The sequence below is a fragment of the Rhodococcus sp. AZ1 genome, assembly GCF_054979605.1.
The window spans coordinates 114007-171677 of sequence record NZ_JBUEQF010000008.1 but is presented as its reverse complement, the minus strand read 5'-3'; the positions used below and the strand labels follow the sequence as shown (position 1 = coordinate 171677).

At 68.5% G+C, this 57671-nt stretch carries 57 protein-coding genes (2 of these 57 only partly in view); 13 read left to right on the top strand and 44 right to left on the bottom strand.

Features of this window, described 5'->3' with window-relative positions:
- From ACY48E_RS12155 to rimP, 11 genes are all read right to left on the bottom strand, one after another.
- Positions 1-2525: the 5' portion of an indolepyruvate ferredoxin oxidoreductase family protein gene (locus tag ACY48E_RS12155; RefSeq protein WP_462872439.1), read on the bottom strand. 1003 nt of this gene lie to the left of the window's left edge; only the first 2525 of its 3528 coding nucleotides appear in the window; it begins with the start codon at positions 2523-2525; its stop codon lies off the left edge, out of view.
- Positions 2526-2684: 159 nt separating this feature from the next.
- Positions 2685-3386 (bottom strand): 4'-phosphopantetheinyl transferase family protein, encoded by a 702-nt coding sequence (locus tag ACY48E_RS12150; protein ID WP_462872438.1) that lies wholly within the window; start codon positions 3384-3386, stop codon positions 2685-2687.
- Positions 3383-4342 (bottom strand): metallophosphoesterase family protein, encoded by a 960-nt coding sequence (locus tag ACY48E_RS12145; protein WP_462872436.1) that lies wholly within the window; start codon positions 4340-4342, stop codon positions 3383-3385. The genes ACY48E_RS12150 and ACY48E_RS12145 overlap by 4 nt, the downstream gene beginning before the upstream one ends.
- Positions 4343-4346: 4 nt before the next feature.
- A complete protein-coding gene (locus ACY48E_RS12140; RefSeq protein WP_462872435.1) occupies positions 4347-5732 on the bottom strand; it encodes an MATE family efflux transporter in 1386 nt (461 codons plus the stop codon).
- Between the two features lie 19 nt (positions 5733-5751).
- Positions 5752-6801, bottom strand: a complete 1050-nt coding sequence (locus ACY48E_RS12135; RefSeq protein ID WP_462872434.1) for a DHH family phosphoesterase — start codon at positions 6799-6801, stop codon at positions 5752-5754.
- Positions 6802-6804: 3 nt separating this feature from the next.
- On the bottom strand, positions 6805-7257 hold the full coding sequence (rbfA, locus tag ACY48E_RS12130; protein ID WP_462872433.1) for a 30S ribosome-binding factor RbfA: 453 nt from the start codon (positions 7255-7257) through the stop codon (positions 6805-6807).
- Positions 7258-7367: 110 nt separating this feature from the next.
- Positions 7368-7658: a DUF503 domain-containing protein gene (locus ACY48E_RS12125; RefSeq protein ID WP_462872432.1), complete on the bottom strand. Its 291-nt coding sequence runs from the start codon at positions 7656-7658 to the stop codon at positions 7368-7370.
- A 93-nt stretch (positions 7659-7751) separates the two neighbouring features.
- Positions 7752-10523, bottom strand: a complete 2772-nt coding sequence (gene infB, locus ACY48E_RS12120) for a translation initiation factor IF-2 (RefSeq protein ID WP_462872431.1) — start codon at positions 10521-10523, stop codon at positions 7752-7754.
- A gap of 207 nt (positions 10524-10730) precedes the next feature.
- Positions 10731-11039 carry a YlxR family protein gene (locus ACY48E_RS12115; RefSeq protein WP_462872478.1) on the bottom strand — a complete coding sequence of 103 codons (309 nt, stop codon included), beginning with the start codon at positions 11037-11039 and terminating at the stop codon, positions 10731-10733.
- Between the two features lie 44 nt (positions 11040-11083).
- Positions 11084-12109: a transcription termination factor NusA gene (gene nusA, locus ACY48E_RS12110; RefSeq protein ID WP_462872430.1), complete on the bottom strand. Its 1026-nt coding sequence runs from the start codon at positions 12107-12109 to the stop codon at positions 11084-11086.
- A gap of 16 nt (positions 12110-12125) precedes the next feature.
- On the bottom strand, positions 12126-12704 hold the full coding sequence (gene rimP / locus ACY48E_RS12105) for a ribosome maturation factor RimP (protein WP_462872429.1): 579 nt from the start codon (positions 12702-12704) through the stop codon (positions 12126-12128).
- A gap of 179 nt (positions 12705-12883) precedes the next feature.
- On the opposite strand from rimP, the gene ACY48E_RS12100 reads away from it, so the two are divergent.
- Together ACY48E_RS12100 and ACY48E_RS12095 are read left to right on the top strand one after the other, a co-directional pair.
- Positions 12884-13378 (top strand): hypothetical protein, encoded by a 495-nt coding sequence (locus ACY48E_RS12100; RefSeq protein ID WP_462872428.1) that lies wholly within the window; start codon positions 12884-12886, stop codon positions 13376-13378.
- On the top strand, positions 13375-13815 hold the full coding sequence (locus tag ACY48E_RS12095; RefSeq protein WP_462872427.1) for a ferritin-like domain-containing protein: 441 nt from the start codon (positions 13375-13377) through the stop codon (positions 13813-13815). Before ACY48E_RS12100 ends, ACY48E_RS12095 begins: the two co-directional genes overlap by 4 nt.
- Before the next feature lie 30 nt (positions 13816-13845).
- Here ACY48E_RS12095 and ACY48E_RS12090 read toward each other — a convergent pair whose 3' ends face one another.
- On the bottom strand, positions 13846-15594 hold the full coding sequence (locus ACY48E_RS12090; RefSeq protein WP_462872425.1) for a proline--tRNA ligase: 1749 nt from the start codon (positions 15592-15594) through the stop codon (positions 13846-13848).
- Positions 15595-15638: 44 nt separating this feature from the next.
- Here ACY48E_RS12090 and yaaA point away from each other — a divergent pair, with 44 nt between their 5' ends.
- Positions 15639-16382: a peroxide stress protein YaaA gene (gene yaaA, locus ACY48E_RS12085; RefSeq protein ID WP_462872424.1), complete on the top strand. Its 744-nt coding sequence runs from the start codon at positions 15639-15641 to the stop codon at positions 16380-16382.
- 10 nt (positions 16383-16392) lie between these two features.
- On the opposite strand, the gene ACY48E_RS12080 is transcribed toward yaaA, so the two are convergent.
- Genes ACY48E_RS12080 through mqo form a run of 8 tightly spaced genes read right to left on the bottom strand, consistent with a single transcriptional unit; the run spans position 16393 to position 25560 of the window.
- Positions 16393-17898 carry a DHA2 family efflux MFS transporter permease subunit gene (locus ACY48E_RS12080; protein ID WP_462872423.1) on the bottom strand — a complete coding sequence of 502 codons (1506 nt, stop codon included), beginning with the start codon at positions 17896-17898 and terminating at the stop codon, positions 16393-16395.
- 10 nt (positions 17899-17908) lie between these two features.
- Positions 17909-19150, bottom strand: coding sequence for a uroporphyrinogen-III C-methyltransferase (cobA, locus tag ACY48E_RS12075; RefSeq protein ID WP_462872422.1), 1242 nt, complete (start codon positions 19148-19150; stop codon positions 17909-17911).
- 22 nt (positions 19151-19172) lie between these two features.
- Complete coding sequence (locus ACY48E_RS12070) at positions 19173-19532, bottom strand: cobalamin biosynthesis protein (RefSeq protein WP_462872421.1); 360 nt, start codon at positions 19530-19532, stop codon at positions 19173-19175.
- On the bottom strand, positions 19529-20926 hold the full coding sequence (locus ACY48E_RS12065; protein WP_462872420.1) for a cobyrinate a,c-diamide synthase: 1398 nt from the start codon (positions 20924-20926) through the stop codon (positions 19529-19531). The genes ACY48E_RS12070 and ACY48E_RS12065 overlap by 4 nt, the downstream gene beginning before the upstream one ends.
- Positions 20927-20965: 39 nt before the next feature.
- Entirely contained in the window at positions 20966-21586 is a 621-nt protein-coding gene (gene cobO / locus ACY48E_RS12060) for a cob(I)yrinic acid a,c-diamide adenosyltransferase (RefSeq protein WP_462872419.1), read from the bottom strand.
- A 36-nt stretch (positions 21587-21622) separates the two neighbouring features.
- Positions 21623-23629, bottom strand: coding sequence for a VWA domain-containing protein (locus ACY48E_RS12055; protein WP_462872417.1), 2007 nt, complete (start codon positions 23627-23629; stop codon positions 21623-21625).
- Positions 23614-24090: a GNAT family N-acetyltransferase gene (locus ACY48E_RS12050; protein ID WP_462872415.1), complete on the bottom strand. Its 477-nt coding sequence runs from the start codon at positions 24088-24090 to the stop codon at positions 23614-23616. The genes ACY48E_RS12055 and ACY48E_RS12050 overlap by 16 nt, the downstream gene beginning before the upstream one ends.
- 12 nt (positions 24091-24102) lie before the next feature.
- Complete coding sequence (gene mqo, locus ACY48E_RS12045; protein WP_462872477.1) at positions 24103-25560, bottom strand: malate dehydrogenase (quinone); 1458 nt, start codon at positions 25558-25560, stop codon at positions 24103-24105.
- A gap of 207 nt (positions 25561-25767) precedes the next feature.
- Between mqo and ACY48E_RS12040 the strand changes: the two genes are divergently transcribed.
- Both ACY48E_RS12040 and mtr read left to right on the top strand, forming a co-directional pair.
- Complete coding sequence (locus ACY48E_RS12040; protein WP_462872414.1) at positions 25768-26826, top strand: alpha/beta hydrolase; 1059 nt, start codon at positions 25768-25770, stop codon at positions 26824-26826.
- Positions 26823-28232 (top strand): mycothione reductase, encoded by a 1410-nt coding sequence (gene mtr, locus ACY48E_RS12035; RefSeq protein ID WP_462872412.1) that lies wholly within the window; start codon positions 26823-26825, stop codon positions 28230-28232. Before ACY48E_RS12040 ends, mtr begins: the two co-directional genes overlap by 4 nt.
- A gap of 1 nt (position 28233) precedes the next feature.
- Here the strand turns inward: mtr and ACY48E_RS12030 are convergent, their stop codons facing one another.
- A complete protein-coding gene (locus ACY48E_RS12030; protein ID WP_462872411.1) occupies positions 28234-28794 on the bottom strand; it encodes an alpha/beta fold hydrolase in 561 nt (186 codons plus the stop codon).
- Between the two features lie 184 nt (positions 28795-28978).
- Between ACY48E_RS12030 and ACY48E_RS12025 the strand changes: the two genes are divergently transcribed.
- The 3 genes from ACY48E_RS12025 to ACY48E_RS12015 are packed head-to-tail and all read left to right on the top strand — an operon-like array spanning position 28979 to position 31022.
- A complete protein-coding gene (locus ACY48E_RS12025; protein WP_462872476.1) occupies positions 28979-29296 on the top strand; it encodes a GntR family transcriptional regulator in 318 nt (105 codons plus the stop codon).
- Positions 29293-30231, top strand: a complete 939-nt coding sequence (locus ACY48E_RS12020; RefSeq protein ID WP_462872409.1) for an ABC transporter ATP-binding protein — start codon at positions 29293-29295, stop codon at positions 30229-30231. The genes ACY48E_RS12025 and ACY48E_RS12020 overlap by 4 nt, the downstream gene beginning before the upstream one ends.
- The gene (locus ACY48E_RS12015) at positions 30228-31022 is read left to right on the top strand and encodes an ABC transporter permease (protein ID WP_462872408.1); all 795 of its coding nucleotides are present in this window, start codon (positions 30228-30230) and stop codon (positions 31020-31022) included. The genes ACY48E_RS12020 and ACY48E_RS12015 overlap by 4 nt, the downstream gene beginning before the upstream one ends.
- Before the next feature lie 31 nt (positions 31023-31053).
- Here the strand turns inward: ACY48E_RS12015 and ACY48E_RS12010 are convergent, their stop codons facing one another.
- From ACY48E_RS12010 to dxr, 7 genes are all read right to left on the bottom strand, one after another.
- Positions 31054-32568 carry a cobyric acid synthase gene (locus ACY48E_RS12010; protein ID WP_462872407.1) on the bottom strand — a complete coding sequence of 505 codons (1515 nt, stop codon included), beginning with the start codon at positions 32566-32568 and terminating at the stop codon, positions 31054-31056.
- A 24-nt stretch (positions 32569-32592) separates the two neighbouring features.
- Positions 32593-33450, bottom strand: coding sequence for a type I methionyl aminopeptidase (gene map / locus ACY48E_RS12005; protein WP_462872406.1), 858 nt, complete (start codon positions 33448-33450; stop codon positions 32593-32595).
- Positions 33451-33467: 17 nt separating this feature from the next.
- Positions 33468-35255, bottom strand: a complete 1788-nt coding sequence (locus tag ACY48E_RS12000; protein ID WP_462872405.1) for a penicillin-binding transpeptidase domain-containing protein — start codon at positions 35253-35255, stop codon at positions 33468-33470.
- A gap of 42 nt (positions 35256-35297) precedes the next feature.
- Positions 35298-36134, bottom strand: a complete 837-nt coding sequence (locus ACY48E_RS11995; RefSeq protein WP_462872403.1) for a GNAT family N-acetyltransferase — start codon at positions 36132-36134, stop codon at positions 35298-35300.
- 111 nt (positions 36135-36245) lie between these two features.
- Positions 36246-37403 carry a flavodoxin-dependent (E)-4-hydroxy-3-methylbut-2-enyl-diphosphate synthase gene (gene ispG, locus ACY48E_RS11990; RefSeq protein WP_462872402.1) on the bottom strand — a complete coding sequence of 386 codons (1158 nt, stop codon included), beginning with the start codon at positions 37401-37403 and terminating at the stop codon, positions 36246-36248.
- A gap of 62 nt (positions 37404-37465) precedes the next feature.
- Entirely contained in the window at positions 37466-38689 is a 1224-nt protein-coding gene (locus tag ACY48E_RS11985; RefSeq protein ID WP_462872401.1) for a M50 family metallopeptidase, read from the bottom strand.
- A 6-nt stretch (positions 38690-38695) separates the two neighbouring features.
- A complete protein-coding gene (gene dxr, locus ACY48E_RS11980) occupies positions 38696-39880 on the bottom strand; it encodes a 1-deoxy-D-xylulose-5-phosphate reductoisomerase (protein WP_462872400.1) in 1185 nt (394 codons plus the stop codon).
- A gap of 67 nt (positions 39881-39947) precedes the next feature.
- Here dxr and ACY48E_RS11975 point away from each other — a divergent pair, with 67 nt between their 5' ends.
- Both ACY48E_RS11975 and ACY48E_RS11970 read left to right on the top strand, forming a co-directional pair.
- Positions 39948-40484 (top strand): DUF1990 family protein, encoded by a 537-nt coding sequence (locus tag ACY48E_RS11975; RefSeq protein WP_462872399.1) that lies wholly within the window; start codon positions 39948-39950, stop codon positions 40482-40484.
- A 106-nt stretch (positions 40485-40590) separates the two neighbouring features.
- Complete coding sequence (locus ACY48E_RS11970) at positions 40591-40839, top strand: DUF2631 domain-containing protein (RefSeq protein WP_462872398.1); 249 nt, start codon at positions 40591-40593, stop codon at positions 40837-40839.
- A 7-nt stretch (positions 40840-40846) separates the two neighbouring features.
- On the opposite strand, the gene rlmN is transcribed toward ACY48E_RS11970, so the two are convergent.
- Positions 40847-41962 (bottom strand): dual-specificity RNA methyltransferase RlmN, encoded by a 1116-nt coding sequence (gene rlmN, locus ACY48E_RS11965; protein ID WP_462872397.1) that lies wholly within the window; start codon positions 41960-41962, stop codon positions 40847-40849.
- Between the two features lie 57 nt (positions 41963-42019).
- On the opposite strand from rlmN, the gene ACY48E_RS11960 reads away from it, so the two are divergent.
- Both ACY48E_RS11960 and ACY48E_RS11955 read left to right on the top strand, forming a co-directional pair.
- Complete coding sequence (locus tag ACY48E_RS11960) at positions 42020-42409, top strand: LapA family protein (protein WP_462872396.1); 390 nt, start codon at positions 42020-42022, stop codon at positions 42407-42409.
- Between the two features lie 97 nt (positions 42410-42506).
- Entirely contained in the window at positions 42507-43337 is an 831-nt protein-coding gene (locus ACY48E_RS11955; protein WP_462872395.1) for an HpcH/HpaI aldolase/citrate lyase family protein, read from the top strand.
- Positions 43338-43356: 19 nt separating this feature from the next.
- Here ACY48E_RS11955 and ACY48E_RS11950 read toward each other — a convergent pair whose 3' ends face one another.
- The 6 genes from ACY48E_RS11950 to rpsB form a co-directional block, all read right to left on the bottom strand.
- Positions 43357-44040, bottom strand: coding sequence for a class I SAM-dependent methyltransferase (locus ACY48E_RS11950; protein WP_462872394.1), 684 nt, complete (start codon positions 44038-44040; stop codon positions 43357-43359).
- A gap of 17 nt (positions 44041-44057) precedes the next feature.
- Entirely contained in the window at positions 44058-44918 is an 861-nt protein-coding gene (locus ACY48E_RS11945) for a phosphatidate cytidylyltransferase (RefSeq protein WP_462872393.1), read from the bottom strand.
- Complete coding sequence (frr, locus tag ACY48E_RS11940) at positions 44919-45476, bottom strand: ribosome recycling factor (RefSeq protein ID WP_462872392.1); 558 nt, start codon at positions 45474-45476, stop codon at positions 44919-44921.
- A gap of 53 nt (positions 45477-45529) precedes the next feature.
- The gene (pyrH, locus tag ACY48E_RS11935; RefSeq protein WP_462872391.1) at positions 45530-46255 is read right to left on the bottom strand and encodes a UMP kinase; all 726 of its coding nucleotides are present in this window, start codon (positions 46253-46255) and stop codon (positions 45530-45532) included.
- Between the two features lie 129 nt (positions 46256-46384).
- On the bottom strand, positions 46385-47209 hold the full coding sequence (gene tsf, locus ACY48E_RS11930) for a translation elongation factor Ts (protein WP_462872390.1): 825 nt from the start codon (positions 47207-47209) through the stop codon (positions 46385-46387).
- Between the two features lie 150 nt (positions 47210-47359).
- A complete protein-coding gene (rpsB, locus tag ACY48E_RS11925) occupies positions 47360-48217 on the bottom strand; it encodes a 30S ribosomal protein S2 (RefSeq protein ID WP_462872389.1) in 858 nt (285 codons plus the stop codon).
- A 319-nt stretch (positions 48218-48536) separates the two neighbouring features.
- Here rpsB and ACY48E_RS11920 point away from each other — a divergent pair, with 319 nt between their 5' ends.
- Positions 48537-49064, top strand: a complete 528-nt coding sequence (locus tag ACY48E_RS11920; RefSeq protein ID WP_462872388.1) for a M23 family metallopeptidase — start codon at positions 48537-48539, stop codon at positions 49062-49064.
- Here the strand turns inward: ACY48E_RS11920 and ACY48E_RS11915 are convergent.
- The 9 genes from ACY48E_RS11915 to ACY48E_RS11875 form a co-directional block, all read right to left on the bottom strand.
- Positions 49050-50078: a MinD/ParA family ATP-binding protein gene (locus tag ACY48E_RS11915; RefSeq protein WP_462872475.1), complete on the bottom strand. Its 1029-nt coding sequence runs from the start codon at positions 50076-50078 to the stop codon at positions 49050-49052. The genes ACY48E_RS11920 and ACY48E_RS11915 overlap by 15 nt on opposite strands.
- A 1187-nt stretch (positions 50079-51265) precedes the next feature.
- A complete protein-coding gene (locus ACY48E_RS11910) occupies positions 51266-52201 on the bottom strand; it encodes a tyrosine recombinase XerC (RefSeq protein WP_462872387.1) in 936 nt (311 codons plus the stop codon).
- Complete coding sequence (locus ACY48E_RS11905) at positions 52176-52934, bottom strand: siderophore-interacting protein (protein WP_462872385.1); 759 nt, start codon at positions 52932-52934, stop codon at positions 52176-52178. Before ACY48E_RS11905 ends, ACY48E_RS11910 begins: the two co-directional genes overlap by 26 nt.
- Before the next feature lie 126 nt (positions 52935-53060).
- Positions 53061-53399, bottom strand: coding sequence for a histone-like nucleoid-structuring protein Lsr2 (locus tag ACY48E_RS11900; RefSeq protein WP_462872383.1), 339 nt, complete (start codon positions 53397-53399; stop codon positions 53061-53063).
- A 243-nt stretch (positions 53400-53642) separates the two neighbouring features.
- Complete coding sequence (gene dprA, locus ACY48E_RS11895) at positions 53643-54788, bottom strand: DNA-processing protein DprA (protein WP_462872382.1); 1146 nt, start codon at positions 54786-54788, stop codon at positions 53643-53645.
- Positions 54785-56293: a YifB family Mg chelatase-like AAA ATPase gene (locus ACY48E_RS11890; RefSeq protein WP_462872381.1), complete on the bottom strand. Its 1509-nt coding sequence runs from the start codon at positions 56291-56293 to the stop codon at positions 54785-54787. The genes dprA and ACY48E_RS11890 overlap by 4 nt, the downstream gene beginning before the upstream one ends.
- Positions 56293-56646: a YraN family protein gene (locus tag ACY48E_RS11885; RefSeq protein ID WP_462872380.1), complete on the bottom strand. Its 354-nt coding sequence runs from the start codon at positions 56644-56646 to the stop codon at positions 56293-56295. The genes ACY48E_RS11890 and ACY48E_RS11885 overlap by 1 nt, the downstream gene beginning before the upstream one ends.
- Positions 56647-56784: 138 nt before the next feature.
- Positions 56785-57090, bottom strand: coding sequence for a DUF2469 domain-containing protein (locus ACY48E_RS11880; RefSeq protein WP_462872379.1), 306 nt, complete (start codon positions 57088-57090; stop codon positions 56785-56787).
- Positions 57087-57671 carry the 3' portion of a ribonuclease HII gene (locus ACY48E_RS11875; RefSeq protein ID WP_462872474.1) on the bottom strand. It continues 207 nt past the right edge of the window, so the window shows 585 of its 792 coding nt (coding positions 208-792); the start codon falls outside the window, past its right edge — the gene reads right to left on this strand; its stop codon occupies positions 57087-57089. The genes ACY48E_RS11880 and ACY48E_RS11875 overlap by 4 nt, the downstream gene beginning before the upstream one ends.

Below are 57671 nucleotides of genomic sequence, written 5' to 3'. Positions count from 1 at the left end.
GTGTCCACCACCATCGCTCCGGTCGGCACCCGACTCGAGGACATCACCGCCACGGTGAATCGTGGGTCGGCCACCCGAAGGTTCGCGGAGTCGGCTCCGACCAGCTGATCGCACGCCAGGTATAGATCGCAGTCGCCGGTGGCGATCCTCGCGGCCTGCTCGACGTTGCCGTCGAAACTCACCTTCAGGTCGCTGACCACCGCGCCACCCTTCTGGGCCAGTCCGGTCATGTCGACGGTGCGCGGATGATGCCCGTCGAACACCGCGGCGGTGGCCAGAATCTGCGAGACCGTGACCACTCCGGTACCCCCGATTCCGGTGATCCGGGCACGGAAGCCGTTGCCGCGCCGAGGCCGCCGCTGCGGGTCCGGCAGTGCGGCGGCGTCGAGGTCGGCCACCACCGGAACGGCCGGTCCGGACGCTCCGGGTCGAACCGTCACGAACGACGGGCAGTCGCCCTTCAGGCACGAGTAGTCCAGATTGCACGAACTCTGATCGATGCGGGTCTTGCGGCCGAACTCGGTCTCCACCGGGTGAACGGACAGGCAGTTGGACTTCTCGCCACAGTCGCCGCAGCCCTCGCACAGGCGCTCGTTGATCATCACCCTGGTGGCCGGGGTCGCCACGGTGCCCCGCTTGCGCCCACGACGCTTCTCGGCGGCACAGAACTGATCATGAACCAGCACCGTCACCCCGGGTACGGCGGCGAGTTCTGCCTGAACCGCCAGGGTGTCGTCACGATGACGGATCTCGACCTCGGCCGGAAGATCGAGTCGACCCGTCCGTCGCACGTCGTCGGTGGTCACCACCACACGCGCCACACCCTCGGCCAGCACCAGCGACACCAGGTCCACCAGACCGCTGTCGCCCACCGGGTCCTGGCCGCCGGTCATCGCCACGGTGCCGTTGTAGAGGATCTTGTAGGTGATGTCGGCCTGCGCTGCGACCGCGGCCCGCAGCGCGAGCGAACCCGAGTGCGCGAAGGTTCCGTCGCCGAGGTTCTGCACGAAGTGCTTCTCCTCGAGGAACGGCGCCATCCCGAGCCACTGCACACCCTCCCCACCCATCTGGGTGATCCCGGCGACGTCACCGACCTGGGCGGGGTCCATCAGAAGAACCATTGCGTGGCAACCGATCCCGGCCCCCACGAGGGTGCCGTCGGCCACCTTGGTCGAGCTGTTGTGCGGGCACCCGGAACAGAAGTAGGGCGTGCGGGCCGCGAGCGGGATCTCGATTCGGGTGGGACGGCGGTGACGATCGTCGAGCCATGCCGTCGCCGCCGGGATTCCGGCATGGCGCGAGAGTCGTTGCGCCAGTCCGAGAGTGACCGCATCGACATCGAGTTCACCGAAGCGCGAGAACAGCGTCGAACCGTCCTCGTGCACTTTGCCCGTCACGGCGGGGGCACGGCCGCCACGAGCCCGGTCGAAGAGGATGTCCCGGATCATCGTCTCGATGAAGTCGCGCTTCTCCTCGACCACGATCACCTCGTCGAGCCCGGTGACGAACTCGTCGAGAACGGTGCGTTCGAGCGGGTAGATCATGCCCAGCTTGAGGATCCGGATGCCCAGGCGGCGCAGGTCGTCGTCCGCGATGCCGATGAGCCGAAGTCCCTCGCGCACATCGAGGTAGGTCTTGCCGGCGGCGACGATGCCGATACGGTCGTCGGCGCTGCGCACCACGATGCGGTTGATCCCGTTGAGCCGGGCGTACTCGACCGCACGCGGCTTGCGGATGGTCAGCTGGTTCTGCTCGAGTTCCATCAGGCTGCTGCCGAGCAGTCGCCCACTGGGCACGTGGGGGCTGCGAGCGAGGTCGCCGTGGTCGATGGTGAATCGATCGAGATCGACCACCGCCGTCGACGCGCCGTCGGCCACCGACGCGCACACCTTCATCGCCGTCCACAACCCGGACACCCGCGACATCAGAGCAGCGTGCACGCCGAAGTCCAGGACGTCCTGCGAGTCGGCCGGGTACAGCGTGGGCATGTACAGGTCGGCCAAGGCCATCTCCGATGCGCACGGGATGGTCGAGCTCTTCGCGCCGGGGTCGTCGCCCACCAGCGCCACCGCACCACCGGACGGATCGGTGCCGACCATGTTCGCGTGGCGCAGCGCGTCGGTGGCGCGGTCGAGACCCGGCGCCTTGCCGTACCAGTAGCCGACGATCCCGTCGCGCCGCCCGGCGCCGGTGACGGCGAGGTTCCCCACGCGCGCAGCCAGCTGCGATCCCATCACCGCGGTGGCGCCGAGTTCCTCGTTCAGAGCCGGCCGGTGGGTGACGTCGAATGGCTCGAGAATGGATCGCCGTCGGGCGATCTCGAGGTCGTATCCGGCCAGGGGTGAGCCCTCGTAGCCGGAGATGAAGGACGCCGTGTGCAGACCGGCCAGGCGATCGATCCGGGCGCGGTCGGTGACCATGCGCACGAGGGCCTGGATGCCGGTGAGGTAGACCTCGCCGTCGGAGCGGGTGTATCGATCGGGAATCGATGCCTGGTAGGAGCGTTGATCGGGGGCGAGGCTCATGGGATCACCTGAATTCTCGTATGCGATCGGACCACCGAGGGGTGAGCGGAGACCAACCGTATCCTTGCCAGACCTTCTGGTCTGGTCGGCTGGAACGGATCGCTCGCGAGTGTGGCGAACAACACGTTCCGGACGGTCCCAACGGTAACGCGGGAATGGTCAGCGCACCACGATTGCTGCCACGACCAATCCGTCGCGAACCGCCCAGCGACCATCGAAGGCCACCAGGCGATCACCCGAGAGTGTTCGACCACCGACCAGAATGTCGGAGTGGAACGACCCGGCCGGATCGTCTCCGGCGTCGTCGCGTTCGAAGGTGATCGCCGCATCCTCGAATCCCAGCCAGCGCTCGGTGAGCGGGAACCACGCCTTGTAGGTGGCCTCCTTGGCGCAGAACAGCAGCTTGTCCCAATGCACCTGTCGATCCCGGCTCTCGATACCCGCCAGCCACGAACGCTCGCGCTCGATGCTCACGGCAGGCAGAACCCCCTCGGGTAGCGGCTCGTGCGGCTCGGCGTCGATGCCGATCGACCGCACGTCGCGGGTGAAACCCAGTGCGGCCGCCCGATAGCCGTCGGTGTGCGTCATGCTGCCGACCAGGCCCGACGGCCACTTCGGGGACCCCGCGTCGCCGCGGAGGATGGGCGCCTCGGGTACGCCGAGGGTGACCATCGCCCGTCGCGCGCAATGACGAGCGGAGATGAACTCCAGGCGACGCTTCTCCACCGCTCGCGCGATCAGATGCTCCTCGTGCGGGTGCGCCTCGAGCCCTGGCGGGTCACCGAAGAGTTCCTCGGCCGCGATCTCGGGAGGCAGTACCGATCCCAGGAGCGTGGCGCCGGTGGTGCGTTCGGCGCTCACCCGGGGGACCCGCCCCGACGCATCCGCTCCACCTCGGCCTCCATCTCCGGGGTGAGCGGGAAATGGCCTCCGAACTTGTTCAGCGAGCCGGGCGGGTACTCCGGTACCGGCAGAATCTGCCGGTACACCGGATCCGGGAGCCCGCGTCTCTTCCACTCGCGCGGGTAGCCCACCGACACCTCCTCGAAGCGCACCCCGTCGTAGTACGTGGTGCGGGGAATGTGCAGGTGCCCGTAGACGCAACACAGCGCTCGGTATCGCGTGTGCCAATCGGCGGTGGCCACGGTGCCGCACCACATGGCGAACTCCGGGTACATCAGCACCTCGGTGGGCTGGCGCACCAACGGGTAGTGGTTGATCAGAATCGTGCGCATCGACGGATCCAGTGCATCGAGCCGAGCGCGTGTGCTCTCGAGCCGCTCCGCACACCAGGCCTCCATCGAGGCGTAGGGAGTGGGGGTGATCAGGAACTCGTCGGTGGCCACCACGTTGCGCGAGCGAGCAAGGGCAAGGCCGTCGGACTTGCCCACCGTGCCTGCCGGCAGGAACGTGTAGTCGTAGAGCACGAACAGCGGGACCAGGGCGACCGGGCCGTCCTCGTCCGCCCAGACGGCGTACTCGTCCTCCGGTGTCACGACCCCGATCTCCCGGCACATCGCCACCAGCCAGTCGTACCGCGACACACCGTGGATCTGCTGCGGGTCCTTCACGGTGGTGTAGAGCTCGTGATTGCCGGGAACCCAGACGACCTTCTCGAACTTCCCGGCCAGCAACTCGAGTGCCCAGCGAATGTCGTCGGTCTTCTCAGCGACGTCGCCTGCAACGATCAGCCAATCGTGCGCCGACCTCGGCTCGATCGACTCCGTGATCGGACGATTGCCCCGGTGACCTATGTGCAGATCGCTCACCGCCCACAGGGTTGGGGGCGCCGAATCGAGATCTCCTGCGGGGCTCATCCGATCAGTATCCCTTCCCCGCCGCACCGGGCACGTGGGCACCCGTGGTGATCCACGCACCAGAGGCTGCGCGCCACCCCACGGCGGCCAGGCGCAGCACCACGAACAGCACCAGACCCACCCAGATCCCCCGCAGCCCCCAACCGAACGTCAGCGACAGCCAGATCATCGGCAGGAATCCGCCCAACGCCGCCGTCAGCGTGCTGGTACGCAGGAACGCCGCGTCACCGGCGCCGAGCAGTACCCCGTCGAGACCGAACACCGCTCCGGCGATCGGCAGAACCAGCACGAAGAGCCACCAGATGTCGTCCATTCTCTGCATCACCTCTCGATCCGAGGTCAGCAGAGCCGAGACGGCGTCCCATCCCACCGCGAACACCACCGCGAGCACGAGCGCGACCAGCGTGGACCACAGTGTGATTCGCTTGGCCATCGCCCGCACACCGACGCCGTCGTCCCCGCGGTCGACACCGAGGGCGGCACCGATCAACGACTGGCCCGCGATGGCGAGCGAGTCCAGCACCAGGGCGCTGAGGAACCACAACTGCAGGACGAGTTGGTGGGCGGCGACGGTCGCAGCGCCGAAGCGCGCCGCCACCGCCGTGGCGGAGACGAAGCACACCTGAAAGCCCAGCGAGCGCAACACCAGGTCGCGGGCGAGCACCAGATGCTCCCGAACGATCGACCACCGGGGCGCCAGCGGCACCCCGGCCCGCACCAGAGCGCTCAGGAACGCGGCCGCGGCCACGCTCTGACCTGCCACGTTGGCCACGGCAGAGCCGGCCAGGCCCAGGTGCGGTGCACCGAGCAGCCCGTGCACCAGCACCGGGCACAGCCCGGCGGACACCAGGACACCACCGACCACGTAGCGCAGTGGACGCCGAGTGTCCTGGACACCGCGCATCCACCCGTTCCCGGCCAGCGACACCAGGATCATCGGGACACCGAGAACCGCCACCGACAGCCAGTCCCCGGCTCCACCGGCGATGGATGCATCGGCACCGAGTGCGGACACGATCGGACCGAGAGTCAGCTGCACCACGACCACGATCGCCACCCCGAGGGCAAGCGCGATCCACGTTGCCTGGACGCCCTCGCCGACCGCGTCGCGATCGCGGCCCGCTCCGTGCAGTCGCGCGGCGCGCGAGGTGGTGCCGTAGGAGAGGAAGGTCAGCTGTGTGGACACCTGGGTGAGCACCACCGAGCCCACCGCCAGCGATGCGAGCTCGACGGCACCGAGCCGTCCGACGACCACCGAATCCAGCAGAAGGTAGAGCGGCTCGGCCACCAGCACACCCAGGGCAGGAACCGCGAGGGCGAGCAGTGCGCGCCCCGACGCCCGGGTGTGGATCTCGCCCCCGCCTGCGTTGTCGTCGCGTGCGTGCGTCACAGGGTCTCGGCCGTGCTGCTCAGCAGTTCTCGGCGCTGTCGTCGAGGGCGGACACCAGAGCCGCGACGGCACCGTCGATGTCGCCGGGCGCGGTGTAGCCGGCGGAGTAGCGATGACCTCCCCCGCCGAGCGCTGTCGCCACGAGGGAGACGTCGATGCTGTCCTTCGAGCGCAGTGAGACGGTCCAACCGCCATCGGCCTGCTTGAACACGGCGGCCACCCGCGCCTCGGCGGTGGTGCGCACGATGTCGACGACGCTCTCGATCTCCTCCGATCGCAACCCCTGCGAGTCGGCACTGGTGATCACGGCGTACACCAGCCCCGCACCTCCCGCGGCCTGCGGCACGAGCTTCGCCGATCCCAGAACCGCACCCAGCATCGGCAACCAACCGAACGGATGAGTATCGAGCAGGCGACGGGCGATGGCAGCGCCGTCGATCCCCGTGGCGAGCAGGCGTTCGGCGAGCAGATGCGACCCGGGCCGAACCCACCGAAACGATCCGGTGTCGGTGACCAGCCCGGCGAACAGGCAGTGCGCGAGGTGCTCGTCGAGCGGCACACCCCACAGGTCGAGGAGAGTGACGATCACCGCGGTGGTCGACTCGGCCTGCGGATCGATCAGATTGACCGAACCGAAATGCGTGTTGGACAGATGATGATCGATCACCAGCACGTTGTCGGCGCCACTCAGTCGCGAGGCCAGCGCACCCAACCGGCCACTGCTACCGCAGTCGACGGTCACCACCAGATCCACGTTCTCACGAACGTTCGCCGGTGCCACGATGAACTCCCGGCCCGGGAACTGCTCCATCGACTCAGGAACCCGCTCCGGGGCGGCGAAGGCGACCTGGACATCGGCTCCACGCCGAGAGAGCACCAGCGCGAGGGCCAGCCCACTGCCGATGGTGTCGGCATCGGGCTGGACATGACACAGAACCGTGACCGTCGACGCGGCCCCGAGTAGATCGATCGCGCGGGAGAACGGCGGCGTGGCCGCAGACCCGGCGTCAGCGTCCGGCGGCGCCGATCGGGTGGTCGCGGTGGTGTCCGCAGCGGTTCTGTCGATCATCGATCAGTCGGCCTCGGTGTCGGTGGTTCGCGGGGCCTTGTACGGATCGGCCTCCCCGGCCGGTGTCGCATTGGCAGCGACCTCGGCGACCTTGTTGTCGATCTCACGAGCCCGGGCCAGCAGTTCTTCCATGTGGCGGGCGGTATCGGGGACGCGATCGGGCTCGAATGCCAGCGTCGGGGTGTAGCGCACCCCGGTTCCCGCGCCGACCAGGGACCGCAACACACCCTTGGCCTTCTCCAGACCGGCCGCCGCCGCCTCGAAATCGGGTTCGGCGTCGATCGTCTCGCCGAGCACGGTGTAGAAGACGGTGGCGTCGTGAAGGTCCGCTGTGACCTTGGCGTCGGTGATGGTGACGAAATTCAATCGGGGATCCTTGATCTCGGTGTCGATCGCGGTCGCCACGATCGTCACGATTCGCTTGGCAAGCTTGCGAGCCCTCGCCTGATCAACCACGATCGCTCTCCTGTCCGTCAGCCTGGTCGACGTCACGCCGACCACCGATCACTTGGTTCTGGTCATGCCCCCGCCGGTAAAGAGCGCACCGACGGCTCCACGCGGCCCCGTCAGTCGTCGGGTCCGAAGATTCGACGACGCACCGCCAGTAGCTGCACCTCCGGACGATCCGCCACATGCCGCTCGCAGGTGTCGAGTACGTCGTGCAGATGCTCGACGTCGCTGCTGACCAGCGACATTCCGATCAAAGACCGTCGATACCGCTCCTGCTCACCGGATTCTGCGACAGCCACCCCGAAGCGCGCGAGCGACGCCACGAGCGGACGAACCACCGATCGCTTCTCCTTGAGCGAGTGCACATCTCCGAGAAGTACGTCGAGTTCGAGGGCACCGATGTACATGTGCTGACCGAACCCCCCTTCCTGTCCGTTCGAGCCTCCGCCCGCTCCGGGAGCGGACACGACACCCGCCGCGTCCGCTCCCGCATCGTGGCGTCAGTCGCGCGGCTTCTCCCGCAGTTCGTACGCCTCGATCACGTCGCCGACCTTGATGTCGGAGTACGTGACGGTCAGACCACACTCGAACCCGTCACGAACCTCCACCACGTCGTCCTTCTCCCGTCGCAGCGAGCTGATGGTGACCTTCTCGGCGACCACGGCATTGTCGCGGATCAGACGCGCGGTGGCATTGCGGCGCACCACACCCGACGTGACCATGCAGCCGGCAATGTTGCCGACCTTGGACGAGCGGAACATCGCCCGGATCTCGGCCCGACCGAGTTCGACCTCCTCGTAGATCGGCTTGAGCAGACCCTTGAGGGCCTTCTCGATCTCGTCGATGGCCTGGTAGATCACCGAGTAGTACCGGATATCGACGCCTTCGCGGTTGGCCAGCTCGGTGGCCTTGCCCTCGGCCCGCACGTTGAAGCCGATGATCACCGCGTTGGAGGCCGATGCGAGGTTGACGTTGGTCTCGGTCACGCCGCCGACGCCGCGGTCGATCACTCGCAGCTGCACCTCGTCGTCGATGGCGATGCCCAGCAGTGCCTCCTCGAGCGCCTCCACCGTTCCGGAGTTGTCGCCCTTGAGGATCAGGTTCAGCTGCGAGGTCTCCTTCAGAGCCGAATCGAGATCCTCGAGGCTGATGCGCTTACGGCTACGGGCCGCCATCGCATTGCGCTTGCGCGCGTTGCGGCGGTCCGCGATCTGGCGAGCGATTCGATCCTCGTCCACGACGAGAAGGTTGTCACCGGCGCCGGGCACCGAGGTGAAGCCGATCACCTGTACCGGACGCGAGGGCAGTGCCTCGGTGATGTCCTCGCCGTGCTCGTCGACCATCCGCCGCACGCGTCCGTACGCGTCTCCGGCAACGATCGAGTCACCGACCCGCAGGGTTCCGCGAGCGATGAGCACGGTGGCCACCGGACCGCGACCGCGGTCGAGGTGCGCTTCGATGGCCACACCCTGGGCCTCCATGTCCGGGTTGGCCCGCAGATCGAGAGCCGCGTCGGCGGTGAGCAGGACGGCCTCGAGAAGGGCATCGATGTTGGTGCCCTGCTTGGCGGAGATGTCGACGAACATCGTCTCGCCGCCGTACTCCTCGGCCACCAGGCCGTACTCGGTGAGCTGACCGCGAATCTTGGCCGGGTCGGCGCCCTCCTTGTCGATCTTGTTGACCGCCACCACGATCGGCACATCGGCTGCCTGCGCGTGGTTGATCGCCTCCACCGTCTGCGGCATCACGCCATCGTCGGCGGCAACCACGAGGATCGCGATGTCGGTGGCCTTGGCACCGCGCGCACGCATGGCCGTGAACGCTTCGTGGCCCGGCGTGTCGATGAAGGTCACCAGACGCTCGTTGCCGTCGAGCTCGGTGAGCACCTGGTACGCACCGATGTGCTGGGTGATGCCGCCGGCCTCGCCCTCGCGGACCGCAGTGTTGCGGATCGAGTCGAGCAGGCGAGTCTTACCGTGGTCGACGTGACCCATCACGGTCACCACCGGCGGCCGCGACTCGAGCTCGTCCTCCCCGCCCTCGTCCTCGCCGTAGGTGAGGTCGAACGACTCGAGAAGCTCCCGGTCCTCGTCCTCAGGACTGACGACCTGCACGACGTAGTTCATCTCGCCGCCGAGCAGTTCGAGGGTCTCGTCGTTGACCGACTGTGTGGCCGTGACCATCTCACCGAGATTGAACAGGGCCTGAACCAGTGCGGCCGGGTTCGCGTCGATCTTCTCCGCGAAGTCCGAGAGCGAGGCTCCCCGGGCCAGGCGAATAGTCTCGCCGTTACCGCGAGGCAGCCGCACACCGCCGACGGCGGGTGCCTGCATGTTCTCGTATTCGGCGCGCTTGGCCCGCTTCGACTTGCGTCCACGACGAGGCGCGCCACCGGGGCGACCGAAGGCGCCCGCTGCACCCCCGCGACCACGCTGACCGCCACCGCCGGGCCGACCGCGGAATCCACCGGCCGCGGGCGCTCCGGCTCCGGGGGCGCCGGGAGCGCCGCCGCGGTACCCGCCACCGCCGCCACCGGGTCCCGGACGGGCACCGGGTGCACCGGGACGGCCGGGACGCCCGCCCGGCGAGGGTGCCGGGCGCGCCGACCGCGACGGCATGGCGCCGGGGTTCGGTCGCGGCGGCATGCCGCCGGGATTGGGTCGGGGACCGCCGGGGCGCGGACCGCCCTGACCGGCCGGCGGACGCGGAGGTGCGCCGGGCACGATCGGTCGCGGGCCGCCCTGACCGGGTGTCGGCCGACCGACTGCGCCGGGGCGAGGTGCCTGACCGGGTGCCGGGCGGGCAGCCGGACGCTCGACCGGAGCGGACGAGTAGGGGTTGTTGCCCACGCGCGGGGCCTTGGGGCCCGGACGTGGTCCCGCCGGTGCGGGAGCGGCTGCGGCAGCCGGAGCCGCGGGCGCCGACGGCGCAGACGTCGCGGCGGGCGCCGACGGTGCAGCCGGCGGAGCTTCGACCACCGGGTGAACCTGCGCGGGCGCCGCGACCTCGGGGGCGGGCGCCGAGCGGGGACCGGGACGCGGACCGCCGGGCTTGGGACCGCGGGTCGGCGCGGGGGTGGGGGCCGCGGGCGCTGCGCCCGCGTTTGCTGCTGCCGAGGGGAAGGACTCCCTCAGACGGCGCGCGACGGGTGCTTCCACCGTCGACGACGCCGATTTGACGAACTCGCCCTGCTCCTTGAGCCGTGCGAGTAGATCTTTGCTCGTGACGCCGAGTTCTTTGGCCAACTCGTGCACGCGGGCCTTGCCTGCCACTGCTCTCCTCACTGAGAGGTCGAGCGTGGCCCCTGTCATGGGTGCCCGCGCGACCTCGGGTTATGTCCGATGGACGTTCATTGCTGCGTCACGGTGTGCTCATGGGTTCGTGTACCTGTTCTTCTCGTGAAGCCTTTAACCGGGTAAGCCTGAAGCCGGGTGGATCCAGAGACCGGGTGGAGCGTGTGTCCCGTGGTACGAGACCGTTCAGTGCCGGTCGCCGAGGAGATCTCGACGAACAGCGGTGAGATCGGGAGAACCCGATCTGCGGAGCGCCCGCCCGAAGGCTCGGCGCCGCTCCGCCTGGTGCAGACACTGCGGATCGGGATGCAACCATGCACCTCGACCCGGTAGTACTCGGCGGTGGTCCACCTCGACGCGCCACGAGCCGTCGTGGTCGACCCGTGCAACCATCCGCACCAGATCGCGGACCAGTGAGCGACCCCGACATCCGACGCACGTGCGCTCCGGGAGAACCGGAGAGCTCTGCTCACCATCGGGGTCGCACTGAACCACGCACCACTCTAGCGCCGCGACCTCCTGTTCGGACAATCGCGCACTCACCCGCGCGTTGCACCGTCCGGCGCGGCTTCGGGGCGGGTCTCGGCGGCGTCGCTGCGGATGTCGATCCGCCAGCCGGTCAGTCGCGCCGCCAACCGTGCGTTCTGACCTTCCTTCCCGATCGCCAGGGACAGCTGATAATCGGGCACCACCACCCGAACCGCCCGCGCTGCGGCGTCGACCACCGTCACCGACACCACCTTCGACGGTGAGAGGGCGTTGCCGACGAAGCGGGCCGGATCGTCGTCGTAGTCGATGATGTCGATCTTCTCGCCGCCGAGTTCGCTCATCACGTTGCGCACCCGCTGGCCCACCGGCCCGATGCACGCGCCCTTGGCGTTGAGGCCCGGAACCGTCGAGCGCACCGCGATCTTCGATCGGTGTCCCGACTCGCGCGCCACCGACACGATCTCCACGGAACCGTCCGCGATCTCGGGTACCTCCAGGGCGAAGACCTTTCGGACGAGGTTCGGGTGCGTGCGACTGAGGTTGATCTGCGGGCCACGCGCGCCTCGCGAGACCCCGATGACGTAGCACTTGATGCGATCGCCGTGCTCGTACGTCTCGCCGGGAACCTGCTCGGCCTGCGCCAGGGTGGCCTCGACTCCCGCGTCGGTCCCGATCCGCACCACCACGGTGCCCCGCGCGTTGGCCCTGGTGTCGCGGGAGACGACGCCACCGACGATCTCGCCTTCGTGTGTGGAGAACTCGCCGTAGGTCCGCTCGTTCTCCGCATCCCGCAGTCGCTGCAGAATCACCTGGCGGGCCGTCGTGGCGGCGATGCGTCCGAAGCCCTCGGGGGTGTCGTCGTACTCGGCGACGACATTGCCCTGATCATCGAGCTCGCGGGCCATCACCCGAACGGTTCCCGACTTGCGGTCGATGACGACGTGGGCCGAGCTCTTGTGGCCCTCGGTGTGCTTGTATGCCGTGAGCAGGGCGGACTCGATGGTCTCGATGACCATGTCGATCGAGATACCCTTCTCGGCTTCGATGGCCCGCAGCGCGGTGATGTCGATGTTCACGTCGGAAGGTCCTGTCCTACTCGTCGGGGCTGTCGGGGCTGTCTACAGGAACACTGAGCTCGGGAGCAGTGAGCGGGTCCACGCGGCCGGGGGTGACCCCACCGGCCAGTTCGATCTCGAGCGGGTTGGGTGTGCGGAACTCGACCTGAACCACCGCGTCGCTGATCTCTGCCAGCGCCACCGTGCGCACCGCCGGTCCGCTGCGGGTGCGCTCGACGATGTCGACGCAGACGCCGTCCGTGCGTCCGACCCGCCCCTCCATCGGGGTGCCGTCGGCGAGGACGAACGTGACCAGCCGCCCCCGTGCTCGCACCCAGTGGCGGGCAAGCGTGAGGGGGCGCTCGACTCCCGGTGTGGTCACCTCGAGGTTGTAGGGGGTGTTCCCTCCGTCGTCGAGCGCATCGAGAATCTCCGAGACCGTGCGGCTCAGATCGGCGATCGCGTCGAGCTCGAATCCCCGGTCGCGGTCGACCACCACGCGAACCACGCTGTGAGAACCGGCACGAGTGACCACGACCTCCTCGACATCGCAGTCCAACCTCTCGGAGTTCCGCTCGAGAAGATCGATCACCTGCTCCCGGGTCGGAATCGGCATCGGTGATCTCCTCGTTCAGTTGTGACGTGCTCGGACGGTGACGTGCTCAGAACACGGGGTGTGTGCCGGGGTTCTCCACCGTACCGCCCGCGCTCTGCCCGAGGCGAGCGCCTCCCCTGCTGGTGTCGGATTCCGACTCTCAGGTGCGGGGCTGGCACGATGTGGGCGTGCCGAACACCGTGACCTCATCTGTGACCCGGCGTCAGGCGCTGAGAGCGGGCACGATCCTGGTCGGTGCCGGCGGGATCAGCGCAGCACTGATCGCCTGTGGGAACGAGTCCGACCGAGGGCCGACCGAGGTGGACCCGCTCGTCGACGCCCTGGACGCAGCGCGCGCGGATGCGGCGTCTGCCACCGCGGCCATCGTGTCCTCCCCGGCGCAACGCAACGCGCTGACAACCATCTCGGCCGAACGGAGCGCGCACGCCGACGCGCTGGCCCGCGAGGTGGCGCGCCTCGCCGATCGCTTCGCACCGACACCGACACCGGGCACCGGTTCGGCACGGACGACTGCCCCCACCGCGCCCGCGACCACCGACGCCGTTCGCGACGCACTCACGCGCTCGGCCCGCTCGGCAGCCGATCTGGCAGTGTCCCAGCGGGGGTACCGCGCGGGCCTCCTCGGCGCGATCAGCGCCTCGTGCGCGGTCTCGGCGGAGGTGACACTGGCGTGAGTACACCCACCCCCGAGCAGCAGGCCCTCCTCGACGCGCTCGGCGCGGAGTACGGGGCGGTGTTCGCGTTCGGGCTCGTCGCCGCGTTCACGTTGCCCGAGCGCGCTCTCCTGGTCTCGGCCCACACCGAGGCACACCGCGCCCGCCGCGACGCGACGATCGACGCACTGACCGCAGCCGGCGTGCCCGTGCCCGAGCCGGCAGCCGGCTACTCGGTTCCGCTGGCCGTGCGCGACGCGACGACCGCAGCGCAGCTTGCCCTGCGCGTGGAGATGGACACCTCCGTCGCGTGGCGGTCGGTGATCGAGCGCAGCGACACGGCCGATACGACGTCCGCGGCCGTGACGGCCCTGACCGACAGCGCGATGCGGGCGGCCCAGTGGCGGGTGATTCTCGGGATATCCCCGGCCACGGTTGCGCTGCCGGGGCAACCCTGACGAGCCGCTCGCGTTCGTTCGCCGGCCCTGTCAGCGGCCAAGCAGTGCAAGCACCTCTGCCGTGGCATCCGTCGACGCCACATTTCGTGTCTCGCCGCTGAGGCGATCCTTGATCTCGATGGTTCCCTCCGCCCACCCGCGACCGAGAACGACGACGTAGGGGGATCCGAGGAGCTCGGAGTCCTTGAACTTCACCCCGGGGGACACCTTCGGGCGGTCGTCGAGAACGACCTCGACACCGCGCGAGTCGAGCTCGCGGGCGAGGTCCTCGGCGCCGGTTCGCGCGCCGTCGTCCTTGTTGGCGATCACGATGTGTACCGCGGCGGGTGCGACCTCGACCGGCCACCGAAGTCCCTTGTCGTCGTGAGTCTGCTCGGCGATGACCGCGACCAGGCGCGAGACACCTATGCCGTACGAACCCTGGAGCAGGCGAACGGGTTTGCCGTCCTCCCCGAGTACGTCCACCGAGAACGCATCGGTGTACTTCGTACCCAGCTGGAAGATGTGACCGATCTCGATGCCGCGGGCGGTGACCAGGGTCCCGCGCCCGTCCGGGGAGGGATCACCGTCGCGGACCTCGGCCGCCTCGATGGTGCCGTCGGGAACGAAGTCGCGTCCGGCCACGAGGTCCACCACGTGGTTCCCGAGCGAGTCTGCACCGGTGATCCACCGCGAACCCGTCACCACACGGGGGTCGACGAGGTAACGAACACCGTTGTCCTGCAGAGCCTTCGGGCCGATGTAACCGCGAACGAGGAACGGGTTCGCGGCGAACTGCGCGTCACCGATCATCGTGAACTCTGCCGGCGCCAACGACGCCTCGAGGCGCTTGTCGTCCACCTCACGGTCACCGGGAATCCCGATGCCGAGCAGTTCTGTTCGCCCGTCCGGGTGCGTCAGCTCCACGATGATGTTCTTGAGCGTGTCCGCGGCCGTCACCGTGCGCCCCAACCCTGCCGAGTTGGCCCAGTCGACGAGCGTGGCGATGGTGGGTGTGTCACCGGTCGCATGGACGGTGGCCGCGGGAAGTCCGTCGAGCGGGATCTCCGGCGGCGCCGGCGTGATCACGGCCTCGACGTTGGCGGCGTAACCGGATTCCGGGCACCGCACGTAGGTGTCCTCCCCGATGGGACTCGCGGCGAGGAACTCCTCGGACGCACTTCCGCCCATGGCGCCCGACGTGGCGGCGACGATCACGTAGTCGATGCCCAGCCGGGCGAAGATCCGCTGGTAGGCCTCGCGATGAGCGTGGTAGGCCTGCTTCAGACCTCCCTCGTCGAGGTCGAACGAGTACGAGTCCTTCATCACGAACTCGCGCCCGCGCAGGATGCCCGCTCGAGGCCGCTCCTCGTCGCGGTACTTGGTCTGGATCTGGTAGAGCACGACCGGCAGGTCCTTGTAGGAGCTGTACTCCCCCTTGACCGTCAACGCGAACAGTTCCTCGTGCGTCGGCCCGAGCAGCATGTCCACCCCACGCCGGTCCTTGAGTCGGAACAGGCCGGGCCCGTACTCGGTCCACCGGTTGGTGGTCTCGTACGGCTCACGCGGCAGCAGCGCCGGCAGCGAGATCTCCTGCGCGCCGATCGCATCCATCTCCTCGCGCACGACGCGTTCGATGTTGCGCAGCACCCGTAGCCCCAACGGCAGCCAGGAGTACACACCCGGCGCGATCCGGCGGACGTAGCCCGCGCGCACGAGCAGCTTGTGGCTGGCCACCTCGGCATCGGCAGGATCGTCGCGCAGCGTGCGCAGGAACAGGCGGGACAGGCGGGTGATCACAGTGGCCGATCCTAGACCGAGGCCACCCGGGTAGCGTTGGCTCGGTGCTGGTTGTGCTCCCCCCTTCCGAGACCAAGGCAGTCGGCGGTGCCGGCGCCCCCCTCGACCCCGCCACGCTGTGGCTTCCGGAACTGACGGCGGTGCGCACGACGCTGCTCGACTCCCTGATCGACCTCGCCGCGGACCCCGACGCCGCGCGCGCCGCGTTGGGGGTGAGCGCTGCCAAGCTCGACGAGATCGAGGACAACGCCCGGTTGCGCACCGCACCGACCACACCGGCGCTGACCCGGTACACCGGCGTGCTCTACGACGCCCTCGGCGCCCGGACGTTCACACGCGCACAGAGGGCGCGCGCGGGCGAGCGCATCGCCATCGGATCGGCTCTGTTCGGCATCGTCCGCGCCGACGACGCCATCCCCCGCTATCGCCTCTCGGGCGGGTCGGCACTGCCCGGCATGCCGACGCTGCGAGCGATGTGGCGTCCGGTGCTCGGCGACGCCGTGGCCCGCGCCGCCACCGGGCTGGTCGTCGACCTGCGCTCCGGGGCGTACCAGCAGTTGGGACCAATACCGGGCGCCGTCACCGCGACCGTTCTGACCGAACAAGCCGACGGTTCGCGCACGGTGGTCAGTCACTTCAACAAGCACCACAAGGGACTGCTGGCGCGCGCTCTGACGGTGTCTCGGGCCGAGCCGAGCGATGCTCGCGCGGTGGTCGCCGTCGCCCGACGCGCGGGACTGCGCGCCGAGGTGGCCGACCCCACCCGGATCGTCGTCCTGACCGAGTGAGTTGCCCTTCTCAGGCCATGACCGCGTCCTGCGCGGCCTTGGCCTGCGCGACGTCGTCCGCGGTGTAGCGGATCCCCTGCGCGGCCAGGGCCACCAGCAGGGTGATCACGGCGCACCCGAGCAAGCCCGCCGTGTAGCCCTCGCCGAGGGCGATCAGCTCGGGCCGGTCCATCCCGACTGCCGAGCCGGTGCGCCCACCGAGGTCGACTGTGCGGGCGGCGCCGATCGCGCTGATCACGGCGAGGCCGAGCGGACCACCGATGTTCTGGCCGACCAGGGCGATGGCGGTGAGCGGGCCCACCTGATCCATCGGGACGTTGGCGATCGCGCACAGCGGCAGCGCCACGACCGACAGGCCCACACCGAGGCCGATGCCCAGGACCGGCACGGCAAGATGCGGCCAGTAGCTCGAGTCGATGGTGATCGTCGAGGAGTAGATGAGGTTGACGATCGAGATCGAGCATCCGATCGCCACGAGGTAGCGCGGCGGCATCCGTTGGGCCAGCCACTGGGCGATGCCGGCCGAGATGCCCATTCCGACGCCGAACGGGATGAAGGCCAAGCCGGCTTCGAGCGGTGTGTACTTGAGCACGTCCTGCACGAGCAGGGCGACAGTGACCGTCATCGCGAACATCACCGCACCGGAGAAGAAGATCGCGATGAACGTGAACACCCGGTTGCGGTCGGCGAACAGTCCCAGCGGGAGCAGCGGGTTCTTCGACGTGCGCTGGACCACCAGGAAGGCGCCGAGCAGCGCAACCCCGAGAACGAACGACATCACGATCACCGGATCCCCCCAGCCGCGTTCGGGTGCCTCGACCAGACCGAACACCACAGCGGTGGACCCGATGGTGGCCAGCACCGACCCGGGAACATCGAGCGGCTTGCGCTCGAATTTCGCCTCGACGAGCGAACGTGCACCGACGGCGAGGATGAGCAGACCGATCGGGAGGTTGATCAGGAAGATCCAGCGCCACGACACCTGGGTGAGCGCACCACCGATGATCAGGCCGCCGAAGGATCCGACGCCGGTCATCGCGGCGTAGATCGCGATCGCCTGGTTACGCACCTTGCCCGGGGCGAAGGTGGTGGCGACGAGCGCGAACGCGGTGGGCGAGGCCACCGCGGCCCCGGCGCCCTGGATACATCGCGCGATCACCAGCATCGCCTCGTTCTGCGCCAGACCACAGGCCGCGGAGGCGAAGGTGAACAGCGCGACACCGAGGAAGAACATGCGACGACGGCCGAACGCGTCGCCGAGGCGACCACCGAGGAGCATCAGGCCGCCGAAGGCGAGGACGTAGGACGAGATGACCCATGTACGACCCGCATCGCTGAGCCCGAGGTCCGCCTGCAGTGGCGCCAGCGCGAGGTTGACCACGGTGCCGTCGAGCACCGCCATCAATTGCGTGCCGCTCAGCGCGATGATCGCCAGACCGAGGGCTCGCTCGGTCACCGGGTAGGTGATCTGCTCGTGCTCGCCGGCCGCTTGCTTACTCGTCGAAGTGTCTGACACGTGATGAAGGTTACTGGGTCCCGGACGCGAAGCCAGCCACCGGCCCGATCACGATCACCGCGGGCGGCCTGATTCCCTCCTCGCGGACACGGGCGCCGAGGGTGGACAGGTCCGCCCGCAGAACCCGCTCGGTTCGGGTCGTCCCCTCCTGCACCACGACGACAGGGGTGTCGGACGGGCGCCCCCCGCGGATGAGCACGTCGGCGAACTCGGTCGCGCGCTCGACGGCCATCAACAGAACGAGCGTGCCCTTCAACGCGGCCAGCGCCGCCCAGTCGACCAGTGAGTCGGGGTGATCGGGGCGCAGATGTCCGGAGACCACGACGAACTCGTGTGTGACGCCGCGGTGCGTCACCGGTACGCCGGCAGCCGACGGCACCGAGATGGCGCTGGAGATGCCGGGCACCACCGTCACCTGCACACCGGCAGCCGCACAGGCCTGAACCTCCTCGTAGCCGCGGCCGAAGACATACGGGTCGCCACCCTTGAGTCGGACCACGAAGCGTCCCGCCTTGGCGTGTGAGACGAGCGCGTCGTTGATCGCCTCCTGCGCCATGAAGCGGCCGTACGGAATCTTCGAGGCGTCGATGACCTCCACGTCGGGGCCGAGCTCGGCGAGCAGCTCCGGTGGTGCCAGGCGATCCGCGACCACCACGTCGGCACGAGCCAGCAGTCGTCGTCCACGCACGGTGATCAGGTCGGGATCACCGGGTCCACCGCCGACCAGCGCCACGGACCCGAGCGTGGTCGAACCCGTCTCCGCGTCGTTCTCCGGTGAACCCGAGGTGAGCCCGCGCGCCTCGAGTGCGTCGAGGACGGCGTTGCGGACGGTGACCGAGCGCCGATGGTGTCCGTCGGCGAGTACGCCGACGGTCAGGCCGTCGTACTGGGCCGTCGCCGGGGTCACGGCGGTCCCGTCACGCGCGGCATCGGCGCGCACGCAGAAGACTCGGGCGGCGGTGGCCTCGGCAACCACCTCCTCGTTGACCCCCGGGTCGTCGGTGGTGGCGATGGCGTACCACGCGTCCGCGAGATCTCCGGACCGGTAGTCGCGAAGTTCGAGTTCGATCTGCCCGAAGTCGGCCAGGGCCTCGACGGCCGGGGTGACCGATCGCGCGATCACGACGACCCTGGCGCCGCAGGCGAGCAGCAGCGGGATCCGCCGCTGAGCCACCGATCCGCCCCCGACGACAACCACTCGACGCCCCCGCAGGTCGAGGCCCGCCAGGTACGGGGATTCGGTGTCGTCCACGACGATTGACCCTAGTGCCTGATCAGTCGGCGTACCGGGCGGCGGCCACCGTCACGCACCCGAGGACGGTGCGCGCGAGTATCGGATGCACCGCGCCCGACGCCAACAGCGCCGCCGCCTCGGCAACCGATCCGGCGCCCACCGCCGAGCGCACACGACGCGAGAGTGCGACGCCGGGTACCGCGTCGAGCTCGGCAGCGCTGAAGCCGACGACGGGAACTGCGCGTCTGCGGGCGACCTCGATCAGCGCGGGTGAGGCGAGACGGCGATCGATCGTGGCGAGCAGCGCGACCTCCCCGGCGCGGTCTGCCCAGAGCAGAGCCGCCTCCAGATCGTCGACGGTGACGCACGAGCGGGCACCGAGCCCGGCGACCACCCTCACCGCCGCGTCCCCACCCGTTCGGCGGCCGCGACCAACCGGCCGAGCCCGACGGCTGTGGCCACCGGGTGGGTGTGCAGGTACGACGCGTGCACGCCGCCCCCCGCGGCCACATAGCCCTCGCGAACCACCCGTGCCGGCACGCCCGGTTCGCTCTCCCGCAGAAATCCCCATGCCGACGCGATGTCGCCCCCGCGCACGACGGCGGTGCGGTGGAACTCGTGGCCGGTCACCCGCGTGCCGGCGTCGAACATCACCGAGTCGGTGAGTGCGACCGCGTCGCGGTAGCCGAGGGTGAGGCGGTTGCCGAAGCGCGCGTCGATGTCGAGCACCCCGGCCATGGCATGGTCGTCGAGAGTGGCGGCCAGGTACAGCAGACCTGCGCATTCGGCGTGCACGGGCGCGCCCGTGCCGATCAGCTCCGCGATCTCACGAAGAAGCGCGTCGTTCTCGGCCAGTTCGGGGGCGTGAAGCTCCGGGAACCCACCCCCGATCAGAAGGGCGGACGTTCCCGCGGGCAGGGAATCGGTCCGTGGATCGAACACCTCCACCCGCCCGCCGGCGGCCTCGAGGATCTCGCGCTGCTCGGCGTAGCCGAAGGTGAACGCCGGCCCACCGGCCACCGCGATGACCGGAGCGATCGTGGGGCGATGATCGGGTGTGGGCGGTGTCCAGGGCGAACACGACGGCACCCGAGCGGTGTCGGCGATCCGGACCAGCGCGTCGAGATCGATGTGGCGAGCGGCCAGGTCGGCCATCGCGGCCACCGCATCGTGTGCCTCGGTGCCGTGTTCGGTCGCGGTGACCAGTCCGAGGTGACGGGACGGCACGGTCAGGGCCGCGGTGCGCGGGATCGACCCCAGAACGGGCACGCCCACCGCCTCGCATGCTCGTCGCAGTATCTGTTCGTGACGGGCACTGCCGACCCGATTGAGAATCACCGCGGCCACCCGCACCTGCGGGGCGAAGGTGGCGAACCCCTGCACCAGAGCGCCGATGGAATGGGACTGCCCGCGGCCGTCGACCACCAGCACCACCGGTGCGCCCAGCGCGTCGGCGACATCGGCGGTCGACCCGGCCGCGAGGGTGGTGATCGGTGCCGACGAGTCGATGCGGCCGTCGAAGAGCCCCATCACGCCCTCGACCACGGCGACGTCGCATCCCCTGCTTCCGTGCGCGAGCAGCGGAGCCAGCATCTCCCGGCCCACCATGACCGGATCGAGGTTGCGGCCGATGCGTCCGGCGGCGAGAGCGTGGTAACCGGGATCGATGTAGTCGGGGCCCACCTTGAACGGCGCCACCCGGTGACCGGCGGCGCGCAGGGCGCCCATGATCCCGGTCGCGACGGTGGTCTTCCCGCTGCCGGACGACGGCGCAGCGATCACCAGCGCCCTCACCGCACGGGGCCAGACTCGCTCGCCGCTACCACCGGGCGTTCACCACTCGATACCCCGCTGACCCTTGCGCCCGACATCCATCGGATGGGCGATCTTGGTCATCTCGGTGACCAGATCAGCAGCCTCGACGAGCGCTGCGGGAGCGTGGCGCCCGGTGATCACCACGTGTTGCCCACCAGGGCGGGCCGCAAGCGTGGCGACCACCTCGTCGACGTCGATCCACCCCCAGTGCAGCGGGTAGGTGAACTCGTCGAGAACGTAGAAGCGGTGCCGCTCGCTCTCGAGTCGCCGAGCGATCTCGCGCCACCCCTCCACGGCATCGGCAGCGTGGTCGGACTCGTCACCGTGTTTGCGCGACCACGACCAGCCCGAGCCCATCTTGTGCCACTCCACCGCGCCACCGACACCTTCGGCGTCATGGAGCTCGCCGAGCCGTCGGAACACCGCTTCCTCGCCGACCTTCCATTTCGCACTCTTGACGAACTGGAACACACCGATGTCGAAACCCTGGTTCCACGCACGCAGCGCCATCCCGAACGCGGCAGTGGACTTTCCCTTGCCCTCACCGGTGTGCACCGCCAACACCGGCTGATTGCGTCGCGCGCGTGTGGTCAGGCCATCGTCGGGGATACTCCCCTGCAGCGGAACACCCTGTGGCACCGACGTTCTCCGTTCTCGGACGGTCGACTCTGGCGGTCAGGCCGCGGCGCGGACGATGCCTGCGACACGATGGGACGACAGCTCCGGAAGACTGATGTGCTCAGCCCCGAGAACGAGCGCGATCTCGCGGGCCAACCCCAGGCGGACCATACCGGCCTCGCAGTCCACCACCACACAGGCCACCGACTCGGCTGCCAGGCGGGCCGCGGCCGTCCTCGCGCGCCCCACGGGATCAGGGCCACCGTTCGCCCGTCCATCGGTGAGCAGGACCACCAGGGGGCGCCGCCGTCCGTCACGAGCGCGTTCGCGCAGAACCAACTCCCGGGTACGCAACAGACCCGCCGCCAGCGGGGTTCGCCCTCCGGTGCGCAGATCGCGCAGCCGCGCGACGGCGATGTCGACGGACGAGGTGGGCGGCAGAACGACCTCGGCTGTCGATCCGCGCATGGTGATGACGGCAACCTTGTCCCGGCGCTGATACGCATCGCGCAGCAACGACACGATCGCCCCCGTCACGGCCGACAGCCGATCGCGCGCAGCCATGGATCCCGAGGTGTCGACCACGAACACGACGAGGTTGCCCTCGCGCCCTTCACGGACAGTTCCCCGCAGATCCGCACCGATGATGCGGACCCCGGACCCTGCGCGTTCTACGCCTGTCCGCTCCCCGCCGGTCCGCTCCACGCCGGTCCGCTCCACGCCGGTCCGCTCCCCGCCGGTCCGCTCCATGGCCGCAAGGACCGACCCCACCAGGTGCACCGCGGATCCGGTGTAGGAGGTGGGGCGGACCGACCGCCCCGCGGCGGTGCGCGAGCGGGACCGGCGACCCGGTGCCCCCTCCCCGACACCGGGAACCTCCAGCAGCCGCGTCGCGAAGCGTGGCGTGGGTGCCCCGATGGAGGAGTCGCCCGCAGCTCCGCTCCCCACCGGCGTCCGCTCGGGTGCGGACGGCGCGGGTGGGTTCTGGGCAGATGCAGACTGCTCCGGGGCGCCGTCGTCGGGACCGGAACCGTGACCGCCGGGAGGTGGATCGGGATCGAGGTCCGGCTCGGCCTCGGCGGCGGCCTCGCGCATCTTCTCGTCCATCTCGGACTCGTCGACACCAGGTGCATCGAACGGGTCGCGTCGACGCCGGTGCGGCAGGGCCAGTTCGGCGGCGACCCGCACGTCCTGCTCGGCCACCGAGGTGGCACCCCGCCACGCAGCGTGGGCAACCGCCGTGCGGGCGACGACGAGGTCGGCGCGCATCCCGTCGACGTCGAACGCCGCGCACAGCGCCGCGATCCGGCGCAGTTCGGTGTCCGGGAGTTCGGTGGCGGACACGCGAGCGCGGGCCGCGGCGATGGCGTCGGCGACAGCGGCGTCCGCCGCGGCGTACGTCGCGGCGAATGCATGCGGGTCGTGCTCGTAGGCAAGACGCCGACGAATCACCTCCACACGTGTGTCCACCTCGCGCGAGGCTGCGACGTCCACCGCCAATCCGAAGCGGTCCAGCAGCTGCGGGCGCAGTTCACCCTCCTCCGGATTCATGGTGCCCACCAACACGAATCGGGAGGGATAGGAGTGCGAGATCGCGTCGCGCTCGACGTGCACGCGCCCCATCGCGGCGGCGTCGAGAAGCAGGTCGACGAGGTGATCGTGCAGCAGGTTCACCTCGTCGACGTAGAGGATCCCGTTGTGTGCGGCGGCGAGCAATCCGGGCGAGAACGCATGTTCGCCGTCGCGAAGGATGCGCTGGACATCGACGGAACCGACCACGCGATCCTCGGTGGCGCCGACCGGAAGTTCCACCAGTCGGGCCGGGCGGGGCTCGGTGTCGGTGCCCGGCGGCACGGGTATCGGAGGAAGAAGTGCCGCGAGTGCGCGCACCACGGTCGACTTCGCGGTGCCCTTCTCGCCGCGCACCAACACCCCACCGATCGCGGGGTGAACGGCGCACAGGGTCAGCGCCAGACGCAGCCGGTCCTGGCCGACTATCGCGGAGAACGGGTAGCCGGGCGGCGCCGGGTCCTCACTCCACGCGGTGGTCAGCTCGCCTGCCACTGGCTGCCGCCACCGCGGCGCATGGGCGTGTGCGGAATTCCGTCCTCGAGAACCTCGTCGCCGTCCTTGGAGAAGCCGTGCTTGGCGTACATGTCCACGAGGTAGCTCTGAGCGTTGATGCGGCACGGCGCCGAGCCGGTCTCGGCGAGGGCAGCGCGCAGGAGCCGGGTGGTGTGTCCCTGACCTCGCGCGGAGCGCTGGGTGCACAGGCGCCCTATCCGGAAGGACTTCTCGCCGTTGTCGTGCTCCTCGAGCAGTCGCAGGGTGCACACCACTTCGCCGTCACGCTCGAGCCAGAAGTGGCGGGTGTCCGACAGCAGGTCCTTACCGTCGAGCTCCGGATAGGCGCATGCCTGTTCGACGACGAACACCTCGACCCGCAGCTTGAGGAGCTCGTAGAGCATCTTGTTCGACAGATCCAGAGCCCAGGATCTCTTGAGGCTTGCCGTCGCGGTGGTCATGGGGTGTTGCTATCACACACCGGCGGTGCGTGCGAGTTGCCGACCGCGACCCAGACGCAGGGTCGCCGTTGTGCGCGACCAGATCTCACTGAACAGGCCGGGGTTCTCCGCGAGCTTGAGCCCGAGTGAGGGGACCATGTCGCGGATCTTCGGTTCCCACGAGACGTACTGCTCGGGGAAGCATTTGCGCATCACGTCGAGCATCGCGGGCACGGCGGTCGACGCTCCGGGCGAGGCACCGAGCAGCCCCGCCATGGTGCCGTCGGCCGCGCTGATGACGGCGGTTCCGAACTCGAGCACCCCACCGGCGCCCTGCGGGCGGATCACCTGAACACGCTGGCCCGCCGTGACGAACTCGAAGTCCTCCGCCTTGGCCGTCGGCATGAACTCCTGCAGCGTGCGCACGCGAGCGGCCGGCGACTGCGCCAACTCCCCCACGAGGTACTTGACCAGGGACAGCTCGCTGACACCGACGTTGAGCATGGGCAGGAGGTTCCCCGGCCGTACCGAAGAGATGAGGTCGGTGGCCTTGCCCTGCTTGAGGAACTTCGGGGACCATCCGGCGTAGGGCCCGAACAGCAGGCCCGGCTTGCCGCCGATCACCCGGGTGTCCAGGTGCGGAACCGACATCGGCGGGGCGCCCACGGATGCCTTGCCGTAGACCTTGGCGCGATGCTGGCCGATCAGGTCCGGGTTGGTGCACCGCAGCCATTCGCCGCTGACCGGGAATCCACCGAACCCCTTGGCCTCCTTGATGCCTGCAGCCTGCAGCAGGTGCAGCGCACCGCCGCCGGCGCCGACGAACACGAACTTGGCGTTGACCTTGCGTCGCTCGCCGGTTCGGCGGTTGAGCACGTCGACGTTCCACGAACCGTTGGACTGCTTGTCGATATCGCGCACCTCGTGGCCGAAGTGCACGGTGCCCCCGGCCGAGGCGGTGTAGTTGATCAGCTGCTTGGTCAGCGACCCGAAGTCCACGTCGGTGCCGCCCTCGGACCAGTTCAGGGCAATGGGGTCGGAGAAATCGCGCCCCTGAGCCATCAGCGGGAGGCGGCGGGCGAACTCGTCCTCGTCGTCGATGTACTCGAGGTCGGGGAACAGCGGGTTGCCGGCGAGGGCCTCGTACCGGGCCCGCAGGTACTTCACGTTGTCGGCGCCGTGCACGAAGCTCACGTGCGGAATCGGGTTGATGAACGTCGACGGCTCGGCGAGTATGTCGTGCTCGAGCGCGTACGCCCAGAACTGACGTGAGACCTGGAACTGTTCGTTGACGCTCAGGGCCTTGGTGATGTCGACCGAGCCGTCCTTGTTCTGCGGCGTGTAGTTGAGCTCGCACAGGGCCGAGTGTCCGGTACCCGCGTTGTTCCACGGGTCGCTGCTCTCCGCTGCGGCTGCGTCGAGGCGCTCGAAGACGGTGATCGACCACGTGGGCTCGACCTGACGCAGCAGCGTGGCGAGCGTCGCGCTCATGATGCCGGCACCCACGAGCACCACGTCGGTGGAGGCGGGAGCGGAGTTCTGGGGTGTCGCGTCGTGATCGGCCACTGCTGTATCGACTTCCTTCGTCCTGGGGTGCTCTGATTCTCGTGGTGCCTGACGATCTGGTGGTGCCTGACACGGTGGTGTGTCCAATTGTGCCCTTCGCGACCGGCCGCGTACTCCCATTAGGCTGTGAGCGTGACTACATGGGCACCCGACGTACTCGGCGACGGCTACGAGAGCACGACGATACCGCTCGGAGATGACCCCGATGGACCCGGTGAGGTGCTCGCCACCCTGGTCAGACACACACCGAACACGCGACCGACGCCCATTCGCGGGGTGGTGCTCTATGTCCACGGGTTCACCGACTACTTCTTCCAGACGCACGTCGCCGACTGGTTCGCTGCCCGCGGTTACCGCTTCTACGCTCTCGACCTGCGCAAATGTGGCCGCTCACTCAGGGATGGGCAGCTTCCGCACTACACCACCGACCTCGCGGTGTACGACGAAGAACTCGAACTGGCGCTCGAGATCATCGCCGACGACGCCGTACCCGCCGATCAGGCGGACCCCGACGGTGTCGACGAGCGGGTGATCCTGATGGCTCATTCCACCGGCGGGCTGATCGTTCCGCTGTGGCTCGATCGCCGGCGTGTGGACGGCCGCGTCGACAGCGATGTCCGCGGCGTGATTCTCAACAGCCCGTGGTTCGACCTGCAAGGTCCCGCCATCGTGCGCGGACCGGGAACCACCGCCATCTCGATGGTCGGCGCCATCTCCCCCACCACTGTGGTCCCGGGAACGGGCATCGACACCTACGGCTCGAGCATCAGCGCGACCGCGTACGGCAGGTGGGAGTACAACACCGACTGGAAGCCGGTGACGGGCTTCCCCATTCGGTTCGGTTGGCTGCGCGCGGTGCGCGACGCACATGCGGTTCTGCACCGCGGACTCGACATCGGGGTCCCCTCACTGGTGCTGCGTTCTCGCAGATCGAAGTTCGCATCGCAGTACACCCCCGCGGTCGACACGGCCGACGCGGTTCTCGACGTCGCGCAGATCGCCCGCTGGTCGGGGTGTCTGGGCGACCGCACCACCATCGTTCCCGTCGACGGTGCCCGTCACGACGTTTTCCTCTCCGAGGACGAGCCCCTCGCCAGGGCCTTCGAGGAGTTGGGCACCTGGATGACCTGGCTCGAATCCACCACCGCCGCATCTCGTGGGCGCAATCCCGAAGGATCCACCCGGTCATGAGCACCAGCGCGACAGAGCATTTCGATATCGCCGTGATCGGAACGGGTTCGGGCAACACGATCATCGACGCCTCGTTCGCGGACAAGAAGGTGGCGATCCTCGAGAAGTCCACCTTCGGCGGAACCTGCATCAACGTCGGGTGCATCCCGACGAAGATGTTCGTCTACGCCTCCGAGGTGGCCGAGGTGATCACGGACTCGGCGCGCTACGGCGTCGACTCCCATATCGACGGCGTCCGGTGGCGCGACATCGTCGACCGTGTATTCGGGCGCATCGATCCCATCGCCGAGAATGGACTTCGCTACCGGCGCAGCGGATCCCCCAACGTCACGCTGTTCACCGGCGCCGCCCGCTTCGTGGGTCCGCGCACCCTCGACACCGGCACCGGGGTGCAGATCACCGCCGATCAGATCGTGGTGGCCACGGGGTCGCGGCCGACCATCCCGGCGACGATCGCCGACAGCGGGGTCCCGTTCCACACCAACGAGGACGTGATGCGGCTGCCGGAATTGCCGGAACACCTGATCGTGCTCGGATCAGGTTTCATTGCAAGCGAATTCGCGCACGTGTTCTCCGCCCTGGGCGTGCGGGTGACGGTTCTGCTGCGTGGAAGCCGGTTCCTCAGGCACCTCGACGACGAGGTTTCGGCCCGCTTCACCGAACTCGCCACATCCAAGTGGGACGTACGCACGGAAATCGGTGTCACCGCAGCCGAGGCCACCGACGGCGGCGGGGTCCGCCTCACCCTCACCGACGGATCGCAGCTGTCCGGCGATGCGTTGCTGGTCGCCACCGGGCGCATCCCCAACTCGGACGAACTCGACTGCGCCGCAGCGGGAATCGAGGTGGGCGAGGACGGCCGGATCGTGGTCGACGAGTTCGGTCGCACCACCGCGAACGGGGTGTTCGCGCTCGGCGACGTCAGCTCGCCGTACATGCTCAAGCACGTCGCGAACGCCGAGGCACGGGTGATCAAGCACAACCTGCTCCGTGACAGCTGGTCGGCCGACGCGGACACCTCCGCCCTGCGGGCCAACGACCACCGCTACGTTCCGGCAGGGGTGTTCAGCTCACCGCAGATCGCATCGGTGGGGTTGACCGAGGCGCAGGCGCGGGCGACCGGGGCGGATGTGACGGTCAAGGTGCAGAACTACTCCGACGTCGCGTACGGGTGGGCCATGGAGGACACCGAGGGCTTCTGCAAGGTGATCGCCGACCGTGCCACCGGCCTCCTCCTGGGCGCGCACGTGATCGGCGCGCAGGCCACCACGGTGATCCAGCCCCTGATCCAGGCGATGAGCTTCGGTCAGAGGGCATCGGAGATCGCGCACGGCCAGTACTGGATCCATCCGGGTCTACCCGAGGTTGTCGAGAACGCGCTGCTGGGGCTCGATTTCGCGCTCTGAGTCACCAGGCGCTGGTGCGCATCACGATCTCGGTGGCAACCGCGGACGCCGAATCGGTCGGTGCGCTACCGCTCTCGCCGGGCGAGAACTCGGCCACGCGTACGTCGCCGTAGACGTACCGGGTGCTCGCCCGCACTGCGTCGGCGATGCCCGGATCTGACGCAACCAGGGTGGTGCGCACCTCCACGGGCGGGCACACCGCAGCTGGCGACTGCGGCGCTGCGGACGGATGCGCAGCATCGATCGCGACGAGGCTGACCACACGCCCGGGCGCCCGCGCGGCGAGCGTGTAGCCGAGCGGCCCACCCGAGCGATGGCACACGACGTTGGCCCAGCCGATCGACACGGCATCGAGCACGGCGATCACCTCCGCCGTCGAATCGATCTCGGCGCCGAGCACCACGGTCCGCAGATCCGAGGTGTGCAGGCGCTCGGCGATCGCGTCCCACACCGCGACATCGTCTGCCGCATCGGGGATTACGAGAACCGCATCGCCTCCCTCGGGCCCGCCCACGCGAATGTCGTGGGAACCGCTCTCGGTCTCGACCGTGCGCGTCTGCATGACCTCGAAGACTACGCGAATCGGCGGGTTCCGCCGAGACCGCCCATCGCGGGCGCCGTCGAGGCTTGCGGTGGCGGCGAACACCTTCTATGGTTCACTACATCACTAACTAACCCCTTAACTAGGGAACCTGAACGAGGTATTCGTGGACGACGACAGGCCGATCTTCGTGCAGATCGCCGACATGCTCGAAGAGCAGATTCTCGACGGCACCCTGCCCGAGGAGGCACGCGTGCCATCGACGAACGAACTCGCGGCCTTCCACCGCATCAACCCCGCAACCGCCGGCAAAGGTCTGAACAAGCTTGTCGACGACGGAATCGTCTACAAGAGGCGCGGAATCGGGATGTTCGTGGCCACGGGATCTCGCGAGGAGCTACTGGATCGACGACGCAAGCGATTCGCCGAGCAATTCGTCGCCCCACTCATCACCGAGGCTCGCAACCTCGGCATTTCGATCGACGACATCGAGAAGATGATTCGAACCCAGGAGGAACGATGACCGTGCACCACACGCCCGCCACACTCGACAGCGCCACACCTGCCGACGCCGTCGTGGCTTCGATGACCGGGGTGAGCAAGAGCTTCGGACGAACCCGGGTTCTCGACGACGTCACGTTCTCGATCACCGAGAACCGAATCCACGGGCTCCTCGGCCGCAATGGCGTCGGAAAGACCACCACGATGGGACTGCTGACCGGCCAGAGCCGTGCCACTTCCGGAACGGTCGAGGTGTTCGGAGAGGATCCCTGGGAGAATCGACGGGCCCTCGCGGGCACATGCTTCATCAGGGAAAGTCAGAGATACCCGGAAGATTATCGAGTACGGCACGCACTCGCGGCCGCATCCCACCTTCTCCCGGGCTGGGACGGTGACTACGCCGAAGGGCTGATGGACGACTTCCGGCTTCCGCCGGCACGCAAGGTCAAGAAGCTCTCCCGAGGAATGACCTCGGCTCTCGGAATCGTGATCGGGCTCGCATCGCGGGCACCGCTCACCTTCTTCGACGAACCGTATCTGGGCCTCGACGCAGCTGCGCGGGCACTGTTCTACGACCACCTCCTGGCTGACTTCGCCGAGTCACCGCGCACCATCGTTCTCTCGACGCACCTCATCGACGAGGTGAGCAGCATGCTCGACCGCGTGGTCGTTCTCGACCACGGCACGGTGGTGCTCGAGCGGGACGCCGAGGAACTGCGAGGAACTGCCACCGAGATCAGTGGTCGCGCAGAGGCGGTTGCCGAGTTCGTCGGCGACAGGCCGGTTCTCCGAACGTCCACCCTGGGGAATCTGCGGAGAGTGACCATCGCCTGCACCCTCGACGACTCCGAACGCGAGCGTGCCCGCACCGCGGGCCTCGTTCTCGACGCCGTGAGCCTGCAAGACCTCGTCGTCGCCCTGACCGCCACCGGAACCCGAGAGGACACACCAGCATGAACGCCGCGACACTGCACCCGACCCACCGGACACCGCAGACCGCCACACCCCGTCCGACCACACCGAGTCCGACCACACCGAGCCCGACCACACCGACACTGCCGCGACTGGCCGCGGTCCTGCGGACTCATGTGGCGTCCTGGCCGATCGCCGCGACACCCATCGCGGTTCTGACCCTCGCGTGGGCGATCAACGTCGCAATCTTCGCATTCGTGCCGTACATCCCCGACAGTCAGAACACCACCGGCGCACTGGCAGCGCTGCCCATCGCCGGCATGATCTTCTACGTCCAGGCGATGACCTCGACGTTCCCGTTCACGCTCGGACTCGGTGTGACGCGCCGCGAGTTCTACAGCGCCACCACACTGTTGGCGATCATCCAGGCCGTCGTCTTCGGAGTCGCGCTCGAAGGGCTGTCGCTGCTCGAGTCGGCCACCAACGGCTTCGGAGTGCGAATGAGGATGTTCGGCATCCTCGAGCCCCTCACCGACAATCGCGTGCTCACGGTCGGCGCCCTGGCCGTGAGCCTGCTGATCGTGTACGCCGCAGGCATGCTCGCCGGCACCATCGTCCTGCGGTGGGGACGGATCGGCATTCTCATGGCGGGCATCGTGGTCACCGCCATCGCCGGGACCGTAGCCGTGCTCATCACCTGGCAACAATGGGGAACCGCGATCATCGATTTCCTCGTCGACGCCCCCCGCTCGGTGACGATGATCGTGCTGCCACTTGCCGTCTGCTCCGTGATCAGCGGAATCGGATGGACGATCCTGCGCCGCATCACCCTGTGACGCCGAATGCTCGCGCGCGCAGATTGGCCGCTCAGCTCCCCAGACGGCTGTGGATCACCGGGTGCTCCCGCGGACGCCGCGCCGTGTCGAGCATGCCGTCGAGGTCGAGGTGAGTGTCGACCAGGTCCGCGAGCAGGTCCAATTGCGCGGTGCGCACCGCCGCCACGTCGGTCTCCTCGGCCGCGACGAAACCGACCCGTCCGGCGCGGCGGGCGACGCGGGTGAGGAACTCACGACGAAAGTCGTCGGACTCGAGCAGACCGTGCCAATGAGTACCGAACACCGCGCCACGCACGCTGCCCTCGGCAGCACCGCCGTCCGCCTCGATCAACCCGTCGTCGCCCGACCGCGCCACTCGACCGTGGTGAATCTCGTAGCCGCGCACCGGGTGTCCCCACGCAATACCGGACGAGTGAGCCAACGTCTTGACCGGATCGAACTCGACGTCGAGATCGAGCAGACCCAGCCCTTCCACCGTGCCGCGACCGGACTCGACGGCGTCAGTGATGCGCCGCCCGAGCATCTGGTACCCGCCGCAGATGCCCAGGATCGGCCGGCCCCGAGCGGCGCGCTCCACCAGAGCGTCCCCGATCCCATTGCGTCGCAACCACATCAGGTCGCTCACGGTGGCCTTGGAGCCCGGGACCACCACCAGGTCCGCATCCACCAGCCGCGAGGGCTCGCTCGACCACACCACCGACACGCCGGGCTCACAGGCGAGAGCCTCGACGTCCGTGGAGTTCGACACGCGCGGCAACCGCACCGCGGCCACCCGCAACCACTGATCCCCGAGCGGAGGGGCCTGGCGACCCACGGGTGCATCGGAGACGGTCGAGAGCGAGTCCTCCGCATCGAGCCACAGGTCGGGCGAGAACGGGATCACACCGTACGTGGGTCGACCGGTGAGCTCGCGAACCATCTCCAGACCCGGCTCGAGCAGAGCGGGATCACCGCGAAACTTGTTGACCACGAAGCCCGCCACCAGTCGCTGGTCGGCCGGCTCGAGTACCGCGACGGTGCCGAAGAAGTGAGCCAGCACTCCCCCGCGGTCGATGTCGCCGACCACCACCACGGGAAGATCCGCCGCCCGTGCGAGCCCCATGTTCGCGAGATCGGTTGCCCGCAGATTGATCTCGGCGGGTGAGCCGGCACCTTCACAGATCACCACATCGAACTCCGCCCGTAGCGCCGCGAGATCCTCCGCCACCACCGCACGCAACTGCTCACGGTGGGTGACGTAGTCCAGCGCGCCCACGTCGGTGACCGCACGCCCGCGAACCACCAGCTGCGAGCGTCGATCACTGCCGGGCTTGAGCAACACCGGATTGAAGCGGACGCTCGGATCGAGCCCGCACGCCTGCGCCTGCATGGCCTGAGCACGGCCGATCTCGCCGCCGTCGAGGGTGACCACCGAATTGTTGGACATGTTCTGCGCCTTGAACGGCGCCACCGACACCCCGCGTCGGGCGAGCGAACGGCAGATGCCCGCAACCACCACGCTCTTGCCGGCGTCGGAGGTGGTTCCGGCGACCAGGATCGCGGTCACGAGGAGTCGGCCGGGAGCGCGCGATCAGGCAAGCGTCAGGATCTCGGCACCGGTGTCGGTGACCACCAGGGTGTGCTCGAACTGCGCACTCCACGAGCGGTCCCTGGTCACCACGGTCCACCCGTCGTCCCACATGTCCCACGCGATGCCACCGAGGTTGATCATCGGTTCGATGGTGAAGGTCATACCCGGTTCGATCACGGTGTCGACCGATGGCTGGTCGTAGTGCAGCACCACCAGACCGTTGTGGAAGGTGGTGCCGATCCCGTGCCCGGTGTAGTCCTCCACCACCCCGTACCCGAAGCGGTGGGCGTAGGACTCGATGACCCGACCGATCACGTTCAGCGCTCGGCCCGGCCGCACCGCCTTGATCGCTCGCATCGTGGCCTCGTGAGTGCGCTCGACGAGCAGGCGCGCCTCCTCCGAGACGTTCCCGGCGAGGAAGGTCGCGTTGGTGTCACCGTGCACACCGTCCATGTAGGCCGTGACGTCGATGTTGACGATGTCGCCGTCCTCGATCACCGTCGAATCCGGGATGCCGTGGCAGATGACCTCGTTGAGCGACGTGCAGCACGACTTCGGGAATCCGCGGTAGCCCAGGGTGGACGGGTACGCGCCGTGATCGAGCATGTACTCGTGCGCAATGCGGTCGAGCTCGTCGGTGGTCACACCGGGGGCGACGGCTCGACCGGCCTCCGCCAGCGCCCCGGCGGCGATCCGGCTCGCGACACGCATCTTCTCGATGGTCTCCGGCGTCTGCACCCACGGCTCGCTGCCTTCGTTCGCCGTCGGCTTCCACGCATATTCCGGTCGCTCGATGCTGGAAGGAACCTGACGGATCGGTGTCGGGGTTCCAGGCGCTAGCGCGGTACGAACTGGCATACGGGCCAGCTTAACCGTCAGTAGCCTTCGGGCAGCGCGGTCATCATGTCCCGCGTGACGGCGACGGCGTTGTCGGAACTGCCGCCGCGAACGACCAGTGTTGCGAACGCGAGGTCGCCGCGGTAGCCGACGAACCAGGCGTGCGAGCCGCCCTCGACCTCGGCCTCGCCCGTCTTGCCGTACACCTCGCCCTGATCGGCGATGCGTTGTGCCGTGCCGCTGGTGACCACCGTGCGCATCATCGAGCGCAGCCCGTCGACCATCGCCGGATCGATCGGTGGGTGATCGCCGGTGACCGCGGTGTCGTCGCCGATGATCAGGCGCGGAACAGGGGTGGATCCACGATCGACGGTCGCGGCGGCCAACGCCATCCCGAACGCCGAGACCAACACCTTGCCCTGACCGAAGCCGTCCTCGGTGCGCTGAACCATGTCGGCGGCGGGGGGAACCGACCCCGATTCGGTGGGTAGCCCCACCACCGTGTAGTCGGGGCCGATCCCGAACTTCGACGCCGAGACCGTCAGCGCATCGGCGGGCAGTTCGCTGGCGAGTTTGGCGAACGAGGTGTTGCACGATCGTGCGAACGCCGTGGTCATCGACACCGTGCCGAGCGCGAACTCGTTGTAGTTGGGGATGCTGCGCTCACCGATCTCGATGCGACCCGGGCACGGGACCGGCGTGTCCGGGGTGGCCAGCCCGGTCGAGATGGCTGCGCCGGCGGTGATCATCTTGAACGTCGATCCGGGCGGATACAGTCCGGTCGAGGCCAGCGGACCCTCCCTGTCGGCCGCGGCGTTCTGCGCGACGGCCAGGATGTCGCCTGTCGAGGGCTTGATCACCACCATCATCGTCTGATCGGGGCGCGCGTTCACCGCGTTCTGGGCGGCCACCTGAACCGGCCGATCGAGACTGATCGACAGCGACGGAGCCGGTTTGGGTGCGGTCTCGGTGAGGACGCCGACGTCGCTTCCGGTCGAGTTGACCGCCACCACCGACCACCCGGCCGCGCCGTCGACCTGATCGATGATCGACTTCTTGACCTGACCGATCAGCTCGGGCGCGAAACTCGGGTCCGAGGGCACCAGATCCGCCTCGTCCGACACCGTGACACCCGGCAACTCGGTGAGCGCAGCGGAGAGTCTCTGATAGTCGTTGTCGCTCAACGTGATCAGCTGATACGGCCCGGATGCCGCGGTGGCCGACTCCACGATGGACTGCGCGGTAAGCGTGGGATCGACGGGTGCGAGCAGCCCCGCCAGAGCGGTCGCGACACCGACACGATCGGACACTGCACCCACATCGAGACGCACGCGGTGCACGGTGCCCGGAATCAGGACCTCCGACCCCGACTGCTCGTTCACCCGCGCGCGCGGCGCCGCCGTCGACCGCAGCGTCATCGACTGCCCGTCCCCGAGTCTCGGGTGCAGCTCGGCCGGGGACCACCGCACCATCCACCGACCACCGCGGCGGCCCATCTGCAGTTGGCCGTCGTAGCTCCACACGCGGTTCTTCGGCAGGTGCCAGGTGTAGGTGTACCCGACCGTGGCGGTGTCGCCGTCGACCGCCACGGCACCCGACCGGGCCTCGACCGACTCGGCCTGCAACCCGGTGAACACCGACGTCAGAGCCGCCGACGCCGCAGCCGAGTCGTCCGTCGTGGCGGCGGCGGCGGCGATGTCGCGCGATCCGAGAGCGGCGAGGAACGCATCGGCGGCCTCACCCGGCCCCTGCGACTGCGGGGCGCACGCCACGGTCCCCGCAACGAGGGTCAGCGCGATCATCAGAGCAGCCGGACGGTAGTTCATCAGGACTCGATGGTAAGCCGGGCCCAGCGTGAAACCCGGTATTCAGTCGAGGAGAACGGTCGTGAATGTCCCGACGCGCTCGAAGCCCACCCGCGCGTATGCCCGTCGGGCAGCGGTGTTGAAGCTGTTGACGTACAGGCTGGCCACCCGTCCGCCCGCGACCACGTGCTGGGCCACCGCAGCGGTTCCCGCCGCACCGTGCCCACGACCGCGGAAGAGCGGGTGCACCCACACACCCTGGATCTGACCGACCGTGCTCGAGAGCGAGCCGACCTCTGCCTTGAACACCACCCGACCCTCCTCGAACCGCGCCCACGCGCGGCCCGCGGTGATCAGGCCCGCGATGCGGCGCCGGTACGCTCGCCCACCGTCACCGGCACGGGGGTCGACGCCCACCTCCTCGATGAACATCTCGACCGCCGCCGACAGGTACGAGTCGAGGTGCTCGATGGTGACTCGACGAACCCCGGAATCGCCCTCGATGGCCGGGGGTCCGCCGAGCGCGAGCAGAGGTTGCTCGGCACGCAACTCGCGTGGCGACCCCCACTGTGGCTCGAGCATCTCCCACAGCGGCAGGGTGTACTCGGCGCGGCCCACCAACGACGAACACAGTCTCGGCCCACGGCTCGCGCGCTCGGCGAAGGACCGCAGATCGTCGACACCACCCCGCAGCGGAACGAGATTCGCCCCGGCGTAACAGAGGGACTCCTCGGGGCCGCCTCGGCTCCACAGCTCGCCGTGGATCAGGCGCGGATCGACCCCGTTCTGCTCGACCCGCGCCGCCACCATGCACGAGCCGATGGGGTCCCGTGCAAGCGCACGCAGGGTCGCTTCGGTGTCACGAGAGGTCAGTGGCCTGGCACCGAGGATCTTCAGCATGCCAGAGCACCTTTCACCGTCGGCTTCGCCGAGTGTGCCACGAACACCGTCCCCCCGTGGCCCGATTGACCGACGCCGCCGACGCGCCCGACCCTCCGGCCGCGACGGCGATCAGCCGACGGACACCACCGGCGACCCGGACCCGCTCTCGCCCTCCATCTCCTCGGCGATGCGCATGGCCTCCTCGATGAGAGTTTCCACGATCTGCGCCTCGGGGACGGTCTTGATCACCTCACCCTTGACGAAGATCTGGCCCTTGCCGTTACCCGATGCCACACCGAGATCGGCCTCGCGCGCCTCACCGGGGCCGTTGACCACGCAACCCATGACGGCGACCCGCAGCGGGATCTCCATACCTTCGAGACCAGCGGTGACCTCGTCGGCGAGCTTGTAGACGTCGACCTGGGCGCGCCCACACGACGGGCACGAGACGATCTCGAGCTTGCGTGGACGCAGGTTGAGCGACTGCAGGATCTGGTTGCCCACCTTGATCTCCTCGGCCGGCGGCGCCGACAGCGACACGCGGATGGTGTCGCCGATCCCGTCGGCCAGCAGCGCACCGAAGGCGACGGCCGACTTGATGGTGCCCTGGAATGCCGGTCCGGCCTCGGTCACACCCAGGTGGAGCGGGTAGTCGCACTGCGCCGCGAGCTGGCGGTAGGCCTCGACCATGATCACCGGATCGTTGTGCTTGACCGAGATCTTGATGTCGCCGAACCCGTGCTCCTCGAACAGGCTCGCCTCCCACAGTGCGGACTCGACGAGCGCCTCCGGGGTGGCCTTGCCGTACTTCTTCATCAGGCGCGGATCGAGCGAGCCGGCGTTGACACCGATGCGGATGGGGATACCGGCGTCACCGGCAGCCTTGGCCACCTCGGCAACCCGGCCGTCGAACTCCTTGATGTTGCCCGGGTTGACCCGCACGGCGGCGCATCCGGCGTCGATGGCAGCAAAGATGTAGCGCGGCTGGAAGTGGATGTCGGCGATCACGGGAATCTGCGATTTGCGGGCGATGGTGGCCAGTGCGTCGGCATCCTCCTGGCGCGGACATGCCACCCGAACGATGTCGCAGCCCGACGCGGTGAGCTCCGCGATCTGCTGGAGCGTGGAGTTGATGTCGTGAGTCTTGGTGGTGCACATCGATTGCACCGAGATCGGCGACTCGCTGCCCACCCCCACCGAACCCACCTGCAGCTGGCGCGTGGCTCGACGTGGAGCGAGGACGGGAACCGGTGCCGCCGGCATCCCGAGTCCGACTGTGTTGGTCACGATGTCCTTCTCACTTGTAGTCCTGCTCAGTTTTTTGCCCGGGGCCCTGCCGACCACTCTAGCTATCGGAAGAGCTGGATCGGATTGACGATGTCGGCGGTGAGCGTGAGCAACATGAATGCGCCGCCGATCACGATCACCACGTACGTGGCGGGCATCAGGCGCTTGTAGTCCACCGGCCCGCCCGGTGCCAGCCCCCGCAGACGACGCACCCGGTCGCGCACCCGTTCGAACAGGGTCACCGCAATGTGACCGCCGTCGAGCGGGAGCAGCGGCAGTATGTTGAAGGCGCCGAGGAAGAAGTTCAGGCTCGCGAGAAGCCCGACGAACACCTCCCACAGCCCGCGCTCGGCGGCCTGACCGCCGATCACCGAGGCACCCACGACGCTGATCGGCGTGTTCGGATCGCGAGCGTCGCCGGTGATGGAGTTCCACAGCGCCACCACCTTGCCCGGCAGGTTGACGATCGCCTTGGCGGTCTCGACGAAGATGAAACCGGTGTAGTCGGCTGCTCCCCGGACGGCCGTCACCGGGTTGTACTGCAGGTTCGGCGGGACGTCGGTGCGAATGCTCATCCCGATCGCACCCACGGTGGTCGAGGTCAGAGCACCGGTGTCTGCGTTCTTGACGTACCGCTGCACCTGCACCAACTCGACGGGGATCGTCAGGGTGGATTCTCCGCGCCGCACGGTGACCTGCACGGTTCCCGATCTCGGCTGCAGGGCGGCAACCACGTCGGAGCTGGTGCTGGTGGCCGTTCCGTCGACGGCGGTGATCACGTCCCCGGTCTCGAGGCCGGCCTGCTGCGCCGGCCCGGGACCGGTGCACGGAGCAAGAGTGCCGTTCTCGGCCTGGGTGGGAGCCGCACACGAGAGAGCACCGACCGAGGCGGTGGTGGGGGTGTCCCGATCGGGCAGGCCCCAACCCAGTGCCAGCGAGTAGACCAGCGCGAAACCCAGGGCGAAATTCATCCCGATGCCCGCCGACATCACCAGAACCCGCTTCCACGTCTTCTGCTTGTACATCGCGCGGTCGACCTCGTCGGGCGCAAGTTCATCCGAGGAGGTCATCCCTGCGATGTCGCAGAATCCGCCCGCCGGGACGGCCTTGAGTCCGTACTCGGTCTCACCTCGGCGGAACGAGAGGATCCGGGGCCCGAACCCGATGTAGTACCTGCGGACCTTCATGCCCGTCGCGCGGGCGGCCCACATGTGACCGGCTTCGTGCAGGGCCACCGAGACGCCGATGCCCACGGCGAACAGGACGAGTCCGAAGAAGAACGCCATCTCCGATCAGCTCCCGACGCGTGTCGAGGTGGTGACGCGCCGTACCAGCTCCGACGCCTGGCGACGCGCCCAGCCGTCGGCGGCGAGCACCTCGTCGACGCTGGTGGGATCGCCGGTCCACTGCAGCGCAGCAGCCTCGACCACCTCGCCGACGATGGCGACGATCTCGGGGAATCGGATCTGCCCCGCCAGGAACGCCTCGGCGGCCACCTCGTTCGCGGCGTTGTAGACGGCAGTGGTGGATCCGCCGAGAGTTCCGGCGCGGCGCGCGAGCGCGACGGCGGGGAACACCGCGTCGTCGAGCGGCTCGAAGGTCCACGTGGCGGCGGTGGTGAAGTCGCACGCCGGTGCGGCCCCGGCGATGCGGTCCGGATGACCGAGCGCCCAGGCGATCGGCAGACGCATGTCGGGCGGACTGGCCTGCGCCAGGGTGGACCCGTCGGTGAACGTGACCATCGAGTGCACGATCGACTGGGGGTGCACGGTCACGTCGATACGGTCGTACGGCACGCCGAACAGCAGATGCGCCTCGATCAGCTCCAAACCCTTGTTCACCAACGTCGCCGAGTTCAGGGTGTTCATCGGGCCCATCGACCACGTCGGATGCGCCGCGGCCTGCGCGGGAGTGACATCGAGGAGGTCCCCGGCGCTCCACCCCCGGAACGGACCTCCCGACGCTGTCAGGATCAGACGGTCGACCTCGGCGGCCGTCCCGCCGAGCAGGCACTGCGCCATGGCCGAATGCTCGGAGTCCACGGGCACGATCTGGCCGGGCGCGGCGGCGGCGAGCACCAGCGACGCGCCCGCCACCAGCGACTCCTTGTTCGCCAGAGCCAGCCGAGCGCCCGATTCGAGCGCGGCGAGGGTCGGCGCCAGACCCACCGAGCCCACCAGCGCGTTGAGCACCACGTCCGCGGGGACGTCGCGGACCAGTCGGGTGGCGGCGTCGGGGCCGGTGTAGGTGCCATCGGGCAGGACGGACGAGACAGCGACGTCGGCTACGGCGACGGCACCGACGGCGAACTCGGCGGCCTGGCGCGCCAGGAGTTCGGCGTTGGCGCCGCCGGCAGCGAGGCCCACCACCTCGAACCGGTCGGGCCGCGCTGCCATCACCTCGAGAGCCTGGGTCCCGATCGACCCGGTGCTGCCCAGGACGAGAACCCTCGTTCGCTGCTGATCCACGGGCTCCATTGTGCGCCACGAGCGCCGGTGACCCACGCAACGGTGCTCGACCTCCGCGTGCGGGCAGGATGGCCCCATGGACATCAGCCGGTACCTCGAGCGGCCCTTCAGCTACGACGCGGTCGGAATTCTCGCCCGCCACCCCGACGCGGACTCGCTCGCACAGGCGCCCGAGGCCGCACGGTTCCATCGCGTCGAGGTCCACGAACCGATCGGGTCGGGACGGGCCGTGTTCGAGGAGGCCGGACGGCGAATCCTGCACTGGGACATGCACCGCGGGGCCGGGCTGGCGGTACGGGCCACGGCGACACCGGCCGAGGCCGACGCCGTGGTGGTGCTTCGACTGGGGCCTCTGCCCGTGCCGTGCCGGGTCATCGCGGCCGAACACGGGCCGACGCGGCGCGGGTTCGTCTACGGCACGCTGCGGGGTCACCCGGAGAGTGGCGAGGAGTCGTTCCACGTGGAGTTCGATCCCACCACCGGGCAGGTCAGCGCTCACATTCGGGCGATCTCGCGGCCGGGCAACCCGCTCGTTGCGGTCGGTGGACCGATCAACCGCCTGGCTCAGTCGATCATCACCCGTCGCTACGTCCGAGCCCTGACCTCGCCCTGACCCGGGTGGGTGCCATCGGCGGACTCCAGCCGGGGTGGTGACCACTACGCGGCGTCGTATGCCAGTATTGCGAGCGGTACCCCATCGAAGTGCAGAGGTGATCATCGTGAAAAGCGAGACCGAGTTCCAGCTGGAGAAGGATGCGGCCGCGGACGTTCCGTCTCATGCGTGGGGATGGAGCGGCGAGGCTCCGAAGGCCTTCCGCATCATCGGATGGGTCGTGATCGCCATGCTGCTGGTGCAGCTGATCGGCAACCACCAGGGTCGCGTCGAGGACTGGTGGCTGCTCGGGATCGCTGGGCTGCTCGCCGGCAGCCTCGTCGTGGACCTCTACCGGCGCCGAACACGCCGCTAGGTCTCCGCTAGCGTTCGTCCGCTGCGAGTTGTCCGCACGCCGCAGCAATCTCCTGACCGCGGGTGTCGCGCACGGTGCACGAGACCCCCGCGGCGTCCACACGTCGGACGAATTCGTCCTGCACCTCGCGCGGACTGGCATCCCACCGACTGCCCGGCGTCGGATTGAGTGGGATGAGGTTCACATGAACCTTCGGTCCCAGCGCACGATGAAGTTTCTTGCCCAGTAGATCCGCTCGCCAGGGCTGATCGTTGACATCGCGGATCAGCGCGTACTCGATGGAGACGCGGCGGCCGGTGACGTCGGCGTAGTACCGGGCAGCGGCCAGCACCTCGGCGATCGGCCAACGGTTGTTCACCGGCACCAGGGTGTCTCGCAGTTCGTCGTCCGGGCAGTGCAGCGACACGGCGAGGGTCACGGTCAGTCCCTCGTCGGCGAGCCGTCGGATCGCCGGGGCCAGCCCTACCGTGCTGACCGTGACCGAACGCTGCGAGAGCCCGAATCCCCGCGGAGCAGGCGAGACGATACGGCGCACGGCCGCCACCACCCGCGAGTAGTTGGCCAGCGGCTCCCCCATGCCCATGAACACCACGTTGGACAGCCGTCCCGCACCTCCGGTGACGACGCCGTCGCGCAGGTCGGCCGCGGCCGAACGAACCTGATCCACGATCTCCGCCGTCGACAGGTTGCGGGTGAGCCCGGCCTGTCCGGTGGCGCAGAACGGGCACGCCATGCCGCACCCGGCCTGACTCGAGATGCAGAGCGTGGCCCGATCGGGGTAGCGCATGAGCACGCTCTCGATGAGCGTGCCGTCACCCGCCCGCCACAGGGTCTTGCGGGTGTCCCCGCCGTCGCACTGCAGGTGGCGGATCGGGTCGAGCAACCGTGGGAGCAGCTCGCGGCCCACGCTCTCGCGCGCAGCGGAGGGCAGATCGGTCATCGTGGTGGTGTCGGCCTCGAGTCGCCCGTAGTAGTGCCGCGCGAGTTGATCCGCACGAAAGGCGGGCAGACCGATATCGACCACCGCGGCCCGCAACTGCTCGTCGTCGAGGTCGGCCAGGTGCCGAGGGGGCATCCCGCGGCGCGGAGCGGTGAAGACGAGGGGCAGCGAGGCAGGTGTCATGGTGGCACCAGTGTCGCCCGGCGGCGTGCTCGCGTGCAATCGGCGCGGTTGTCGGACATGATCACTGTCGTGGCAGCCGCGGCGAAGAAGCATCCAGACCATGATCCCGACACCACTGCGGACGAGGAGGTCATCGCACCCGGTGTGGAGACCGCGCGCGACGCCGTGCCCCGCACCGGCGGCGATCCGACCGCGGGACCGGGGGTCACCCGCGCCGCTGCGACGTGGTCCGGTCTCGTGGCCGGTGCGCTGGTTCTGGTGTTGCTGCTGGTGTTCATCGTCCAGAACATCGACCGTGTGCGGGTGAACCTGTTCCTGTGGACGGTCGATCTGCCGCTCGGGGTGACCATCCTCATCGCCGCCATCGCCGGGGCCCTGGTGATGGCCGCCGCGGGCAGTATCCGAATCCGGCAGGTACGCAAGGCCGCCAAGCGCGCATCCGCCTGAGCGCTGGGCAGCACGTCCGCTGCCGGTCGGACCGACCTCGGAAGGGATAACGGTGTTGCCTGCGATCTCCGCTGATCTGGCTCGGTCGTGGTTGCTCGTGCCGGCGACGAGACCGGAACTCTTCGACGCCGCGGTGTCCTCGCCGTCGGATGCGGTCATTCTCGACATCGAGGACGCGGTGATCCCCTCGGCCAAACCGGCCGGACGCGACTCGGTGGTGGCCTGGCTCGCGGGCGGCGGATCCGCCTGGGTCCGCATCAACGACATCACGACCCGTTACTGGGCCGACGACCTCGCCGCACTGGCCGGGCTGACCGGTCTGCAGGGGGTGATGCTGGCCAAGACCGAATCGGCGGAGCAGGTCCAGGAGACCGCGGCACGCCTGCACACCGGTGCCCGGGTGCTCGCGCTGGTGGAGACCGCGATCGGTATCGAGGCGGCAACGGACATCGCGAGGGCCCGAGCAAGTTTCCGACTCGCCTTCGGCAGCGGCGACTTCCGCCGGGACACCGGCGCCTCGGATGCGCCCGAGGCGCTCGCCTACGCGCGGTCGCGCCTGGTCGTCTCGAGCCGGGTGGGCCGACTGCCCGGCCCGATCGACGGCCCCACCGTGCCGACCACCGGTACCACGTCCACCGGCATCACTTCCATCCAAGACACGGCCGACGGCGACGAGCAGGCGCTTGCCGCCGGCTGTGCAGTCACGGTGGCGATGGGAATGACGGGCAAGCTGTGTATGCAGCCGGAGCAGGCGAACGTGGTCAACCGCGTCCTGGCACCGACATCCGAGCAGGTGGGCTGGGCCCACCAGGTCATCGAGGCAGTGGGTGAGAACGGCGAGCGGGTACGCGATGGCGCCGACCTACCGAAGCTGGCGACCGCGCGCAGGATCGCTCACCGCGCCAGAGTCTTCGGCGTCAGCGCGTAGCGGGATCGGCCCTCGGGCGTCACGTATCGGCCCGCCGGGTGTGGATCCGGTAGCGCACGGCGAGCGAGAGGCCCGGCATCGATGCCGCCGCCCTGGCCGCAACCGGGGCGGAGAACTCGATCCCCAGCACCGCGTCGAGCTCGCGGCGTTCGCGGAACACCCAGCGCGTATCGACGCGCTCGATGTCGAATCCCTGCGCGGCGAAGAAGCTCTCGACGCGGCCGGGGTCGTAGTTCGGCATGTCCTGGCGCATCCACCGGCCGTAGTCGTGCGCGGTGGCGTCGAGGTCGACGACGACCAGAACGCCGCCAGGACGCAGCACCCGCATCGCCTCGGTGATGCCGGGGCCGCAACCCGGGCCGAAGAAGTAGGCGGTACGCGCGTGCACCACGTCGACCGAACGCGGTGCCAGCCCGGTGCGCTCGGCACTGCCACCGATCACCCGCACGTTCGGCAGGTGCGAGGTGCGATCCGCAGCGCTGCGCCGCAGACCCTCGTGCGGTTCGAGGCCGACGACGGAGGCGGCGTCGAAGGCGAACATCGGCAGGTGGAATCCCGTGCCGCATCCCACATCGAGGACATCACGGCCCGCCCAGTCCGCGACCCGCCGCAGGGCTGCGCTGACGGCCGCGTCCGGGTCCTGGGCTCGATTCTCGATCTCGTAGATCTTCGGCCAGTTCCAGATGTTCGGGCTCGCGATCACGCCCGGCGCACGACGCCTCACACGAAGGCGGTCAGGACGATCCAGGTCACCAGCGCGGACGGCAGCACGGAGTCCAGACGATCCATGATTCCGCCGTGCCCGGGCAGCAACGTGCCCATGTCCTTGATGCCGAGATCACGCTTGATCTGAGATTCGACGAGGTCGCCGAGCGTGGCCGTGACCACCACGGCCACACCGAGCACGATGCCGATCCACGGATGGGCATGCAGCAGCAGCGTCACCGTCAGCAATGACCCGACCACGCAGAACAGAATGGACCCGGCGAACCCCTCCCAGGACTTCTTCGGGCTGATCGCGGGCGCCATGGTGTGTTTGCCGAACAGCACACCGGCCACGTAGCCGCCCACGTCGGAGCACACGACGGCGATCATCAACACCAGGACGCGACGGCCGCCGTCGTCGTCGAGAATCATCAGGGTGGCGAACGAGGCGAACAGGGGTAGCCAGGCCAGCACGAACACCGATACAGCGGTGTCTCGCAGGAAGTTCTGCGGAGAGGCCGACAGGCCGCCGGCCACCAACCGCCAGACCATCAGGACGAACGCCGTCACCGCGAACGCGGCCACGGAGCCCACCGCGCCGAACGGCCACGACAACCAGATGATGGCCTGGCCGCCCACGATCAGCGGTATCCACGTGACGTGGATACCGTTCTCACCCAGGCGCCGCGTGACTTCCCACGTGGCTGTGGCCAGAGCTATCGCCGCAACTCCGATGAACACCGTCGGGACGGCGATCAGGACCACGATGAGCATGACCCCCAGGGCACCGCCCACCGCGATTGCCGCGGGCAGGTTGCGCCCGGCCCGCGAGGCGGGCGGCCCGGACCGCGGAGTGCTAGTCGACGGAGGACTCACTCATACCTCCATCAGTTCCGCTTCCTTGTTCTTGACTATCTCGTCGATGGTCGAGACGTACTTCGCCGTGGTCTTGTCCAGTTCCGCCTCGGCGCGCGTGACGTCGTCCTCCCCCGCCTCGCCGTCCTTCTGAATTCGCTTCAGTTCGTCCATCGCCTTGCGCCGGACGTTGCGAATGGACACCTTGGCGTCCTCGCCTTTGCCCTTGGCTTGCTTGACGTAGTCGCGGCGGCGTTCCTCGGTGAGCTGCGGGATGGACACGCGAATGATGTGTCCGTCGTTGGTGGGATTGACCCCGAGATCGGAGTTGCGGATGGCGGTTTCGATGGCGCCCAGCTGTGACTGCTCGTAGGGCTTGATCACCACCAGCCGAGCCTCGGGAACCGAAATCCCGGCGACCTGTGTGATCGGCGTCGGCGATCCGTAATAGTCGATCACCACACGGTTGAACATCCCCGGATTGGCACGACCCGTGCGAATTGCCTGCAGGTCGTTCTGCGCGACCGTGACGGCCTTCTCCATCTTCTCCTCGGCGTCGAAGAGAGCTTCATCGATCACGGTGTTCCTTTCCGGTGCGTGTCGACCGATCGGTGCTGCCCGACCAGGCGGTGCTATCTGACCAGCGTTCCGATCTTCTCACCACGGACCGCGCGAGCAATGTTGCCCTCGGTCAACAGGTTGAAGACCATGATTGGCATCTTGTTGTCCATACACAGCGAGAAAGCGGTGGCGTCCGCAACCTTGAGGCCCTTCTCGATCACCTCACGGTGCGAAATATGGTCGAAGAGCGTCGCCGACGGGTCGACCTTGGGATCGGCGGAGTACACGCCGTCGACCGCCTTGGCCATCAGGACCACCTCCGCGCCGATCTCGAGCGCCCGTTGGGCAGCGGTGGTGTCGGTGGAGAAGTACGGCATGCCCATGCCCGCGCCGAAGATGACCACCCGCCCCTTCTCCAGGTGCCGCTCGGCCCGGAGCGGAATGTACGGCTCGGCCACCTGCCCCATGGTGATCGCCGTCTGCACGCGGGTCGCAATGCCCTGCTTCTCCAGGAAGTCCTGAAGGGCAAGACAATTCATGACCGTACCGAGCATGCCCATATAGTCCGACCGCGACCGGTCCATGCCTCGCTGCTGCAGTTCGGCACCGCGGAAGAAGTTGCCGCCACCGATCACCACGGCCACCTGGACGCCCGAGTTCACCACGTCGGCGATCTCCTCGGCCACCTTCTGAACCACATCCGGATCCAGACCCACCTCGCCCCCACCGAACATCTCCCCGCCGAGCTTGAGGAGAACGCGGTGGAAGCCGGGACGCTCGGGTGCCGGGTCGGTCATGACTCTCCTAGGTTCGTCTCGCCGAACCGAGCCGCGCGATTCGGATCCTGCTGACATCCTGCCTCATGGCCCACCTACGCCGGTGCCGCCCACCCGAAGGATGGACGGCACCGGCGTGGGGCGAGCCGATCAGTGCGAGCCGACCTCGAAACGCACGAACCGAGTGATGGTCACACCCGCTTCCTCGAGCAGCGCCTTGACAGACTTCTTCGAGTCCTGCACCGACGACTGCTCGGTGAGCACGACGTCCTTGTAGAACCCGTTGACGCGTCCCTCGACGATCTTGGGCAGAGCGGCCTCGGGCTTGCCTTCCTCGCGCGCAGTCTGCTCGGCGATCCGACGCTCGTTCTCGACGATGTCGGCCGGTACCTCGTCGCGAGTGACATAGGTGGCCTTGAGAGCGGCAACCTGCATCGCTGCGCCGCGGGCGGCTTCGGCCGCAGCCTCGCCGTCACCGGTGTACTCGACCAGCACACCCACGGCCGGCGGAAGGTCGGCGCTGCGCTTGTGCAGGTAGGTCGCCACGGGGCCGTCGAAGGACACCACGCGGCGGATCTCGAGCTTCTCGCCGATCTTGGCCGAGAGCTCCTGCAGAGCCCCGCCGACAGTGCTGCCGCCGAGCTCGAGCGCCTCGAGCGCGGCGACGTCGGCGGGCTTGCCCACAGCGGCAACATCGGCGACGGACTGCGCGAACGCCTGGAACTCGTCGTTCTTGGCAACGAAGTCGGTCTCGGAGTTGATCTCGACCAGAACGCCGTCCTTGGCGACGACGAGGCCCTCGGCCGTGGAACGCTCGGCACGCTTGCCGACGTCCTTGGCGCCCTTGATACGCAGCTGCTCGACGGCCTTGTCGAAGTCCCCGTCGTTGTCGGCGAGGGCGTTCTTGCAGTCCAGCATTCCGGAGCCGGTGAGCTCACGGAGCCGCTTGACGTCGGCTGCGGTGTAGTTCGCCATGGTGGCGAGCCTCCTAGTTGTTCGAAAGTCGGGGGTGTCTTGTGGTGCGGGTGACTGACGTGCTGGTGACTGTGGTGCGGGTGACTGGGGTGCGGGTGGCGCAGACGCGACTCGGCCCCGGTCAGACCATCCTGACCGGGGCCGCGTCGATCACGCCTGTGCGGGTGTGTCGTCGGTGGCGGCAGCCGGCGCAGCAGCATCCTCGGCCACGACGGCGTCGGCGGCAGCAGGTGCAGCCTGAGCGAGCTGCTCGAGCTCCCACTCGGCCAGCGGCTCGCCGGCCCCGACCTCCGGCTTGTCGTCGGACGCGGTGTTGCGGGCAGCACGAGCCTGCACACCCTCGGCGACGGCGGAGGCGACGACCTTGGTCAGCAACGCCGCTGATCGGATGGCGTCGTCGTTGCCCGGGATCGGGTAGTCGACGACATCGGGATCGCAGTTGGTGTCGAGAATCGCGATCACCGGGATGTTGAGCTTGCGAGCCTCGCCGACGGCGATGTGCTCCTTGTTGGTGTCGACGATCCAGACGGCAGAGGGCACCTTGGCCATGTCGCGGATACCGCCGAGGGTGCGATCGAGCTTGGTCATCTCACGCGTGAGCATGAGGATTTCCTTCTTGGTACGACCCTCGAAGCCACCGGTCTGCTCCATCGACTCGAGTTCCTTGAGCCGCTGCAGACGCTTGTGGACGGTGCTGAAGTTGGTGAGCATGCCGCCCAGCCAGCGCTGGTTGACGTAGGGCATGCCCACGCGGGTGGCCTCGGCGGCGATGGATTCCTGCGCCTGCTTCTTGGTGCCCACGAACAGGACCGAACCGCCGTGCGCGACGGTCTCCTTGACGAACTCGTAGGCCTTGTCGATGTAGGTCAGGGTCTGCTGCAGGTCGATGATGTAGATGCCGTTGCGATCGGTGAAGATGAAGCGCTTCATCTTCGGATTCCAACGACGGGTCTGGTGCCCGAAGTGTGCGCCGCTGTCGAGCAGCTGCTTCATGGTTACAACAGCCATGGCTGAGGAACTCTCTTTCGTTGTGCCGGTTGCCGCCGCGAGCAGGTGCTCTCGGCCCTGGCGTCCGTGGCCCCCGGACCCTGCAGAGAAGGACCAGCCGGAGGCGATGTGTGCCGAGCCGTGGGCCCGGAACGCGAACGCGCGAAGTCGACCCGTGCACGCACAGGCCGCACGGAAAGTGTACGTCCTGCCCACCCCTGCGCCTAAACGCCCTGACCTGCCGCGTTCTGTCAAGAGGGGGCCCGCTGCCCCGGGGATGAACCGATCCGGTATCCCCGGGCGATGCCATTTGCTGCCGCGGAGGACGAGAGTTGCGCGAATGCGCCCTGTCCGCCGGACCATCGACATCAGCACCGCCGTCGTGTTGGCCGTCGCCGTGTTCGCGCCGATCCAGCTGCTCGGTGTCGGACCCGCCGAAGCCGAGACACGCGATCGCTTCGACTGGCCGTTGCGGCCTCGTCCGGCGCTGACGCGAGCATTCGACAACCCCGACCACGACTGGCTGCCCGGGCACCGCGGCGTCGACCTGGCCGCCACCGAGGGGCAGTCGGTGCGCAGCGCCGGCGAGGGCATCGTGGTGTTCGCCGGGACACTGGCCGATCGACCGGTGATCTCCGTGGAGCATCCGGGCGGTCTGCGAACCACCTACGAGCCGGTGGAGCCGAGCGTGCGGATCGGCGAGCGGGTGCTCCCGGGAACGACCCTCGGGACGCTACGCAGCGGCCACGAGGGCTGCACGGCCGCGGCATGCCTGCACTGGGGAGCGCGCCGAGGTCGGGAGTACCTGGACCCGACTCGACTGGTGCTCGCCGCGGTGATCCGACTCGAGCCGCTACAGCCCTGGTGAGGAGTGCCGACCGCCGGAATCGGGGAAGTCGTCCGAGACCATGGCCGCGAGGTCCAGAAATGCCCGTCGCGTGCGGGGACGCAGCCGTTCGAGGTCGACGATCGACCCCTCTGCGAGGTGCTCGTCGAACGGGATCACCACCACGGCCCGGCAGCGCGCCAGGAAGTGACGAGTGAGCTCGTCCATGTCGACGCTCGCCGCGCCCGGGCGATGCGCGCTGATCACCACGACCGTGCGCTCGACGAGATGCGAGTACCCGTGCAAACCCAACCAGTCGAGCGTCGCGGCAGCGCTGCGCGCGCCGTCGACGGCGGGCGAGCTGACGAGCACGAGCGAATGGGCCAGGCTGAGCACACCGCTCATCGCCGAGTGCATGATCCCGGTTCCGCAGTCGGTGAGGATCAGGTTGTAGTGCACACGCAGGATCTCGATGACACCGCGGTAGTCGGCCTCGGTGAACGCCTCCGACGCAGCGGGGTCACGCTCACCACCGAGAACCTCGAGGCGGCTCGGCGCCTGCGAGGTGTGCTCGCGAACATCGGAGTACCGACTGATGTCCGGACCGGCCGCCAGCAGGTCTCGCACCGTGGACTTGGTCTGCTGCGGCACCCGCTCGGAGAGGGTCCCGAAATCGGGGTTGGCATCGACGGCCACCACGTTGTCGCCGCGCAGGGATGCGAAGGTCGATCCCAGCCCCACCGTCACGGTCGTCTTCCCCACACCGCCCTTGAGGGAGAGGATCGCGATCCGGTAATCGCTCCGGATCGGCTGGCGCACCCGCTCGGTCTGGGCCTCGATGCGCTGGGCCGCCGTCGGATCGCCGGGGTTGCGCACGTTGGCGGTGAGCTTCTGCAGCCCCCGACGCCACCCGCCGCGGACCGGTTTGCCGGGGTTCTCGTTGAGCAGCGCATCCGAACCCAGATCGTCGCTGGTGACCTTGCGCCGCACCGAGGTACGGCGGCTCGAACCCGCGCTCCCCCATCCGGCGTAGTCTGCTTCGCTCGCGTCGGGCATAGGTGCGCGCACCGGCTGAAGATCGAACTTGGGGTGGTCGATGCGCGGAGGTACGGACACGTGCGGCGGCTCGGGAACCGGTGGCACGGGTGAGGGCCGGGTGACGGCCACGCCCTCGTCGGCGAGCGCTGGTCCACCGAAACCGGCAGCCGGGAAACCTGCGCCTGGCACGTCGTGCCGCGACCACTCGGTGCTCGCAGTCGACCTCCCATCCGCTGCCGCACCGACGGCGTAGGAGTCCGGTTGATCGACGGTGGGGGGCTCGGCGGTCGGCGCGGCCGACTCCACGTCCGGCGTCGAAGCTGCTGCGCCGGGGGTGTCATGCGTTGCGCCCCGGCCGCCGCCGAAGTCAGGTTCCCCGAAGTTCGGCGCAACGAACTTCGGCCCACCGAAGTTCGATACGCTCGCCGTCGCATCCGGGTCGTCGAAATCGGGAACCTCGTAGACGGTGACGCCCTCCTCGTACCGCACGGTCGGACCGCTCCCTCCGTAGCCGATGTCGTCGGTCGTGTCGTGATCCGTCGCCCCCCGAGCGGCAGTGCCGCTGTCGTTGGAGCGATAGTCGGATGTTCGGTAGTCGGAGCCGGCAACCTCGGCGGTTCCGGAACTCTCCGAACGGTAATCGGCGGTGCGGTAGTCGGAGCCGCTGAAATCGGCAGTGCGATAGTCCGAGGTGCGGTACTCCGAAGCCTCGTACTGCGGCGTCTCGTACTGCGAAGCCTCGTACTGCGGCGCCTCGTAGGTGGGCACCTCGTAGCTCGGTGGAACGTAGCCAGCAGATCCGTAGCTCGAGGACTCGTAGTAGGACGCCCCGTATCCGGGCGACTCGTACGTCGCCGGGTCGTAGCGCGGCGTGTCGAAGCTGCTCTCGAAAGACATGGCATCGAAGGCCGACGGATTTCGATACCCGCCGGTGGTGGATGTGGAACCCTCGCCGGGCAGTGGCGGCGGCGCCCAACCGGGCGAGTTGTCGGTAGTGAAATCGGCGGCCGAGGTGTTGGAGTCGGCAGCCGCCGAGCTGTCCCGATCACTGTGCTGGCGATCCACGACCCTCCCTCGTGTCGATCGTGCCGTCTCGCGCAGTCGAGACCGGAACAACCCGGCACCCGAGATTGAGCGTGTGAAATCGACCTACGTGTTGAACAACGCTACCAAATATCGACCAGTGGTCCGAACCGTGTCGGCAACTATGCGCGCGGGTGGGCCTGGTCGTGCACGCTGCGCAAACGCTCGACGGAGACGTGTGTGTACAGCTGTGTCGTGGCCAGGCTCGCGTGGCCGAGAAGTTCCTGGACCACGCGCAGGTCCGCGCCGCCCTCGAGCAGGTGCGTTGCGGCGGTGTGCCGCAGACCGTGCGGCGAGAGGTCTGGTGTACCGGGTACCGCGGTCAGGGCACCGTGCACCACCGCGCGCGCCTGACGCTGGTCCAGACGACCACCTCGACGACCGATGAGCAGCGCAGAACCCGATCGCGGCCCGGCGAGCCGAGGTCTACCGCGGTCGATCCATGCGGTCAGCGCTTCCGCGGCCGGGACTCCGTAGGGCGCCACACGTTCTCTGTCACCTTTGCCCAGCACCCGCACGAGGCGTCGACCGTGATCGACATCCCCCAGATCGAGACCACACAGCTCACCGACCCGGATCCCGGTGGAGTAGAGCAGTTCGAGGATCAGCCGATCCCGTAGAGCCATGGGATCGTCGGACTCGGACCCCACGGTGGCGGCGCGGAGCACGGCGTCGGCCTGGTCGCGCCGCAAGACCGGTGGCAGGACCCGGTGGGCGCGGGGCGCCGTCAGTCGCCGCCCGGGATCGTCCACCGCGTAACCCCGCGAGTGCATCCACGCCGTGAAGGTGCGCGCCGACGACACTCGACGCGCGAGCGTGGTGCGTGCCAGCCCCGCACTCGACTGAGCGGCCAACCAGGATCGGAGATGGCCGAGCGAGATGGATGCACCCGGATCGGCGGCGCGCACGTGAGCGAGGACGCTGCGCGCGTCGGCAAGGTAGGCGCGCACTGTGTGCTCCGAGCGGGCTCGCTGAAGTCGCAGATGCACGGCGTACTCCTCGAGAACGTCCGCCTCGGCATGTTCCGGTTGGTCAGGGTTCGGTGACGGCGAACTCACGCTTCCACTCCCTGAACCCCTCCTCGGTGCGACCTCGGCGCCAGTACCCCGAGATGGAGGCGTCCTCCGCCGGAACTCCCCGTTCCCGGCGAACGTACCGACGGAGGTTCTGCATCACCGCACTCGCCTCGCCGTGGATGAACACGTGAGGACGCCCGTCCAGCCACGGCGCCGAGCGCACGGCCCGAACCAGCGGCGCGCGATCACCGGACACGTCCTCAGTGGCGGCGTCGGACGATACTCCCCGGTGCAGCCACGTGACCACCACACCTTCCGGCGCGGCCAGGGGTAGCTCGTCGTCGGGTCCGCCGACCTCCAGGAAGGCGTAACCAACCGCGTCCGGCTCGAGCGCTTCGAGCGCAGCGGCGATGGCGGGGAGAGCCGACTCGTCGCCGGCGAGCAGGTGCCACGCTGCCGTCGGATCCGGCCGGTACGCACCGCTTGGACCGAAGAAAGTGACCGTGGCACCGGGCTCGACGGATGCCGCCCACGGCCCGGCCACACCGGCGTCGCCGTGGACGACGAAATCGATGGCGATCTCGCGCGCCACGTGGTCGATCGACCGCAGCGTGTAGGTGCGCAGCACGGCGTCGTCGGGTGAGCGTGGGTCCGGCAATTCGAGCTTGACGTATGCGTCCGTGTAATCGACCGGCACCAGAGCGTCGAAGCCCGGACCCCCGAGGTGGATACGGACCAGGTGAGCACTCAGGCGTTCGGTGCGCACGACCGACATTGTGGTGGACGGTCTCGCCGACCTCGCCCCCGACGAATTGGCCGGCGTCTCCTCGTTCGGGGTCATGTGGTGGGGATCATCGTGGTCGCACCTCTGAGTTCGGCGAAGCGGTTTCCGAACGCGGCACTACCGTGCGGCGTCGTATGCGTCCTGGATCTCCTGGCTGATCCGGCCCCGTGCGCTGACGTTGAAGCCGTTGTCCTTGGCCCATGCCCGAACGTCCTGCAGGTTCTGGCGTGACTTCTTCGGCGCCGCCGCGCCGCGGCGAGACTTACGGCCACCGACCCTTTCGGCATGCTCGATCCAGAATGCGAACTGGTCATAGAGTTCGTTCGCATGCTTGTGGTTGAGATCGATGGTGTAGTTGACCCCCCCGATCGAGAATTCGACCGTCTCACCCTGTCCGTCCTTGATGACAGATCCGTCGACATCGTCGATCATTTGCACAGTGGTTCGCCGCGCCATGGACATTCTCCTCTTGGTTTCGGACTCGCTTCCGACAAGATAGCAGGATTGCGAGCGGTCAGACCGGAGAAGAGACGATTGTCGAATCCATTCCACGGTAAGCCTCCGGGGCCATCGGGACGCGGAATAGTCGCGATTCGGACATCTATCCCGACATATGTTGTGCCACAGCGCAATACTGCTGCATTCCCGATCGACACGAACCACGCGGTCGTCTTTCTTCTCGAAACTTTTCGCGGCGTGTCACCGCCCTGGACCCGAAAGGCGAAACCATCCGGTCTCGTCCCGTCCGACATACCCGTCCAATTCGAGCAGGCCCAGCGCCGCGCGCACCTCCGAAACCACGATGCCGGAACGCTCGGACAATTCGACAGGGCTGGACGACCCGGCCGGTGCGAGGGCATCGAGCAACAGCCGAGAGCGCTCCGGCAACTCGTCGGTGCGGCGCCGGAACAGGTGATCGAGTTCACCTCCGACCGCCCCGACGGGACCAATTTCGGCAACCACGTCGTGTGCGCAGGAGACCAGTCTCGCCTCACCCTCTCGAATCATTCTGTGGCAGCCGGTGGACCGCGGAGAGTTCACCGGACCCGGCACCGCCACCACGGGTCGTCCGGCCGCACGCGCCCAGGATGCGGTGTTGCGCGCACCGCTGCGCCATCCCGCCTCGACCACGACGACGCCCGCTCCGAATGCGGCGACGAGTCGATTCCTGGCCAGGAACCGGTGTTTGGCCGGGGTGGTGGCCGGGGCGTACTCGCTGACCACCAGACCGGACTGTGCGATGCGGTCCAGCAGCTTGCGATGACCGGACGGATACGCGCGGTCGACTCCGCACGCCAGAACTGCAACCGTGGTGCCGCCGACCCCCAGGGCCGCGCGGTGCGCAGCGCCGTCGATGCCGATCGCAGCACCGGACACTATGGTCCACCCGTCCAGGGCCAGATCGCCGGAGATCTCGCCCGCGACATGGTCGCCGTAGGCACTGGAGTCTCGCGTACCGACCACGGAGACAGAGGTTTCCGTCACCTCGGCCAGGCTGCGCGACCCGAGGACCCACAGACCCAGCGGTGGCACCCGATCGGCTCGGGTGGCGAACTGCGGAGTACCGAGCGCCAGCAAGCGCCACGACGGCCATTCGTCATCGGTGGGCAGGACCAAGCGCCCACCCAGCGCCTCCACCGCTTCGAGATCTTCTGCGCCGCAATCGAAATGCGCGCGAGCGGCGACCCTCCTGCGAACCTCGTCGGACACATCGCCGGTTCGCACCGCCTCCGCCGCGGCCGAATACCCCAGCTGCGCAACGAGATCGTTGATCTCGCGGGAGGGCCCCTGGGCCACGCGCGAGAGGTAGGCGGCGCCAAGCCGATCCGCATCGGTCGTTGTCATGCCGCACTCCGATCACGGAAGTCCATCGCGGACATCACCTCGTCCGCACCCGGGCTGCTCGATCCCCCCAGATCGGCGAGCGTCCAGGCGATCCGAAGAATCCTGTCCGCCCCCCGCGCGGTCACCACACCGCGACGGAGAGCACGTTCGAGCGGCGCCAACGCGGGCGGCGGCAATCGAAAGTCCTGCCGCAGCGCCGGGCCCGGCAACTCGGCGTTGGTCCGAAACCCCAGACGCGACCATCTCGCCAGAGCTGCGTCGCGGGCGGCGACCACGCGCGAGCGCACCACATCGGTGGACTCCCCCGGCTCGTCGGTGAGTGTGCCATTGGCCTGGCCCAGCATCGTCACCCGCAGGTCCACCCGATCGAGGAGCGGCCCCGACAGTCGAGACAGGTACCGGCGCCGCACGGTCGGCGCACACGTGCAGTCGGCCGTCCGCGCAGACGCACACGGACACGGATTGGCAGCGAGGATCAGCTGGAACCGGGCCGGGTACCGAGCGACCCCGTCACGACGGGCGATCCGCACCTCGCCGTCCTCGAGCGGCGTCCGCAGCGACTCGAGCACCCGCGGCGCCATCTCGGCGCACTCGTCGAGGAACAGCACACCGCGGTGTGCTCGGCTCACCGCACCCGGTTTGGCCAGCCCGGTTCCGCCACCGACGAGCGAGCTGAGCGAACTCGAATGGTGTGGGGCGATGAACGGGGCGGTGGTGATCAGCGGCGACGAGTCGGTGAGCGTGCCCGCGACCGAATGGACGGCCGTGACCTCGAGCGCCTCGTCCTCGCTCAGATGCGGCAGGATCCCGGGTAGACGCTGCGCCAGCATGGTCTTCCCGATGCCCGGCGGCCCGGTGAGCATCACGTGGTGAGCTCCTGCGGCCGCGACCTCGATTGCCCACCGCGCCTCGTTCTGACCCACCACGTCCGCGAGGTCACCGGCGTGGCGTACGGGCGCCGGGGGCTGCGCCGTCGGGACCTCGAGGGTGCCGGTTCCGCGCGCCCACGCGATCACCTCACCGAGGTGACGTGCCCCGAGAACCTCGATTCCGCCGACCAGGCCGGCCTCGGCGAGGGCCGCGCTGGGCACCACCACCCTGCTCCAGCCGGCCCGGCGAGCAGCGAGTACCGCGGGCAGAACACCACGGACCCTGCGCACCCGCCCATCGAGAGCGAGTTCACCCAGTAGGACCGTCGACGACACCGGTTCACGTGGGACGTCCTTGGCTGCCACGAGAACCGCCGCCGCGAGCGCAAGGTCGTACACCGAACCCATCTTCGGCAGCGTCGCCGGAGACAGCGCCAGAACGACCTTGGAGTTGGGCCACCCCCAACCGCTGTTGACCACCGCCGCCCGAATGCGATCCCGCGACTCCTGCAGCGCGGTATCGGGCAGACCCACCACGTGCACGCCGGGCAGACCCCGGCCGATGTCCGCCTCGATCTCCACGATCACGCCGTCGACACCGACGACGGCCACCGAGAAGGCCCTGCCGAGCGCCATCAGAACGCCTCACGGACGTACGAGAGCAGCGGAGTCCCAGCGGGCGCCACGCGCACGCCGACGACATCGAACCGCACCGCACCGCGACTGTGCGGGTGATCGGCCAACCACAGTCCCGCGAGGCGACGCAGGGTGCGCTGCTTGGATCGGGTGACGGCCGCCTCCGGCGAACCGAACCGGTCGGTGGTGCGGGTCTTGACCTCGATGAAGACGGTGACGTCGCCGTCGCGGGCGATCACGTCGATCTCCCCGTACCGGCAGCGCCAGTTGCGTCCCACCACCTCGAGACCCAGAGCGGTCAGGAACTCGACCGCGGCGTCCTCACCCAGAGAACCCAGTGCAGCTGTGGACATTCGACCCCCCTCGCGGGCGACCACCGATCGGTCGCCTCACGAGAGATGATTGCGCACCCGTCGCACCGAACTCGTCGTCCGACAGCGCTTTTCGGCAAGATGTGGACAACCTCGTCGCCTGTGGAGAACGCGCGGGTCCTACTCCGGTAGCCGCAGGTCGGGCTTGTCGAGTTCCTCGATGTTGACATCCTTGAACGTGATCACGCGGACATGCTTGACGAAGCGCGCGGGCCGGTACATATCCCACACCCACGCATCACTCATACGAAGCTCGAAGTAGATTTCGCCTTCGGCGTTCCGCGGGATCATCTCGACCGAGTTGGTGAGATAGAACCGCCGCTCGGTCTCCACCACGTAGGTGAAGTGCCCGACGATGTCGCGGTACTCCCGGTACAGCGACAACTCCATCTCGGTCTCGTACTTCTCGAGATCCTCGGCACTCATCGGTCTCGTCGCCCTCTCTCCGCCTTCGAACTCACCGAACTCACCGGATTCCCGGAACTCTCGACCACCGCACCACGATATTCCTTCACGTCCCCTCCGACACGACGCGGCGGGCGCAGATCGGGCGCGGCGACCGATGCGACATTGGCGTACGTCAGCCGATGCACCGGGCTCGGGCCCAGTTCGGCGAGGGCGTCGGTGTGCATCGAGGTGCTGTAACCCTTGTGGATCGCGAACCCGTAGCCGGGATACTCGGTGTCCAGTGCCCGCAGGATGCGGTCGCGGTGGACCTTGGCCAACACGCTCGCCGCGGCGATGCAGGCCGCGGTCGCGTCGCCGCCGATCACCGGCAACGACGGCGCTGTCAGACCCGGCACCGTGAACCCGTCGGTGAGCACGTATCCGGGCTCGACCCCGAGAGCCGTGACCGCCCGACGCATCCCCTCGATGTTGGCGACGTGTATGCCGATCCGATCGATCTCCTCCGCCGGGAACGCCACGATCGCCCACGCTCTCGCAAACCGCTTCACCTTGGGGTATAACGCCTCTCGCGCCGACTCCCCCAGCTTCTTGGAATCGTC

Coding starts and splice junctions, on each gene's coding strand:
- ACY48E_RS11995 (WP_462872403.1), bottom strand. CDS start 36,134: ATGCTGAAGATCCTCGGTGCCAGGCCACTGACCTCTCGTGACACCGAA.
- ACY48E_RS11920 (WP_462872388.1), top strand. CDS start 48,537: ATGCGCCCTGTCCGCCGGACCATCGACATCAGCACCGCCGTCGTGTTG.
- rpsB (WP_462872389.1), bottom strand. CDS start 48,217: ATGGCTGTTGTAACCATGAAGCAGCTGCTCGACAGCGGCGCACACTTC.
- tsf (WP_462872390.1), bottom strand. CDS start 47,209: ATGGCGAACTACACCGCAGCCGACGTCAAGCGGCTCCGTGAGCTCACC.
- dprA (WP_462872382.1), bottom strand. CDS start 54,788: ATGACAACGACCGATGCGGATCGGCTTGGCGCCGCCTACCTCTCGCGC.
- map (WP_462872406.1), bottom strand. CDS start 33,450: ATGCCAGTTCGTACCGCGCTAGCGCCTGGAACCCCGACACCGATCCGT.
- ACY48E_RS11890 (WP_462872381.1), bottom strand. CDS start 56,293: ATGGCGCTCGGCAGGGCCTTCTCGGTGGCCGTCGTCGGTGTCGACGGC.
- ACY48E_RS12025 (WP_462872476.1), top strand. CDS start 28,979: ATGCTCGAAGAGCAGATTCTCGACGGCACCCTGCCCGAGGAGGCACGC.
- pyrH (WP_462872391.1), bottom strand. CDS start 46,255: ATGACCGACCCGGCACCCGAGCGTCCCGGCTTCCACCGCGTTCTCCTC.
- rlmN (WP_462872397.1), bottom strand. CDS start 41,962: ATGACACCTGCCTCGCTGCCCCTCGTCTTCACCGCTCCGCGCCGCGGG.
- ACY48E_RS11885 (WP_462872380.1), bottom strand. CDS start 56,646: ATGTCCACAGCTGCACTGGGTTCTCTGGGTGAGGACGCCGCGGTCGAG.
- ACY48E_RS12050 (WP_462872415.1), bottom strand. CDS start 24,090: ATGACCACCGCGACGGCAAGCCTCAAGAGATCCTGGGCTCTGGATCTG.
- ACY48E_RS12125 (WP_462872432.1), bottom strand. CDS start 7,658: ATGTACATCGGTGCCCTCGAACTCGACGTACTTCTCGGAGATGTGCAC.
- ACY48E_RS11960 (WP_462872396.1), top strand. CDS start 42,020: ATGATCACTGTCGTGGCAGCCGCGGCGAAGAAGCATCCAGACCATGAT.
- ACY48E_RS11905 (WP_462872385.1), bottom strand. CDS start 52,934: ATGTCGGTCGTGCGCACCGAACGCCTGAGTGCTCACCTGGTCCGTATC.
- ACY48E_RS11915 (WP_462872475.1), bottom strand. CDS start 50,078: ATGCCCGACGCGAGCGAAGCAGACTACGCCGGATGGGGGAGCGCGGGT.
- ACY48E_RS12000 (WP_462872405.1), bottom strand. CDS start 35,255: ATGAACTACCGTCCGGCTGCTCTGATGATCGCGCTGACCCTCGTTGCG.
- ACY48E_RS12015 (WP_462872408.1), top strand. CDS start 30,228: ATGAACGCCGCGACACTGCACCCGACCCACCGGACACCGCAGACCGCC.
- ACY48E_RS11900 (WP_462872383.1), bottom strand. CDS start 53,399: ATGGCGCGGCGAACCACTGTGCAAATGATCGACGATGTCGACGGATCT.
- ACY48E_RS12020 (WP_462872409.1), top strand. CDS start 29,293: ATGACCGTGCACCACACGCCCGCCACACTCGACAGCGCCACACCTGCC.
- ACY48E_RS11985 (WP_462872401.1), bottom strand. CDS start 38,689: ATGGCGTTCTTCTTCGGACTCGTCCTGTTCGCCGTGGGCATCGGCGTC.
- ACY48E_RS12135 (WP_462872434.1), bottom strand. CDS start 6,801: ATGATCGACAGAACCGCTGCGGACACCACCGCGACCACCCGATCGGCG.
- ACY48E_RS12145 (WP_462872436.1), bottom strand. CDS start 4,342: ATGAGCCCCGCAGGAGATCTCGATTCGGCGCCCCCAACCCTGTGGGCG.
- ACY48E_RS12030 (WP_462872411.1), bottom strand. CDS start 28,794: ATGCAGACGCGCACGGTCGAGACCGAGAGCGGTTCCCACGACATTCGC.
- rimP (WP_462872429.1), bottom strand. CDS start 12,704: ATGCCGATTCCGACCCGGGAGCAGGTGATCGATCTTCTCGAGCGGAAC.
- ACY48E_RS11975 (WP_462872399.1), top strand. CDS start 39,948: ATGGACATCAGCCGGTACCTCGAGCGGCCCTTCAGCTACGACGCGGTC.
- ACY48E_RS11880 (WP_462872379.1), bottom strand. CDS start 57,090: ATGAGTGCCGAGGATCTCGAGAAGTACGAGACCGAGATGGAGTTGTCG.
- mtr (WP_462872412.1), top strand. CDS start 26,823: ATGAGCACCAGCGCGACAGAGCATTTCGATATCGCCGTGATCGGAACG.
- mqo (WP_462872477.1), bottom strand. CDS start 25,560: ATGAGCGCGACGCTCGCCACGCTGCTGCGTCAGGTCGAGCCCACGTGG.
- dxr (WP_462872400.1), bottom strand. CDS start 39,880: ATGGAGCCCGTGGATCAGCAGCGAACGAGGGTTCTCGTCCTGGGCAGC.